Annotated in this window: 52 protein-coding genes and 1 pseudogene (1 of these 53 cut by a window edge); 32 read left to right on the plus strand and 21 right to left on the minus strand. The window is 59.9% G+C overall.

The genetic code is table 11. The features are described 5' to 3' along the window. Positions 1-168 precede the first annotated feature (168 nt). Positions 169-759, plus strand: coding sequence for a reprolysin-like metallopeptidase (locus ACM6IK_RS19730; RefSeq protein ID WP_414875655.1), 591 nt, complete (start codon positions 169-171; stop codon positions 757-759). 36 nt (positions 760-795) lie between these two features. On the opposite strand, the gene ACM6IK_RS19735 is transcribed toward ACM6IK_RS19730, so the two are convergent. Continuing rightward, positions 796-1,707, minus strand: coding sequence for a LysR substrate-binding domain-containing protein (locus ACM6IK_RS19735; protein ID WP_414875656.1), 912 nt, complete (start codon positions 1,705-1,707; stop codon positions 796-798). Between the two features lie 180 nt (positions 1,708-1,887). Here ACM6IK_RS19735 and ACM6IK_RS19740 point away from each other — a divergent pair, with 180 nt between their 5' ends. The 6 genes from ACM6IK_RS19740 (at position 1,888) to ACM6IK_RS19765 (ending at position 9,846) form a co-directional block, all read left to right on the plus strand. After that, positions 1,888-3,312, plus strand: coding sequence for an aspartate ammonia-lyase (locus tag ACM6IK_RS19740; protein WP_218431548.1), 1,425 nt, complete (start codon positions 1,888-1,890; stop codon positions 3,310-3,312). 418 nt (positions 3,313-3,730) lie between these two features. Further along, complete coding sequence (locus ACM6IK_RS19745) at positions 3,731-5,182, plus strand: alanine/glycine:cation symporter family protein (RefSeq protein ID WP_414875657.1); 1,452 nt, start codon at positions 3,731-3,733, stop codon at positions 5,180-5,182. 167 nt (positions 5,183-5,349) lie between these two features. Beyond that, the gene (locus tag ACM6IK_RS19750) at positions 5,350-6,354 is read left to right on the plus strand and encodes an asparaginase (RefSeq protein ID WP_414875658.1); all 1,005 of its coding nucleotides are present in this window, start codon (positions 5,350-5,352) and stop codon (positions 6,352-6,354) included. Positions 6,355-6,459: 105 nt separating this feature from the next. Continuing rightward, positions 6,460-7,467, plus strand: a complete 1,008-nt coding sequence (locus ACM6IK_RS19755; RefSeq protein WP_414875659.1) for an AraC family transcriptional regulator — start codon at positions 6,460-6,462, stop codon at positions 7,465-7,467. 234 nt (positions 7,468-7,701) lie between these two features. Further along, entirely contained in the window at positions 7,702-8,733 is a 1,032-nt protein-coding gene (locus ACM6IK_RS19760; RefSeq protein ID WP_414875660.1) for a histone deacetylase family protein, read from the plus strand. Positions 8,734-8,745: 12 nt separating this feature from the next. Continuing rightward, the gene (locus tag ACM6IK_RS19765; RefSeq protein WP_414875661.1) at positions 8,746-9,846 is read left to right on the plus strand and encodes a polyamine ABC transporter substrate-binding protein; all 1,101 of its coding nucleotides are present in this window, start codon (positions 8,746-8,748) and stop codon (positions 9,844-9,846) included. Positions 9,847-9,934: 88 nt separating this feature from the next. Here the strand turns inward: ACM6IK_RS19765 and ACM6IK_RS19770 are convergent, their stop codons facing one another. Beyond that, positions 9,935-11,488 (minus strand): PLP-dependent aminotransferase family protein, encoded by a 1,554-nt coding sequence (locus ACM6IK_RS19770; RefSeq protein ID WP_414875662.1) that lies wholly within the window; start codon positions 11,486-11,488, stop codon positions 9,935-9,937. 92 nt (positions 11,489-11,580) lie between these two features. Here ACM6IK_RS19770 and ACM6IK_RS19775 point away from each other — a divergent pair, with 92 nt between their 5' ends. Genes ACM6IK_RS19775 through ACM6IK_RS19785 form a run of 3 tightly spaced genes read left to right on the plus strand, consistent with a single transcriptional unit; the run spans position 11,581 to position 13,342 of the window. Further along, a complete protein-coding gene (locus ACM6IK_RS19775) occupies positions 11,581-12,204 on the plus strand; it encodes an FMN-binding negative transcriptional regulator (protein WP_414875663.1) in 624 nt (207 codons plus the stop codon). 10 nt (positions 12,205-12,214) lie between these two features. Further along, positions 12,215-12,661, plus strand: coding sequence for a GNAT family N-acetyltransferase (locus ACM6IK_RS19780; RefSeq protein ID WP_414875664.1), 447 nt, complete (start codon positions 12,215-12,217; stop codon positions 12,659-12,661). 9 nt (positions 12,662-12,670) lie between these two features. Next, on the plus strand, positions 12,671-13,342 hold the full coding sequence (locus tag ACM6IK_RS19785; RefSeq protein WP_414875665.1) for a GNAT family N-acetyltransferase: 672 nt from the start codon (positions 12,671-12,673) through the stop codon (positions 13,340-13,342). Positions 13,343-13,476: 134 nt separating this feature from the next. Here ACM6IK_RS19785 and ACM6IK_RS19790 read toward each other — a convergent pair whose 3' ends face one another. After that, positions 13,477-14,376 carry a homocysteine S-methyltransferase family protein gene (locus ACM6IK_RS19790; protein WP_414875666.1) on the minus strand — a complete coding sequence of 300 codons (900 nt, stop codon included), beginning with the start codon at positions 14,374-14,376 and terminating at the stop codon, positions 13,477-13,479. Positions 14,377-14,488: 112 nt separating this feature from the next. Here ACM6IK_RS19790 and ACM6IK_RS19795 point away from each other — a divergent pair, with 112 nt between their 5' ends. The 4 genes and pseudogenes from ACM6IK_RS19795 to ACM6IK_RS19810 form a co-directional block, all read left to right on the plus strand. Further along, positions 14,489-15,310: an ABC transporter substrate-binding protein gene (locus ACM6IK_RS19795; RefSeq protein ID WP_414875667.1), complete on the plus strand. Its 822-nt coding sequence runs from the start codon at positions 14,489-14,491 to the stop codon at positions 15,308-15,310. After that, positions 15,307-16,143 (plus strand): amino acid ABC transporter permease, encoded by an 837-nt coding sequence (locus tag ACM6IK_RS19800; protein ID WP_223544777.1) that lies wholly within the window; start codon positions 15,307-15,309, stop codon positions 16,141-16,143. Before ACM6IK_RS19795 ends, ACM6IK_RS19800 begins: the two co-directional genes overlap by 4 nt. Positions 16,144-16,166: 23 nt before the next feature. Next, a complete protein-coding gene (locus tag ACM6IK_RS19805) occupies positions 16,167-16,433 on the plus strand; it encodes a hypothetical protein (protein WP_414875668.1) in 267 nt (88 codons plus the stop codon). A gap of 85 nt (positions 16,434-16,518) precedes the next feature. Beyond that, positions 16,519-16,662 (plus strand): annotated as a pseudogene (locus ACM6IK_RS19810) (autotransporter domain-containing protein); the annotation flags it as partial. Between the two features lie 94 nt (positions 16,663-16,756). Here the strand turns inward: ACM6IK_RS19810 and oadA are convergent. Beyond that, a complete protein-coding gene (oadA, locus tag ACM6IK_RS19815) occupies positions 16,757-18,565 on the minus strand; it encodes a sodium-extruding oxaloacetate decarboxylase subunit alpha (RefSeq protein ID WP_414875669.1) in 1,809 nt (602 codons plus the stop codon). A gap of 11 nt (positions 18,566-18,576) precedes the next feature. Continuing rightward, positions 18,577-19,992, minus strand: a complete 1,416-nt coding sequence (locus ACM6IK_RS19820; protein ID WP_414875670.1) for an acetyl-CoA carboxylase biotin carboxylase subunit — start codon at positions 19,990-19,992, stop codon at positions 18,577-18,579. A gap of 189 nt (positions 19,993-20,181) precedes the next feature. On the opposite strand from ACM6IK_RS19820, the gene ACM6IK_RS19825 reads away from it, so the two are divergent. Continuing rightward, complete coding sequence (locus tag ACM6IK_RS19825; protein WP_108218841.1) at positions 20,182-21,144, plus strand: LysR family transcriptional regulator; 963 nt, start codon at positions 20,182-20,184, stop codon at positions 21,142-21,144. On the opposite strand, the gene ACM6IK_RS19830 is transcribed toward ACM6IK_RS19825, so the two are convergent. From ACM6IK_RS19830 to ACM6IK_RS19840, 3 genes are all read right to left on the minus strand, one after another. Then, positions 21,086-21,295, minus strand: coding sequence for a PA3496 family putative envelope integrity protein (locus tag ACM6IK_RS19830; RefSeq protein WP_223544780.1), 210 nt, complete (start codon positions 21,293-21,295; stop codon positions 21,086-21,088). The two genes, ACM6IK_RS19825 and ACM6IK_RS19830, sit on opposite strands and share 59 nt — an antisense overlap. Before the next feature lie 199 nt (positions 21,296-21,494). Continuing rightward, positions 21,495-22,361 (minus strand): transcriptional regulator HexR, encoded by an 867-nt coding sequence (gene hexR, locus ACM6IK_RS19835; protein ID WP_007954250.1) that lies wholly within the window; start codon positions 22,359-22,361, stop codon positions 21,495-21,497. Positions 22,362-22,554: 193 nt separating this feature from the next. Continuing rightward, positions 22,555-25,425 (minus strand): EAL domain-containing protein, encoded by a 2,871-nt coding sequence (locus tag ACM6IK_RS19840; protein WP_414875671.1) that lies wholly within the window; start codon positions 25,423-25,425, stop codon positions 22,555-22,557. Positions 25,426-25,682: 257 nt separating this feature from the next. On the opposite strand from ACM6IK_RS19840, the gene uvrD reads away from it, so the two are divergent. The 4 genes from uvrD to ACM6IK_RS19860 all read left to right on the plus strand — a co-directional run bounded on the left by uvrD (position 25,683) and on the right by ACM6IK_RS19860 (position 30,061). Then, positions 25,683-27,866 (plus strand): DNA helicase II, encoded by a 2,184-nt coding sequence (gene uvrD, locus ACM6IK_RS19845; RefSeq protein WP_218431532.1) that lies wholly within the window; start codon positions 25,683-25,685, stop codon positions 27,864-27,866. A gap of 135 nt (positions 27,867-28,001) precedes the next feature. Further along, positions 28,002-28,442: an EamA family transporter gene (locus ACM6IK_RS19850; protein ID WP_414875672.1), complete on the plus strand. Its 441-nt coding sequence runs from the start codon at positions 28,002-28,004 to the stop codon at positions 28,440-28,442. A 179-nt stretch (positions 28,443-28,621) separates the two neighbouring features. Further along, positions 28,622-29,515, plus strand: coding sequence for a Tim44 domain-containing protein (locus ACM6IK_RS19855; RefSeq protein WP_414875673.1), 894 nt, complete (start codon positions 28,622-28,624; stop codon positions 29,513-29,515). A 138-nt stretch (positions 29,516-29,653) separates the two neighbouring features. Next, complete coding sequence (locus tag ACM6IK_RS19860; RefSeq protein ID WP_003187120.1) at positions 29,654-30,061, plus strand: SMI1/KNR4 family protein; 408 nt, start codon at positions 29,654-29,656, stop codon at positions 30,059-30,061. A gap of 22 nt (positions 30,062-30,083) precedes the next feature. Here ACM6IK_RS19860 and ACM6IK_RS19865 read toward each other — a convergent pair whose 3' ends face one another. Further along, on the minus strand, positions 30,084-31,847 hold the full coding sequence (locus ACM6IK_RS19865) for a cation:proton antiporter (RefSeq protein ID WP_414875674.1): 1,764 nt from the start codon (positions 31,845-31,847) through the stop codon (positions 30,084-30,086). A gap of 286 nt (positions 31,848-32,133) precedes the next feature. Here ACM6IK_RS19865 and ACM6IK_RS19870 point away from each other — a divergent pair, with 286 nt between their 5' ends. Further along, positions 32,134-32,616 (plus strand): acyl-CoA thioesterase, encoded by a 483-nt coding sequence (locus ACM6IK_RS19870; protein WP_007934430.1) that lies wholly within the window; start codon positions 32,134-32,136, stop codon positions 32,614-32,616. A 127-nt stretch (positions 32,617-32,743) separates the two neighbouring features. Here the strand turns inward: ACM6IK_RS19870 and pdxY are convergent, their stop codons facing one another. Further along, a complete protein-coding gene (pdxY, locus tag ACM6IK_RS19875) occupies positions 32,744-33,616 on the minus strand; it encodes a pyridoxal kinase PdxY (RefSeq protein WP_150757443.1) in 873 nt (290 codons plus the stop codon). A gap of 118 nt (positions 33,617-33,734) precedes the next feature. Here pdxY and ACM6IK_RS19880 point away from each other — a divergent pair, with 118 nt between their 5' ends. Further along, complete coding sequence (locus ACM6IK_RS19880) at positions 33,735-34,148, plus strand: DUF3301 domain-containing protein (RefSeq protein WP_108218833.1); 414 nt, start codon at positions 33,735-33,737, stop codon at positions 34,146-34,148. A 4-nt stretch (positions 34,149-34,152) separates the two neighbouring features. Here the strand turns inward: ACM6IK_RS19880 and ACM6IK_RS19885 are convergent, their stop codons facing one another. Then, on the minus strand, positions 34,153-35,124 hold the full coding sequence (locus ACM6IK_RS19885; protein ID WP_414875675.1) for a CobW family GTP-binding protein: 972 nt from the start codon (positions 35,122-35,124) through the stop codon (positions 34,153-34,155). Positions 35,125-35,151: 27 nt separating this feature from the next. Here ACM6IK_RS19885 and ACM6IK_RS19890 point away from each other — a divergent pair, with 27 nt between their 5' ends. Then, positions 35,152-35,508 (plus strand): NADH:ubiquinone oxidoreductase, encoded by a 357-nt coding sequence (locus ACM6IK_RS19890; protein WP_414875676.1) that lies wholly within the window; start codon positions 35,152-35,154, stop codon positions 35,506-35,508. Between the two features lie 15 nt (positions 35,509-35,523). Here ACM6IK_RS19890 and zigA read toward each other — a convergent pair whose 3' ends face one another. Then, entirely contained in the window at positions 35,524-36,729 is a 1,206-nt protein-coding gene (gene zigA / locus ACM6IK_RS19895) for a zinc metallochaperone GTPase ZigA (protein ID WP_414875677.1), read from the minus strand. Positions 36,730-36,871: 142 nt separating this feature from the next. Here zigA and ACM6IK_RS19900 point away from each other — a divergent pair, with 142 nt between their 5' ends. After that, on the plus strand, positions 36,872-37,249 hold the full coding sequence (locus ACM6IK_RS19900; RefSeq protein WP_414875678.1) for a glutamine synthetase: 378 nt from the start codon (positions 36,872-36,874) through the stop codon (positions 37,247-37,249). On the opposite strand, the gene ACM6IK_RS19905 is transcribed toward ACM6IK_RS19900, so the two are convergent. Beyond that, the gene (locus ACM6IK_RS19905; RefSeq protein WP_414875679.1) at positions 37,246-38,448 is read right to left on the minus strand and encodes an N-acetylmuramoyl-L-alanine amidase; all 1,203 of its coding nucleotides are present in this window, start codon (positions 38,446-38,448) and stop codon (positions 37,246-37,248) included. The two genes, ACM6IK_RS19900 and ACM6IK_RS19905, sit on opposite strands and share 4 nt — an antisense overlap. Before the next feature lie 86 nt (positions 38,449-38,534). On the opposite strand from ACM6IK_RS19905, the gene folE2 reads away from it, so the two are divergent. The 6 genes from folE2 to ACM6IK_RS19935 all read left to right on the plus strand — a co-directional run bounded on the left by folE2 (position 38,535) and on the right by ACM6IK_RS19935 (position 43,405). Beyond that, positions 38,535-39,431 (plus strand): GTP cyclohydrolase FolE2, encoded by an 897-nt coding sequence (gene folE2 / locus ACM6IK_RS19910; protein ID WP_414875680.1) that lies wholly within the window; start codon positions 38,535-38,537, stop codon positions 39,429-39,431. Further along, on the plus strand, positions 39,428-40,096 hold the full coding sequence (locus ACM6IK_RS19915; RefSeq protein WP_414875681.1) for a metal ABC transporter ATP-binding protein: 669 nt from the start codon (positions 39,428-39,430) through the stop codon (positions 40,094-40,096). Before folE2 ends, ACM6IK_RS19915 begins: the two co-directional genes overlap by 4 nt. Continuing rightward, a complete protein-coding gene (locus tag ACM6IK_RS19920; protein WP_223544793.1) occupies positions 40,096-40,962 on the plus strand; it encodes a metal ABC transporter permease in 867 nt (288 codons plus the stop codon). Before ACM6IK_RS19915 ends, ACM6IK_RS19920 begins: the two co-directional genes overlap by 1 nt. Positions 40,963-40,973: 11 nt before the next feature. After that, the gene (locus ACM6IK_RS19925; RefSeq protein WP_414875682.1) at positions 40,974-41,849 is read left to right on the plus strand and encodes a metal ABC transporter substrate-binding protein; all 876 of its coding nucleotides are present in this window, start codon (positions 40,974-40,976) and stop codon (positions 41,847-41,849) included. Beyond that, positions 41,846-42,406 carry a carbonate dehydratase gene (locus tag ACM6IK_RS19930; RefSeq protein ID WP_057712685.1) on the plus strand — a complete coding sequence of 187 codons (561 nt, stop codon included), beginning with the start codon at positions 41,846-41,848 and terminating at the stop codon, positions 42,404-42,406. Before ACM6IK_RS19925 ends, ACM6IK_RS19930 begins: the two co-directional genes overlap by 4 nt. 120 nt (positions 42,407-42,526) lie before the next feature. Beyond that, complete coding sequence (locus tag ACM6IK_RS19935; RefSeq protein ID WP_414875683.1) at positions 42,527-43,405, plus strand: His/Gly/Thr/Pro-type tRNA ligase C-terminal domain-containing protein; 879 nt, start codon at positions 42,527-42,529, stop codon at positions 43,403-43,405. A 100-nt stretch (positions 43,406-43,505) separates the two neighbouring features. Here the strand turns inward: ACM6IK_RS19935 and ACM6IK_RS19940 are convergent, their stop codons facing one another. Then, positions 43,506-44,027: a DUF3617 domain-containing protein gene (locus ACM6IK_RS19940; protein WP_103396008.1), complete on the minus strand. Its 522-nt coding sequence runs from the start codon at positions 44,025-44,027 to the stop codon at positions 43,506-43,508. 132 nt (positions 44,028-44,159) lie between these two features. On the opposite strand from ACM6IK_RS19940, the gene cls reads away from it, so the two are divergent. Continuing rightward, positions 44,160-45,599: a cardiolipin synthase gene (cls, locus tag ACM6IK_RS19945; RefSeq protein WP_414875684.1), complete on the plus strand. Its 1,440-nt coding sequence runs from the start codon at positions 44,160-44,162 to the stop codon at positions 45,597-45,599. On the opposite strand, the gene cfaB is transcribed toward cls, so the two are convergent. The 5 genes from cfaB to ACM6IK_RS19970 form a co-directional block, all read right to left on the minus strand. Next, the gene (cfaB, locus tag ACM6IK_RS19950; RefSeq protein WP_414875685.1) at positions 45,596-46,780 is read right to left on the minus strand and encodes a C17 cyclopropane fatty acid synthase CfaB; all 1,185 of its coding nucleotides are present in this window, start codon (positions 46,778-46,780) and stop codon (positions 45,596-45,598) included. The genes cls and cfaB overlap by 4 nt on opposite strands. Before the next feature lie 219 nt (positions 46,781-46,999). After that, entirely contained in the window at positions 47,000-48,910 is a 1,911-nt protein-coding gene (locus tag ACM6IK_RS19955) for a cation-translocating P-type ATPase (RefSeq protein ID WP_414875686.1), read from the minus strand. After that, positions 48,907-49,965, minus strand: coding sequence for a protease modulator HflK (hflK, locus tag ACM6IK_RS19960; protein ID WP_414875687.1), 1,059 nt, complete (start codon positions 49,963-49,965; stop codon positions 48,907-48,909). The genes ACM6IK_RS19955 and hflK overlap by 4 nt, the downstream gene beginning before the upstream one ends. Then, the gene (gene hflC, locus ACM6IK_RS19965) at positions 49,962-51,002 is read right to left on the minus strand and encodes a protease modulator HflC (RefSeq protein WP_108218817.1); all 1,041 of its coding nucleotides are present in this window, start codon (positions 51,000-51,002) and stop codon (positions 49,962-49,964) included. Before hflC ends, hflK begins: the two co-directional genes overlap by 4 nt. Beyond that, entirely contained in the window at positions 50,999-52,957 is a 1,959-nt protein-coding gene (locus ACM6IK_RS19970; protein WP_414875688.1) for an SPFH domain-containing protein, read from the minus strand. The genes hflC and ACM6IK_RS19970 overlap by 4 nt, the downstream gene beginning before the upstream one ends. A 213-nt stretch (positions 52,958-53,170) precedes the next feature. Between ACM6IK_RS19970 and lpdA the strand changes: the two genes are divergently transcribed. Continuing rightward, positions 53,171-54,571, plus strand: a complete 1,401-nt coding sequence (lpdA, locus tag ACM6IK_RS19975; protein ID WP_414875689.1) for a dihydrolipoyl dehydrogenase — start codon at positions 53,171-53,173, stop codon at positions 54,569-54,571. 111 nt (positions 54,572-54,682) lie between these two features. On the opposite strand, the gene ACM6IK_RS19980 is transcribed toward lpdA, so the two are convergent. Beyond that, positions 54,683-55,156 carry an Lrp/AsnC family transcriptional regulator gene (locus ACM6IK_RS19980; protein ID WP_414875690.1) on the minus strand — a complete coding sequence of 158 codons (474 nt, stop codon included), beginning with the start codon at positions 55,154-55,156 and terminating at the stop codon, positions 54,683-54,685. A gap of 145 nt (positions 55,157-55,301) precedes the next feature. On the opposite strand from ACM6IK_RS19980, the gene ACM6IK_RS19985 reads away from it, so the two are divergent. Beyond that, entirely contained in the window at positions 55,302-55,931 is a 630-nt protein-coding gene (locus tag ACM6IK_RS19985) for a LysE family translocator (protein ID WP_414875691.1), read from the plus strand. Positions 55,932-55,934: 3 nt separating this feature from the next. Here the strand turns inward: ACM6IK_RS19985 and ACM6IK_RS19990 are convergent, their stop codons facing one another. Continuing rightward, positions 55,935-56,420 carry the end of a hypothetical protein gene (locus ACM6IK_RS19990; protein WP_414875692.1) on the minus strand. 1,629 nt of this gene lie beyond the right edge of the window, so the window shows 486 of its 2,115 coding nt (coding positions 1,630-2,115); its start codon lies off the right edge, out of view; its stop codon occupies positions 55,935-55,937.

Raw genomic sequence — 56,420 nt, forward strand, 5'->3', positions numbered from 1 at the left:
GAGGTATGACGTGAACTATTCATTTTCTTACTTTAATAAAAGCCGCAGCAAAAGCGACCACCTCAACACACTTAAAACAATTTTAAATAGACTTAAACTTGCCGGAAGTGCCAATCACCGTTAACTATCAAATTTCAGGAAATCCCAACCGAACAGGAAGTTAAAAACATGAAAAAACCTATCAGCCTCATCATCATCCTCCATAACGACCTTCAACATCATCAAAAAAACAATTTATACATCGACTATTTTTCCTGGCTTAAAACCGAACTTGAGTTCATTTCGGGACGCGCCGTCCAGATAGAGATGTATCGTCAAAGCGATATCCCTGAAATGTCAGTATACGACTACAAAAATGAGGACGCTGTGGCTGCACTGGAGGGCTGGAAGAACTTGATTAAAAACTGGCATGCAAGAGTTTTGGCAAGCGATCGCCATGAAGTGAATTTAACCAAAATTCTCTTGTTGACCCGAGAGAATATCCACGAAAAGTTGGGCGGACTCTTGGGGGGTGTAGGCGGATATGCCTCTGTCGAAGGTCATTGCGCAATTGCATCGATCACCTCTTACCGAATTCCCGCACATGAAATAGGTCATATGTTTGGCGCGACCCACGAAGACAGTGAAGTGGTCTATGACGGCTGGTGGCACGACACAATCATGCTCGCCGATGAGTTTTCTCATGTACGTGGAAACGTTTACCGCTTCAGCGACAAGAACAGGGAAAATATTCGCGAATATCTCAATCGCTTTCCATAAGTTCAAGCTGCCTTGCGAAGGTTGCCATAAACATTCTCACGAAGCCGGGCTCGCCACCCCACCCTCCAACTTGCGCCACAACAACCGCACATTCGCCTTGCGCACCAACGCACACCGATACAAGCGGATTTCCAGCGGCACGTGCCATTGCGGGCCGCCGCAGACCACCAGTTCACCGCGCGCCAGTTCGGCGCGCACACTCAGTTGCGGCACCCAAGCGATGCCCAGGCCCTCCAGGGCCATGCTTTTCAGGCTGTCGGCCATGGCGGTTTCGTAGATCGTGGTGAAGCGCAGCGCTCGTTGACGCAGCAGCAAGTTCACCGAACGCCCGAGAAAGGCCCCGGCGCTGTACGCCAGCAACGGCACGCTGCCTTCGCCTTCCAGATCGAACAGCGGTTTGCCATTGGCGTCGGCGGCACACACCGGCAGCATCTCGGTGTGGCCAAGGTGCAGCGAGGGGAAGATTTCCGGGTCCATCTGCATCGCGGCGTCCGGGTCGTAGAACGCCAGCATCAGATCGCAGCCGCCTTCGCGCAACGCATGCACGGCGTCCCCGACGTTGGTTGCCACCAGCCGCGTGGCGATGTTCAAGCCTTCGTTGCGCAACTGCGCGATCCAGCGCGGAAAGAATCCAAGCGCCAGGGAATGCGCCGCCGCGACCTGCATCACTTCGCCCTGTCCGCCTTCCAGGTGGTGCAGATGGCGCAGCACTTCGCCCAGTTGCTCGACCACGGTGCGTGCGGTAACCAGAAACAATTGCCCTGCTGCCGTCAGTTCCACCGGCGTTCGGGATCGGTTGACCAGAGTCAGACCGAGCGCGGCCTCAAGGCTACGGATTCGCCGACTGAATGCCGGTTGCGTCACGAAACGCCGCTCGGCTGCCTGGGAGAAACTGCGGGTGGCGGCCAGGGCACTAAAGTCCTCCAGCCATTTGCTTTCCAGATTCATCATGCCCTCCCGGAGATGCACCAATTTAGGTCATACGCCTGCCGTCAACACGGCGTCACACGGGTATTATGCCGAATGTGCATAGGCTAGTGTTTAACAGCATTGGCCCAAAATTCTGCACAAGCCTAGCATTCACAGCGTTCCGGCACAGACCGGGTCCATATTGAGATGATTTCTATCATGTCCTCCGCTGCATCATTCCGCACAGAAAATGACCTGCTTGGCGCTCTCGAAGTACCCGCTCAAGCGTATTACGGTATCCAGACCCTGCGAGCGGTGAATAACTTCCGCCTCTCGGGCGTTCCGATTTCGCACTACCCGAAACTGGTTGTCGGCCTGGCCATGGTCAAACAGGCCGCTGCTGACGCCAACCGTGAACTGGGTCACCTGAGCGAAGCCAAGCACGCTGCCATCAGCGAAGCCTGTGCACGTTTGATCCGCGGCGACTTCCACGAAGAGTTCGTGGTGGACATGATTCAAGGCGGCGCTGGCACTTCGACCAACATGAATGCCAACGAAGTCATCGCCAACATCGCACTGGAGGCCATGGGTCACCAGAAAGGCGAATACCAGTACCTGCACCCGAACGATGACGTGAACATGGCGCAGTCGACCAACGACGCGTACCCAACGGCGATCCGCCTGGGTCTGTTGCTGGGTCACGACGCCCTGCTCGCCAGCCTCGACAGCCTGATTCAGGCGTTCGCGGCCAAGGGTGAAGAATTCAACCACGTCCTGAAGATGGGTCGTACCCAACTGCAAGACGCCGTGCCGATGACCCTGGGTCAGGAATTCCGTGCGTTCGCCACCACTATGGGCGAAGACCTGGCCCGTCTGAAGACGCTGGCCCCGGAACTACTGACTGAAGTGAACCTGGGCGGCACCGCGATCGGTACCGGCATCAACGCCGACCCGCGATATCAGGCTCTGGCTGTTCAGCGTCTGGCAGTGATCAGCGGTCAACCGCTGGTGCCGGCCGCCGACCTGATCGAAGCCACCTCCGACATGGGCGCCTTCGTGTTGTTCTCCGGCATGCTCAAGCGCACCGCGGTCAAGCTGTCGAAGATCTGCAACGACCTGCGCCTGCTGTCCAGCGGCCCACGTACCGGCATCAACGAGATCAACCTGCCGGCACGTCAGCCAGGCAGCTCGATCATGCCAGGCAAGGTCAACCCGGTTATTCCGGAAGCAGTCAACCAGGTGGCGTTCCAGATCATCGGTAACGACCTGGCCCTGACCATTGCGGCCGAAGGCGGCCAGCTGCAACTGAACGTGATGGAACCGCTGATCGCCTTCAAGATCTTCGACTCGATCCGCCTGCTGCAACGCGCCATGGACATGCTGCGCGAGCACTGCATCGTCGGCATCACCGCCAACGAAGCACGCTGCCGTGAACTGGTCGAGCACTCGATCGGCCTGGTCACCGCGCTGAACCCGTACATCGGCTACAAAAATGCCACCCGCATCGCCGGCCTCGCCCTTGAAAGCGGCCGCGGCGTGCTGGAACTGGTGCGTGAAGAAGGTCTGCTCGACGAAGCCATGCTCGCCGACATCCTGCGCCCGGAAAACATGATTGCTCCGCGCCTGGTGCCTCTGAAGGCATAACCCGACGCGTTATTTGTAGCACCGCTCACCAGGTCGAGGGACTAGACACCTCTCACCTTTTGAGGGCCTGGAGATCAATCTCCAGGCCCTTTTTTTTAACAGCAGCAAAAGCAAAATCTGTGGGAGCGAGCTTGCTCGCGATGGCGTCCGGTCAGTCGACACAAATGTTGAAGGAACTATCGCAATCGCGAGCAAGCTCGCTCCCACAGGAAAGCATCGGTATAGTGCCGCCCCTCTTCGTGTGAGCGGTCGTCGGTAGCGAGGCCTCAACCCATGCGAAACCCGAACTAATAACAAACCCGCGATATGAAACCGGGACGAACGTTGACCCGCCTGTTGTGCCGTGCGCCAGCGGGTGTAACTCGATGTGTTTACCCGGCCAGCATTTGCCTACACAAAAAACAGCGAGGAATAATCCATGCTCGAAGTCATTAACGACTTCCTCTCAGGGAAAGTACTGATCGTGCTCATTGTCGGGCTCGGTAGCTACTTCACGATCCGCTCGCGTTTCGTTCAACTGCGTCATTTCTTCCACATGTTCGCGGTGTTCCGCGACAGCCTCAAAAGCAGCGCCGGGCAACTCAGTTCGTTCCAGGCCCTGATGCTCAGCCTCGCCGGCCGCGTCGGTGCGGGCAACATCGCCGGCGTCGGCATTGCCGTGACCCTCGGTGGCCCCGGTGCCGTGTTCTGGATGTGGGTGACCGCGCTGGTCGGCATGTCCAGCAGCTTCTTCGAATGTTCCCTCGGCCAGCTCTACAAGCGCTGCGATTCCGAAGGCCAGTTCCGTGGCGGCCCGTCCTATTACATCCAGCACGGTCTGCAAAAACGCTGGCTGGGCATGCTGATGGCGTTCCTGCTGCTGGTGACGTTCGGCTTCGCCTTCAACGGTCTGCAAGCCCACGCCGTGACGCACTCGTTGAACAACGCGTTCGGCCTCGACACCACTTACACCGGCATCGGTCTGGCCGTGCTGCTGGGCCTGGTGTTCATCGGCGGGATCAAGCGCATCGCCAAGGTCGCCGACTTGTTGGTGCCGGTGAAAACCCTGGTGTACATCGGCGTGACCCTCTACGTGATCGTGCTGCAGTTCGACCATGTGCCGGGCATGCTGATGACCATCATCAAGAGCGCCTTCGGTCTGGACCAGGCCTTCGGTGGCCTGATTGGCAGCGCCATTGTCATGGGCGTGAAGCGTGGCGTGTTCGCCAACGAAGCCGGCCTGGGCAGTGCGCCGAACGTGGCGGCAGTTGCGGCGGTCGAGCACCCGGTGGCACAAGGTGTGGTCCAGGCGTTCAGCGTGTTCCTCGACACCTTCGTGATCTGTACCTGCACCGCACTGCTGATCCTGCTTTCCGGCTTCTACACCCCGGGCTTCGAAGGCGACGGCATTGCCCTGACCCAGAACTCGTTGGCCGCCGTGGTCGGTGACTGGGGCCGGATGTTCATCTCCGTGGCCCTGGCGTTGTTCGTGTTCACCTCGATCCTCTACAACTACTACCTGGGCGAGAGCAACCTGCGCTTTTTGATCGGTGAAAACCGCAAGGCGCTGATCGGCTATCGCGCGCTGGTACTGGTGCTGATTTTCTGGGGCGCCATCGAAAACCTCGGCACTGTGTTCGCCTTCGCCGACATCACCATGACCATGCTCGCGTTCGTCAACCTGATCGCGCTGTTCCTGCTGTTCAAGGTCGGCATGCGCATCCTGCGTGACTACGATGACCAGCGCGCCGCTGGCATCAAGACACCGGTGTTCGACTCGGCCAAGTTCCCGGACCTGGATCTGGACCGCCAGGCGTGGCCGGCCAATCCGCCAGCCGCTGTCGGCAAGACTGAAGTTGAGTCGCAAGGTGTGCCTGCAGCGCAACGCTGATCGGTAAACGACAGGCGCATCCCCTGCGCCTGTCAGTTAAAGTGCAAAAAACTGTGGGAGCGAGCTTGCTCGCGATAGCGGTATGTCAGACATCGCTGTGTTGACTGACAGTGCGCCATCGCGAGCAAGCTCGCTCCCACAGGAACTCTTCCTTTCGGAGAATCTTCATGAATTCCTCGACCTACCCTGCCGCCCAGCACGTCATGGTGCTCTACACCGGCGGCACCATCGGCATGCAGGCCAGCGCCCATGGCCTGGCCCCGGCGTCCGGTTTTGAAGCGCGGATGCGTGAGTATCTGCACAGCCAACCCGAACTGGTAGTGCCGCAGTGGCGCTTTCGTGAGATGTCGCCGTTGATCGACAGCGCCAACATGACCCCGGCGTATTGGCAACAACTGCGCGAAGCGGTGGTCGACGCGGTGGATGTTCAGGGCTGCGACAGCGTGCTGATCCTGCATGGCACCGACACTCTGGCCTACAGCGCCGCCGCCATGAGTTTCCAGTTGCTCGGCCTGCACGCCCGCGTGTGCTTCACCGGCTCCATGCTGCCGGCCGGCGTCACCGACAGCGACGCCTGGGAAAACCTCGGCGGCGCGCTGGTTGCACTGGGCCAGGGCATCGCGCCGGGCGTACATCTGTACTTCCATGGCGAACTGCTGGACCCGACCCGCTGCGCGAAGGTCCGCAGTTTTGGCCGGCATCCGTTCAAACGACTGGAGCGTCAGGGCGGTGGCGTGAAGGTGCCTTCTTTACCAGCACAGCTGAATTACAACCAACCCAAACAATTGGCGAACGTCGCAGTGCTGCCGCTGTTCCCCGGCATCAGTGCCGAGGTGCTGGACGGTTTGCTCGACAGTGGCATTCAAGGCTTGGTGCTGGAGTGCTACGGCAGCGGCACCGGCCCGAGCGACAACCCCGGGTTTCTCGCCAGCCTTGGCCGCGCGCGGGACAACGGCGTGGTCGTGGTCGCGGTGACGCAGTGCCATGAAGGCGGGGTTGTACTGGACGTCTACGAAGCCGGCAGTCGCTTGCGCGGTGTGGGCGTGTTGTCCGGTGGTGGCATGACCCGTGAAGCGGCGTTCGGCAAGTTGCACGGGGTGTTGGGGGCGGGGCTTGAGACAGAAGAAGTCCGTCGGCTTGTCGAACTCGACTTGTGCGGCGAGCTGAGCTGAATCAACACATAACTCTGTGGGAGCGGGCTTGCTCGCTCCCACATTAAGATCCTCGCCCGGCATACAACTTGCTGCGTTCCAGCCATCCCAAGGCTGGAAGTCCTCATGCTCCACTCCCACCTCACCACCCTCAATGCCGTCTCCCTGGTACTCGATGCCTTCAAGGCACAAGGCTTGTCCAGCGAAGCGCTGCTGGCCGGCAGCGGCATCAGTGCGGCGGATCTGAACCGTGCCGACACGTGCATCACCACCAATCAGGAAATGCAGGTCTGTGCCAACGCCGTTGCCCTCAAACGTGACATCGGCCTGGAACTGGGCCGGCGGATGCACGTTTCCTGCTACGGCATGCTCGGTTACGCCCTGCTCACCAGTGCCACCTTCGGTGACGCTTTGCGTCTGGCGATGCGTTATCCGGCGCTGCTGGGAACACTTTTCGAGTTGAGCCTTGAAGACGATGGCGAGCGCATCTGGTTCGCCGCCGCCGATTACCGCGAGAGCCCGGCCATGGCGGTGTTCAACGCCGAGTTCTGCCTGGTGTCGCTGAAAGTCACCTGCGACGACCTGCTCGGCCATCCCCTGCCCTTGCTCGGCGCCCGCTTTGAACACGCCGCCCCCGACTACGAAGCGACCTACGCCGAACACTTCAATTGCCCGGTGCACTTCGGCGCCCGCAACAATGCCTTTGCCTTCGACAAGCGCTGGCTCGACCAGCCACTGCCGCTGGCCGATATCATCACCCACCAGGCCATGGCCGAACGCTGCCGCAAACAGAACATCGAGTTCACCGGACGCCAGGCCTGGCTGGGACGCATCCGCCAATTGCTCAGCGCGCAATTGAATGCGGCACCGGGGTTGGAGGGGCTGGCCGAGCAAATGAACTGTTCGGCGCGGACCTTGCGCCGGCATCTCAAGGACATGGGTTGCAGCTATCAGGAACTGCTCGACGAACTGCGCTTCGAGCAGGCCAAGCAAATGCTGTGCAAGGATCAGTTGCCGATCTATCAGATCGCCGAGGCCCTGGGCTTCAGCGAGACCGCGAGTTTTCGGCATGCGTTTGTGCGCTGGAGCGGTGTGACGCCGAGTCAGTTCCGGCCACAACACAGGCCTTTGTAGGAGCTGGGTTGCCAGCGAAGAGGCCAACACATCCGACGCATCTCTATCGGCTGAAATACCGCCTTCGCTGGCAAGCCAGCTCCTACAGGGTGTGTATCCCATACACTGAACAGGGGCGAATTTCGGTCAAATGTTTTGGCCACATTAATCCCCTTTTGGCCTTTCCTGCCGTTCTCCAAAACCGTCTGCACCGCAAGACTGTGTTCAACCGAATCAGCCTGCGGAGAACAAGAAATGCTGACGATCTACTCAGATGATCACCACCTGCACCACGGCCGTTGTGAATTGATCGATGGCCAACTCAAGCCCTGCTTCGAAATGCCTTCCCGTGCCGACCACGTGCTGCAACGGGTGAAAAACCAGAACCTGGGCCCAGTCCAGGCACCGAAGGATTTCGGCCTGGAGCCCATCGCGCGCATCCACAGCCGCGACTATCTGGACTTCTTCAAGGGCGCCTGGGCACGCTGGACCGAATTCAACACCGACGGTGACCTGCTGCCCTACACCTGGCCGGCCCGCACGTTACGCCAGGTCAAACCGACCAGCCTGCACGGCCAGCTCGGCTATTACAGCTTCGACGGCGGCGCCCCGATCACCGCCGGCACCTGGCAAGCGGCGTACAGCGCAGCGCAAGTCGCGCTCACCGCCCAAGCGGAAATCCAGCGCGGCGCCCGTTCTGCTTTCGCCCTGTGCCGTCCGCCGGGACACCACGCCGCCGGCGACTTGATGGGTGGTTATTGCTACCTCAACAACGCCGCCATCGCCACCCAGGCCTTCCTCGATCAGGGCCACAAGAAAGTCGCGATCCTCGACGTCGATTACCACCATGGCAACGGCACCCAGTCGATTTTCTACAAGCGCAGCGACGTGCTGTTCACATCGATTCACGGTCATCCGGAAGCCGAATTTCCGTTCTTCCTCGGTTATGACGATGAGCTGGGCGAAGGTGCCGGTGAAGGTTTCAACTTCAACTACCCGTTGCCCGCCGGTTCAGGCTGGGACACCTGGAGCGCTGCGCTGGAACAGGCCTGCAAGGAGATCGAACGCTACGGCGCCGACATCGTCGTCGTGTCCCTGGGCGTCGATACCTTCAAGGACGATCCGATCTCGCAATTCAAGCTCGACAGCCCGGATTACCTGGCCATGGGCAAGCGCATCGCCAACCTCGGCGTACCGACGCTGTTCGTCATGGAAGGTGGTTATGCCGTCGAAGAAATCGGCATCAACGCCGTGAACGTTCTCGAAGGTTTTGAAAGCGCTTGTTGAGGAAGTAGAAGAATGAAAAGTCTTAAGCGTTTTATCGTGCCGACGCTGTGTGCCTCGGTACTCAGCGTTACCGCCCACGCCGAAGAGCGAACATTGCGCGTCTACAACTGGTTCGACTACATCACGCCCAAGGCCCTGGAGGACTTCAAGGCCCAGAACACCCAGACCAAACTGGTCTACGACATTTTCGACACCAACGAAGCGCTGGAGGCCAAACTGCTGACCGGCAACTCCGGCTATGACGTGGTGGTGCCGTCCAACGTGTTCCTCGCCAAGCAGATCGAAGCCGGGGTGTTCCAGCCGCTGGACCGCAGCAAGTTGCCGAACTGGAACCACCTCGATCCCAAGCTGATGAAGCTGATCGAGGCCAACGACCCGGGCAACAAGTTCGCCGTGCCGTACATGTACGGCACCATCCTGATCGGCTTCAACCCGGACAAGATCAAGGCCGTGCTCGGCGACAATGCGCCGGTGGACAGCTGGGACCTGATCTTCAAGGAAGAGAACATCAGCAAGCTCAAGCAGTGCGGTGTCGCCCTGCTCGACTCACCGTCGGAGATCCTGCCGCTGGCCTTGCAACACCTCGGTCTGGACCCCAACAGCAAGAAGCCTGCGGACTATGACAAGGCTGAAGCGCTGCTGATGAAGATCCGCCCGTACATCACCTACTTCCACTCGTCCAAGTACATGGCCGATATCGCCAACGGTGACATTTGCGTTGCGGTCGGATATTCCGGCAGCTTCTCGCAAGCCGCCAACCGCGCCAAAGAAGCCAGGAACGGGGTGGTCGTCGACATGCGTTTGCCGAAGGAAGGCGCGCCGATCTGGTTCGACATGCTGGCGATTCCGAAGGGTGCGAAAAACCCCGACGACGCTTACACCTTCGTCAACTACCTGCTGCAACCCCAGGTGATCGCGCCGGTCAGTGACTTCGTCGGCTACCCGAACCCGAACAAGGACGCCACGGAAATGGTCGACCCGGCGATCCGCAACAACCCGAACCTGTACCCGACCGACACGGCGATGAGCACGCTCTACACCCTGCAACCGCTGCCCCGCGATGCCGAACGTGCGCGGACCCGGGCCTGGACCAAGATCAAGTCCGGCACCTGATACCCGCTTCGCTCCCGCCGTCACCAGGACCTGCGCTCGCGCAGGTCTGTTTTTGCCTGCGGCCCATCAGCGACCCGACGCGCTCGTTTCAAAGACAACGCCAGACCGTCCGCAGCCGCTCCAACGCGGCTTCGATAGCCTTTTCCGGCACTGCTGCAAACCCCAGAACCAACCCGGCACGCTGATCCATCGGGATCGTGGACTCGGGCAGCCAATAACCACTCAAGCCATTGATCTCGACATCGACGCTACGTGCCAATTCAATCAACGCCTGTTCTCGCTCAATGCTGTCGACCGGCACTGTCATGTGCAACCCGGCAGCGACCGTGGGCAACTGGCCGACACCGGGAATGCCCCCCGGCCAGCCGCTGAGCAACGCATTACGCCGGCTCAGCGCCGCACGCCGCATGCGGCGGATATGCCGCTGGAAATGCCCGGCCGCCATGAACTCGGCCATTACGGCTTGGGTACTGACCTCGGAATGCCGTACGTCCACCGCCCGGCGCTGGGCAAATGCCTGCACCAGCCCCGTCGGCAACACCAGGTAACCCAGGCGCAACGCCGGAAACGCCACTTTGCCGAACGTGCCGACGTAGAGCACCCGGCCATGCCGATCCAGTGCCGCCAAAGGTGCCAGCGGCGCACCGCTGTAGCGGTACTCGCCGTCGTAATCATCCTCGACGATCCAGCCCTGCGTGCGTTCGGCCCAGGCCAGCAACTCCAGACGACGAGCCAGGCTCATCACTACCCCGGTGGGGTACTGATGGGACGGGGTGACGTAGGTCAGACGGCAATCGCCCAGCTGTGCCAGTTCACCGCAGTCGATACCCTCACTATCCACCGCCACCCCATGCAGCCGGGCACCTGCAACGGCGAATGCATGACCGGCCGCCCGATATCCCGGATTTTCAATCGCCACCCCGTCACCGGGCTCCACCAGCAGCTGTGCACAAAGGCTGATTCCCTGCTGTGCGCCACTGGTGATCACAATTTGTTCAGCCGTGCACTGCATGCCACGGGAACTGCGCAAATACGCGGCGATCATTCCGCGCAAACGTGCATCGCCGGCCGGGTCGCCGTAGCACAGCTGCTGCAAATCCGGTTTGCGCCAGAAAGCCGCATTCAGCTTGGCCCAGACCTCGAACGGAAACAGATCGAACGCCGGAACACCGACCCGAAAAGCCCTGGGCGGACCACTGGGCGGCATGGGTAAATGGTTCTTTTCAACGCGGGACAAGGCGTCCCTGTGGGTAATTTTGCTGGATGAATCCACAGGTAAATCAAGCCAATTTGTGGATAAAGCTGTGGGTAAGCCTGTTGAAAACCCTGTGGATACTTTTGTGGATAGTTTTTTTGCCGGCAAGGTTGCCTGGGGTAATTGCGCGACGTAAGTCCCGTCGCCTACCCGCCCCTCGATAAACCCTTCAGCGTAAAGCTGATCGTAGGCGCGCACGACGCTGTTGCGGGAAATCGCCAGCGCGGCAGCCAGATCCCGACTGGCCGGCAGACGCGTGCCGCTGGCCAGTCGCCCGTCGAGCACTCGCATCCGTAATGCCTGATAGAGCTGCCGACTCAGCCCCTGGCGACGATCAAGCTCGATACCTGCCGGATTGAAGGTCAAGGACAGTGGTTCGCTAGTCATCACAATGGACCTATGAAATTGGTCATTAATGGCTCTTACAACAGACCAATAGCCTGCCTAGGATGCAGACATTCGCCAAGGAAAATATCTCCATGTACACGCCACGTGCTTTTGCCATCGACGAGTTGTCCCAACTGCATGAACTGATCCTCGCCACCCGTCTCGCCATATTGGTGACCCACGGTGAAAGCGGCCTGCAAGCCAGCCATGTACCGGTGCTGCTGCATTGCGAACAAGGCTCGAACGGCACGTTGTACGGGCATCTGGCCAAAGCCAATCCACAGTGGAAAGACCTGCGCGACGGCGCCGAAGCCCTGCTGATTTTTGCCGGTGCCGACGCCTACGTCAGCCCTGGCTTCTACCCGAGCAAGGCCGAACACGGCAAAGTCGTGCCAACCTGGAACTACGTCGCCGTACACGCCTATGGCCGGGCCGAAACCTTCAGCGATGGCGGGCGGCTGCTCGACATCGTCAGCACCCTCACCGATCGTCATGAAGCTGGCCGCGCCCAACCGTGGGCAGTGGCCGATGCCCCCGCCGATTACATCGACGGCATGCTCAAGGCCATCGTCGGTTTCGCCATTCCCATCGACCGACTGGAAGGCAAGCGCAAACTCAGCCAGAACCGCAGCCCCGCCGACATCGCCGGCGTGCGCGAAGGCCTGGCCGCCAGCCCCGACGTCAACGACCAAACCCTCGCCCAATTGATGCGTTAAGGAAATCACCATGAGTCAGATCGACATTCGCCAGGTCACCGCCGGTGATTACGCGGCCTGGTTGCCGCTGTGGCAAGCCTACTTGCGCTTCTACAACACCGAATTGCCGGAGGCCGTCACTCAAAGCACCTGGCAGCGCATGCTCGACCCGAGCGAACCGACTCACGCCGCCCTCGCCTGGGCTGATGGCAAAGCGGTGGGCATGGTGCATTTCATCTACCATCGTTCGAACTGGGCCATCGAAAACGCCTGCTACCTGCAAGACTTGCTGGTGGCCCCGGAAACCCGCGGTACCGGCGTCGGCCGGCAACTGATCGAATTCGTCTACACCACGGCCAAGGCCGACGGCTGCAACAAGGTCCACTGGCTGACCCACGAAACCAACGCCACCGCGATCCAGCTCTACGAGCGCATCGCCGAACGCCCCGGTTTCATCCAGTTTCGCAAAGCCATCTAGGAGAACAGCATGTCGATCTCACTCGCCGACTGGAAAGGCGTCCCGGCACCCACCGCTCAACTGATCGAAGGCCGTTACATCCGCCTGGAAAAACTCGACCCGGCGCGTCACGCCGATGGTTTGTGGAAGGCCCTGCAAGGCCCGGGTGCCGACCCTAAACTCTGGGATTATTTGCCTTATGGGCCTTTCCCGGAGCGCAGCGTTTTCAACGATTGGCTGAACAATCATGCGGCCAATAGCGACCCGTATTTCTTCAGCGTGATCGACCGTGCTAGCGGCGATGTGCAGGGCATCCTCAGTTTGATGTCGATTGTCCCTTCACAAGGGCGGATCGAGATCGGCCATGTCACGTTCGGCGCGCCGATGCAGCGCTCGCCGAAAAGCACCGAGGCGATTTATTTGCTGGCCAAGGAATCCTTTGCGCTGGGTTATCGCCGTCTGGAGTGGAAGTGCAACAACGGCAATGCCCGCTCCAAATACGCGGCCGAGCGGCTGGGGTTCAGTTTTGAGGGCGTGTTTCGTCAGCATATGGTGGTGAAGGGGCAGAACCGGGATACGGCGTGGTATTCGATTCTGGACTCGGAATGGCCAGCGATCGGGGCGGGGTTTGAGCGGTGGCTATCCGATGAGAACCAGACGGATTCGGGGCAGGTGAAAACGTTGGTGGAGTGCCGCACCTGATTCGGTAGCGCCTGGACGGACGCTATCGTCGGAACGCCGCCCGGAGCGAGCTTTGCTCCTACGGGATATGGGCCGGACACACGATCTGTGGACGCCACCAAACCTGTAGGAGCATGGCTTGCCCCGCGATGCTTTTAGGCGAGTTTCTGGGCAAGCACCGCAATATGCTCCGGCCCGATCCCGCAGCAACCGCCCAAATGACTGGCGCCGCGTTCTTTCCAATCCGCCGCCCACTGCAAGTAACCCGGCGGATCAAGGTCCTCACGCAACGGGTCCAGACCATCATTGGCCGTGGCCTCTTTCGGTTGCGGCGGGAAGGCATTGGCATAAGCGCCGATGTGAATCTTCACCCCTAAACGCTCGAAGGTTTCCCGCGCGGCATCAATCGCAGCACCGATTACTTCCGGCTGGCTGCAGTTGAACAGCAACGTTTCGACGCCCAACTCAGCCGCCACGGCGGCGGCTTCAGCCACCGGCTCGCCCGAACGCAAGCGCGGCACTTCGTCCGTGTCCTCATCCTTCAGGGTAAACGACAGCCAGAACGGCTTGCCGTCCGTTGGCAGACCGGCGTGGATCGCTCGCGCTTCAACGATCGAACTCTGGGTTTCTGCCAGCCACAGATCGACATGAGGTGCCAGACCCTTCACCAGCGGCGCCAACAATTCAGTCGCCCGACCAGCATCAAAAAGGTCCGGGCGATAGGACCCAAACAGCGGCGGCAATGAACCGGCCACACGCACCGCTTTGCCCGAAGCCTCTACCGCGCGCCGAGCCAGCTCACCGGCCAACGCCGCGAGCGCCTGCCCTTCTGCTGCAAAACGCTCTTCGCCAATGTGAAACGGCACCACCGCGTAACTGTTGCTGGTGATCACGTTCGCACCGTTTTCGATATAAGCCGAGTGCACCGCCTCTACCGCTTGCGGCGCTTCGCTCAAGGCCAGCGCCGACCACTCAGGCTGCCGGAACGGCGCGCCTCGGCGCTGTAACTCACGACCCATGCCGCCATCCAGAATCACTGTGCTTGCTGCGCCCATATGCTTTTCACTCATAAGCTTATGAAAATAACTCACTATCGGAGTCGTTCTTATAACTATTTAATACGCACCATCCGGTTAATGACAACTTCTTTTTTATCAGGAATCGACTGTGAAATTCCAACCACTCCTGGCCCTGGGCCTGACGATTCTGACTGCCTCCACCCAAGCCTTTGGCGGCACCACGCTGGATCGCGTCGAGCAAAAAAAAGAACTGGTGGGCGTGTTGATGGAAAGCTATCCACCCTTCTCGTTCCTCAATGATCAGAACCAGCTCGATGGCTTCGACGTCGACGTGGCCAAGGCCGTGGCAGACAAACTGGGCGTCAAACTGCGCCTCGAAACCCCGTCCTGGGACGTGATCGCTGCCGGCCGCTGGAGTGGGCGCTACGACATCTGCATCTGCTCCATGACCCCGAGCAAGGCCCGCGCCGAGGTCTTCGACTTCCCGGTCGAGTACTACGCCTCGCCAGCGGTGATCGTGGTCAACGCCAAGGACGACAGCATCCACAGCGCCAAGGACCTGAGTGGCAAGAAAGTCGGCCTCACCAGCGCCTCCAGCTATGAAAGCTACCTGAACAAAAACCTGGTGATCGAAGGCGCCGAAGACACCCAATTGCAGTACCCGTTCGAGGACGTGCAGATCGCCCCGTATGACACTGACAACGTGGCGTTCCAGGACCTCGGCCTGGGCGCTGGCGTGCGACTGGACGCGATCCTCACCAACCTTGTCACCGCCCAACCGCGCCTGACCGAAGACAAGCGCTTCAAGCTCGCCGGCGAGCCGCTGTACTCGGAGCCGAACTCGGTGGCCATTGAAAAAGGCGACGCCCAGTGGGACGCCAAAGTGCGTGACGTCTTCGCTCAGCTGAAACAGGACGGTACTCTGAGCAAGCTTTCGCAGAAATGGATCGGCGCCGACATCAGCAAATGACTTCTTTCCCCAAACCTCCTCAGCCGCCACAACCGGTGGCTGAGTCGCTGTTGCAACGGATCTTCGGTTTCCGCACGCGGCTGTTCCTGACCTGGGCAGCGATGTTCGGGTTATTCGCCAGCTTCTTCCTGAGCTTCGACCTGAAGTTCTCGATCATCCTCGACAAACTGCCGAACCTGATCGGTCTGCACCTGGCACCCAACGGCTTTTTGCAGGGAGCGGCGCTGACGTTGTTCTTGTGCCTGTGCTCGATCGTGACCTCCTCGCTGCTGGGCTTCATCACCGCCCTGGCGCGGCTGTCGAAAAGCGCCGTGGCCTTCGGAATCGCGAGCTTCTATGCCTCGTTCTTTCGTGGCACACCGCTACTGATCCAGATCCTGCTGATCTACCTCGGCCTGCCACAACTCGGCATCGTCCCGGGCGCCATCGCCGCCGGCATCATCGCCCTGTCGCTGAACTACGGCGCGTACCTGAGCGAAATCTTCCGCGCCGGCATCCTCGGCGTCCCCCACGGCCAGCGCGAAGCATCCCTGGCCCTGGGCATGCGCGAAACCGTGATCTTCTGGCGAGTCACCTTGCCCCAGGCCATGCGCACCATCATCCCGCCAACCACCAACCAATTCATCTCGATGCTCAAAGACTCGTCGCTGATCTCGGTGATGGGGGTTTGGGAGGTGATGTTTCTGGCGCAATCGTATGGGCGCTCGAGCTATCGCTACATCGAGATGCTGACGACGGCGGCGGTGATTTATTGGGTGATGTCGATTGGGTTGGAGCTGATTCAGGCGCAGATGGAGCGGCATTATGGGAAGGCGTATTTGAGCCGTAGTTAGCGAAAGGAAGATGAGTTTCCGAGTTGCGAGCTAACTACGGGGTCAATGCCGACCGCAAAAGTAAAACGATATTAGTCGATGGAACCGCCAACCTTGGAGGCGCCACACTGAACATCGTTGCAGCACCGGGTGACTACCCGCTAATCAGCGAACGCAACATCCTTATTGCCAATAAAGTCGAAGGGGAATTTGGGAAAGTCCTTAACAACCTTGCCTTTTTAACGCCCAAGCTCGCCTACGAAGAAAAGACTGTCGACCTGATCCTCGTCCGTGACGATGTGACGATGTGACGATGTGACGATGTGACGATGTGACGATCGAGAGTGTCGCAACCACGAATAACGGGAAGGAAGTCGCCCAAAGTATTGAAGAGCCCGCGACACCTACACGGAAAAAGGTGGCGCAGCGGCACTGAAGGTACTCGGTCAAACGCAGAATAATTTGAACAGCACATTCGGCCTGCGACTTGCGAAGCTCAACACGCTGAATAACGGCATGCAACTGACACCACGGTTCAGCGGCGAATGAGTTTCTGACAGCCACAAACCTGGGGCGAAAAAAAGGGGAGCACATGCCCCCCCGAGGTTTAAAGCGTTGAACCGAGGCTGTTAACTCAGCCTTCGATCTCGATCAATATCTCGCCCGGGTTCACCCGGTCGCCCTTGGCCACGTGAATGGCGGTGACTTTACCGGCGATGGCTGCCTGGACTTCGGTTTCCATCTTCATCGCTTCGGTGATCAACACGGCCTGGCCTGCCTTGACGGTGTCGCCCTCCTTGACCAGCACGTCGACAATGTTGCCCGGCATGGTGGTGCTGACGTGGCCCGGAGCAGAGGCTTGCTTGCGCTTGCTGCCACCACCACCGACGAATTCGTTGAGCGGCTCGAACACCACTTCTTCCGGCATGCCGTCGATGGACAGGTAGAAGTGACGCTTGCCTTCAGACTTGACACCAACACCGGTGATGTCGACGCGGTAGGTTTCGCCGTGAACGTCGATGACGAACTCGGTTGGCACGCCTTCCCCACCAACAGAGGCGACGCCACCGGCTTCAGGAATCGGCAGCAACACTTCCGGTGTCAGGGTGCCCGCAGCACGCTCTTCGAGGAACTTGCGACCGATGTCCGGGAACATGGCGAAGGTCAGCACGTCTTCTTCAGACTTGGCCAGTGCGCCGATGTCGGCGCGCAGTTTGGCCATTTCCGGCTTGAGCAGATCGGCCGGGCGAACATCGATCACTTCTTCGCTGCCGATGGCCTGGCGACGCAGTTGTTCGTTCACGGTGCCCGGCGCCTTGCCGTAGCCGCCTTGCAGGTACAGCTTCACTTCGTTGGTGATGGTCTTGTAGCGCTCGCCGGCCAGTACGTTGAAGAACGCCTGGGTGCCGACGATCTGCGAAGTCGGGGTCACCAGCGGCGGGAAGCCGAGGTCTTCACGAACCCGCGGGATTTCGGCCAGCACTTCGCTCATGCGGTTGAGTGCGCCCTGCTCTTTCAACTGGTTGGCCAGGTTGGAAATCATCCCGCCCGGTACCTGATTGACTTGAACACGGGTGTCGACGGCGGTGAATTCGCTTTCGAACTGGTGGTACTTCTTGCGCACGGCGTAGAAGTACAGGCCGATCTCTTGCAGCAATTCCAGATTCAGGCCGGTGTCGAACTCGCTGCCTTTAAGAGCGGCGACCATCGACTCGGTGCCCGGGTGGCTGGTGCCCGAGGCGAAGCTGGAGATTGCGGTGTCGATGTGGTCGGCGCCGTTTTCGATGGCCTTGAGCTGGCACATCGCAGCCAGGCCAGCGGTGTCGTGGGAGTGGATGAACACTGGCAGCGACTGCTCGGCTTTCAATGCCCGGACCAGTTCGCCGGTGGCGTACGGGGTCAGCAGGCCGGCCATGTCCTTGATCGCCACCGAATCGCAACCCATGGCTTCCATTTGCTTGGCCTGGTTCACGAAGGCCTCGATGGTGTGCACCGGGCTGGTGGTGTAGGCGATGGTGCCCTGGGCGTGTTTGCCGGCGGCTTTCACCGCTTCGATGGCCACGCGCAGGTTACGCACGTCGTTCATGGCGTCGAAGATGCGGAACACGTCGATGCCGTTGACCGCAGCCTTGGCGACGAAGGCTTTGACCACGTCGTCGCTGTAGTGGCGGTAGCCCAGCAGGTTCTGGCCGCGCAGTAACATTTGCAGGCGAGTGTTAGGCAGCGCGGCGCGCAGTTGGCGCAGACGCTCCCACGGGTCTTCCTTCAGGAAACGTACGCAGGCGTCGAACGTCGCGCCGCCCCAGCACTCCAGCGACCAGTAGCCGACTTTGTCGAGCTTGTCGCAAATCGGCAGCATGTCTTCGGTGCGCATGCGGGTCGCCAGCAGCGATTGGTGAGCGTCGCGCAGGATGGTGTCGGTTACATGAATCTTCTTGCTCATTGTTCTATTCCTCACAGGCCTGCGTGGGCGGCGATGGCGGCGGCGATGGCCAGGGCCAGCTCTTCGGGTTTGCGCTTGATCGAGTAGTTGGTCAGTTCAGGGTGGCTTTCAACGAAGCTGGTATTGAACTGGCCGCTACGAAATTCCGGATTACGCAGAATTTCCTGGTAGTACGCGGCGGTGGTCTTGACCCCTTGCAGGCGCATGTCGTCCAGAGCGCGCAAGCCACGGTCCATCGCCTCTTCCCAGGTCAACGCCCACACCACCAGTTTCAGGCACATGGAGTCGTAGTACGGGGGGATGGTGTAGCCGGTGTAGATCGCCGTGTCGGTGCGCACACCAGGGCCGCCGGGGGCGTAGTAGCGCGTGATCTTGCCGAAGCTCGGCAGGAAGTTGTTCTTCGGGTCTTCGGCGTTGATCCGGAACTGCAGGGCGAAACCACGGTGGTGGATGTCTTCCTGTTTCACCGACAGCGGCAGGCCGGAGGCAATGCGAATCTGCTCACGGACAATGTCGATACCGGTGATTTCTTCGGTGATGGTGTGTTCCACCTGCACCCGAGTGTTCATCTCCATGAAGTACACCTCGCCCTCGGCGAGCAGGAACTCCACGGTGCCGGCGTTCTCATAACCCACGGCCTTGGCCGCACGCACCGACAGGTCGCCGATGTAGGCGCGCTGTTCCGGGGTCAGTTGCGGACTCGGGGCGATTTCGATCAGCTTCTGGTTGCGGCGCTGGATCGAGCAGTCACGCTCGAACAGGTGCACCACGTTGCCGAAGCTGTCGCCAAGAACCTGCGCTTCGATGTGTTTCGGATTGACGATGCATTTTTCCAGAAACACTTCCGCCGAACCAAACGCCTTGGTGGCTTCGGAAATGACCCGTGGGAAAGCCTGTTCGAGCTCTTCGCGACTGTTGCAGCGACGAATGCCGCGACCGCCACCACCGGACGTGGCCTTGAGCATCACCGGGTAACCGATGCGATCGCCTTCGGTCAGAGCTTCTTCGATGCCCGACACGTTGCCTTCAGTGCCCGGGGTCACCGGTACGCCGGCCTTGATCATGCTGCGGCGAGCTTCGGTCTTGTCGCCCATGCGGCGAATGACTTCAGCCGATGGGCCGATGAATTTGATCCCGCGTTCGGCGCAGATTTCCGCCAGCTCGGCGTTTTCCGAAAGGAAGCCATAGCCGGGGTGCAGTGCATCGCAACCGGTTTCTACAGCCAGGTTCACCAGCTTGCGCGGGTTCAGGTAACCGGCCAGTGGCTCGGCACCAATGCTATGGGCCTCGTCCGCACGCTTCACATGCAAGGCATGGCGGTCGGCGTCGGAATAGATCGCGACCGAACGAATGCCCATCTCGGCGCAGGCACGTACGATTCGTACGGCAATCTCACCACGGTTGGCGATCAGGATCTTTGTTATCACTTGGAGGTTCCCTTGAGCCGGTGTACCCACGACCTGTTAGACCAGGCCGACGAGTGACCAAATGTTTCAATTTGGTCGCAGGTCCACACTAGCGCCCACAAGGGATTAACAAAAATGAATAAAAATTGGGTCGTGCATAAGTAAAGACTTATAGTTGATGCACCTGCCAGCGACGAGAGCAACGATAAAATGCGTAAGTCATTGATGCGTATGACTTTGCGGCAATTGCAGATCTTCAACGAGGTCTGTGATTTGCGCTCCTACAGCCGTGCAGCCGACGAAATGTCGCTCACACAACCTGCCGTCAGCCTGCAGATTCGTCAACTTGAAGAGCTGATTGGCCAGCCCTTGTTCGATTACGTCGGCAAAAAACTCTACATGACCGAAGCGGCTGAAGCGTTACAGCGAGCCAGCCGGGATATTTTCGGACGCCTTGAAAACCTCGACATGCAGCTGTCAGACATGCAGGGCTCGCTGCAGGGGCAATTGAAGCTGGCGATTGAATCCAGCGCCAAATATTTCGTGCCGCACTTGTTTGCCGCATTCAAACGCCAGCACCCGGAAGTGAACCTGCAATTGACGGTGGTCAATCGCGGTCAAGTGATCCGGCGCCTGTCGGACAACCGCGACGACCTGGTGATCATGTCCATGGTGCCGCAGGACATGGGCCTGGAATTCCTGCCGTTCCTGAACAATCCGATCGTCGCCGTGGCGCCACCGGATCACCCGCTGTGTCATATGGGGCCGCTGCGCTTGCAGGATCTCGAGCCCTACACACTGCTACTGCGTGAGCCAGGCTCCGGGACGCGGCTTGCCTGCGAAGAATACTTCAAGGAGAAGCGCGTGCACTTCAACCAGACTCAGGAAGTCTCGTCTGCCGAAGCTCAGCGCGAATGTGTACTGGCAGGCCTGGGCGTTGCGCTGTTGACGCGCCACGCCCTGAGCCTTGAGCTGGCAACCGGTGGACTGATCGAGCTACCGGTCGAAGAGCTGCCGCTGTTTCGCAGCTGGTGCCTGGTGCAGGCCAAGGCGAAACGCCTGTCACCGGTGGCTCACGCCTTCCTGGCGTTTATCCGTAGCGAGCGGATTCAAATCAGCGCGCTGGCTGAGCGCTTCGACGGGAAGTCGAGGCAGATGCCTGCCAGAAATTGAGCTCCAACTCCGGAAAGTCGCCAATTTCGGCCAGAAGCTGACGGCGTTCGCAGCGATCTTCGATGGCGCGGCGGAATTCCATGCGGCGCTGATCTTCTTGCTGACGACGGGTTTTGACAGCGCTGTTGCGTTCTTCGTAGGGCATGGCCATTTCGAGTCTCCCAAGGCGAGTACGGGAGTTTCAAGATAGGCGCGGGAGATGACGGTTTGGCGGCTTGCGGGTTACAGATCGGTGAAAATTGTCGTCTTTGAGGACGCCATCGCGAGCAGGCTCGCTCCCACAGGAGATCGCGGTCAAAGGTGGGAGCGAGCCTGCTCGCGTTTAAGGTCGGAACGACCTTACGACGACGTCAATCATCCAGCGCTTTCACCGACTTGGGCGACAACCGCAAGCTGCGCAGGCTGCGCTTGACGCTCTTGAGGTGGTTGACCAGGCTCGGGCCACGGGCCATGGCTACGCCCATCGCCAGCACGTCGATCACCACCAGGTGAGCGATACGTGACGTCAGCGGCGTATAGATTTCAGTGTCTTCATGCACATCGATCGCCAGATTGACCGTAGACAGCTCGGCCAATGGCGTCTGGCTCGGGCACAAGGTGATCAACGAGGCACCGCTTTCACGCACCAGGTTGGCGGTGATCAACAGGTCCTTGGAGCGCCCGGACTGGGAAATGCAGATCGCCACGTCGGTTGGCTTGAGCGTTACGGCCGACATCGCCTGCATGTGCGGGTCGGAATACGCAGCGGCGGTGAGCAGCAAGCGGAAGAATTTGTGCTGGGCATCCGCAGCGACCGCACCCGAGGCGCCGAAGCCGTAGAACTCGACACGCTGGGCCTGGGACATCAGTGTCACCGCCCGCTGCAACTCCAGCGGATCGAGTTTCTCGCGAACCTCCATCAGCGTATGCAGGGTGGTGTCGAAGATTTTCAGGCTGTAGTCGGCGACCGAATCATCCTCATGGATCGCAAACTGGCCGAAACTTGCACCTGCCGCCAGGCTCTGGGCCAGCTTGAGTTTCAGGTCCTGAAACCCGGAACAACCGATGGCGCGGCAGAAGCGCACGATGGTCGGTTCACTGATGCCCACGCTGTGGGCCAGGTCGGCCATGGAGCTGTGCATCACGGCCGCAGGATCAAGCAGCACGTGGTCGGCGACCTTGAGCTCCGACTTGCGTAACAGGTGGCGAGACTGGGCGATGTGTTGCAGCAGATTCAAGGGGCTGGACTCTTTGTTATTGGCAGGTGCCGGGGATGTAGCACGCTTGTAGTTATACTACATGAATTGGCTTTTTGCCTGCTCAATGCGTTACCGAATCCCTCGATTTCAGGTGCCCGCGCTTCATGTAGCACTGATGCCCTGGTCGCAAGGCTTTACGTCGCCCCACAAAACCCGACGGGAATCAGTCCATTCAATTCGAACATTGCTCTCGCAACAGGATCGCCAGCGCCTGCGACTCGACAGGCCGGCTGATCAAATAGCCCTGCACTTCATCGCAGCGCTCGGCTTTCAGGAACTCAAGCTGTTCTTCCCGCTCCACCCCTTCCGCCACGACCTTCAGCTTCAGGCCGTGAGCCATGGCAATGATCGCCCGGGTGATCGCCGCATCCTCAGCGCCCTCTCCTAACCCGCGGATAAAGGCCTGGTCGATCTTCACGTAATCCACCGGGATACGCTTGAGGTAGCTCAGGGAGGAGTAGCCAGTGCCAAAATCATCAATAGCCAGTTTCACCCCGAGATCACGCAACTGCTGGAAGGTTGCGATGATGTGCTCGACGCTGTCCAGCAACTGGCTTTCGGTGAGTTCCAGCTCCAGGAGATGCGGTGCCAGCCCGGTTTCTTCAAGCACCTGTCGCACCAGGCTGACCAATTTTCCCTGGCGCAATTGATGCACTGACAAGTTGACCGACACCCGAATCGCCTCAAGCCCCTCCCGCTGCCACTCACAGGCTTGCCAGCAGGCCTGACGCAGCACGAACTCACCGATCGGGCCAATCAATCCGGTTTCTTCAGCCAGGCCGATGAAATCCCCCGGTGGCACGCGGCCCATGGTCGGATGATCCCAACGCACCAAGGCTTCGGCGGCATTCAACTTGCCCGTGGCAAGGCACAGTTTCGGTTGGTAAAACACTTTCAGTTGTTTGTCTTCGATGGCTTTGCGTAAGTGGTTTTCCAGCTGTAACCGCTCCAGCGTGCTGGCTTGCAAACTGTCTGTATAAAACTGGAAATTATTACCACCCAGGTGTTTGGCGTGCTGCATGGCCATGTTCGACTGACTGACCAATGCAGAAATTTCCCGGGCGCTGTCCGGCAACAAGCTGATGCCCATCGACACGCTGACCACCAGTTCATGCCCCTCAATGGTCACCGGCAAACGCAACTTGTTCGCCAGACGCGTTGCCACCCGCGCCAGGCTCGAAAGGTTGCCGTATGAGTTGAACAGCACGGCAAACTCATCACCGGAAAGGCGCGCGATGGTGTCTGCTTCAGGCAATGCATTCACCAGTCGCCGGGCCATTTTCTGCAACAACTGATCGGCGACTTCATGTCCCAGGCTGTCATTGAGTTGCTTGAACCGATCGAGATTGATGTGCAGCAAAGCCAGGCTGCGATAACCGCCCTGCCGCACTCGTTGATGAGCTTCGCTGAGTCGTTCGCGAAACATCGCGCGGTTGGCCAGACCGGTAAGCTCGTCGTAATGGGTCAGATAGCGCATGCGCTCTTCGGATTCTCGTCGAGCCGAGAGATCGGCGAAGAAGCCCACAATATGACTGACATTTCCCCGAGTATCGCGCACAGCATTCAGTTGCAGCCATTGCGGATACATCTCGCCGTTCTTGCGGGTTTCCACCAATTCGCCCTGCCAATTGCCTTGCTGCTCCAGCGCCTGATGTATTGCGGCGTAATGCCGACGCGCATCGCGACTACATGGCAGCTCAATGACATTGCGTCCGATCATGTCTTCGATGTCATAGCCGGTCACCCGACTGAAGGCTTGATTGATCGCGATCAGGGCGTAGTTCGGATCGAAAATCACGATCCCTTCGCTGGCCGCCTCGAACACGGTCGCCGCCAGTTGCAGCTGCTCCTCCAGGCCTTTGCTGACGCTGATGTCGCGGCGAGTGCCGACCATGCGAATCACCCGACCGTTCTCGGCGCGCTCGACCGCCCGCCCACGGTCCTCGATCCAGACCCAATGGCCGTCGCCATGCCGCACGCGATACTCGATTTGATAGTCCTCGGTGCGGCCCTTCAAATGCTCGACCAGCGCCCTTTTCAGCGCAGGAAGATCCTCGGGATGAAGGCGCGGCTTGAGGTGACGCAGTATTGCCGTGACCTGTTCCGGCTCAAGGCCGAACAATTCCTGAATCTGCGTGTGATGGACTTCGTCGGTTTGCAGATTCCAGTCCCACAACCCCAACTCGCTGGCCTTCAAAGCCAGCGCCAGACGCGCCTCACTCTTGCTCAGCGCCTGGTTGGCGGCGTCCAGTTCCAGGCTGCGCTGAGCGACACGGTTTTCCAGGTCGATCTGGATTTCCCGCAATTCGGTTTCGGCACGTCGACGCTGTTCAATCTCCTTGGCCAACTTCTGATTGAGCTGATCACTGCAGCTTTGTGCCTGCTGCAGATGCTCGATCAGTGCCTGATTCTGAAAGCGTCGCATCAAGCCCCGGTCGATCAATCGATTGACTTGCCAGGCAACCACGCTCAATGCACCGAGCAGGATCAGCCCGAACCAGCCCCAACCTTGCTGCTGTTCTTCAGCCCCCCAAAACATATAGGCGATGGCCGGCAAAAGGCAGGGCAAGGTAAATGACAGAAAGGCCGGCAAACTGACCGCATAAGCCACACTGGCCGAGAGCGCTGCGGCACCGATGAGGCCGAAGACCCAGGCTTGCTGAATGAAGTTATCGGCGGGAACCAGGGCGATGCCTGCACCCGCCAGGGTCAGACCGGTGAGGCCGGAGCCCAGCAAAAACATCCGCCGCCAAATGGGATGGGCCTGACGGTTGGGAATGGCCGAATCGAAGGCTGCGACCTGAATCACCCGCAATGCCACCAAAGACAACAACCACACCAGCCATACGCTGACCAGGAAATAGCGTTGCGGGCTCCAGAGCAAACCGGCACAGACCAGGCCATTGATCAGCATGAACAACGTGGGCAGCAGCGAGCCCTGATACAACAGGCGCGTGCGTTCGACCGCCATTTCCATGGCGTACTGTTTACGGATGACCCGGGGCTCCACAATGGGGCCCGACAGGTCGAAGCTGAGGGTCATAGGCGATGTTCTTGTTCTTATAATGATGAGCATGGGCCCGAAACTGCTCGGAGCATACACAAGCAATGGCCCGGACCAAACTGCTGCCGATCAATAAATGGCCAATTTTTTTCAGCCGCCGACACCCCTGAAAACGCTGTGGACACGCCCCGCCAACGCCTGCAGCCCATGACCGACCGGTCATCCTTCACTTAACTTTCATCGGCTAAAGCGAAGCGGAGTTTGCCCGGTGTGTCGCCGCCCCCTAGAATGCCCTGATGCGCGATGATCTCTCCCTTCTGCTGAACTCCCTCAACGATGCCCAACGCCAGGCTGTAGCAGCCCCCGTGGGTCGTCAGTTGGTCCTGGCCGGTGCTGGTTCCGGTAAAACCCGAGTGCTGGTGCACCGTATCGCCTGGCTGATCCAGGTCGAAAACGCCTCGCCCCACTCCATCTTGTCGGTGACCTTCACCAACAAGGCCGCTGCCGAGATGCGCCAGCGCATCGAGCAGCTGATGGGTATCAACCCGGCCGGCATGTGGGTCGGTACCTTCCACGGCCTGGCGCACCGCTTGTTGCGGGCGCACTGGCAGGAAGCGGGCTTGAGCCAGACGTTCCAGATTCTCGACAGCGACGACCAGCAACGGCTGGTCAAGCGGGTGATCCGCGAGCTCGGTCTGGACGAACAGCGCTGGCCGGCCCGTCAGGCCCAGTGGTTCATCAACGGGCAGAAAGACGAAGGCCTGCGTCCACAACACATTCAAGCCAGCGGCGACCTGTTCCTGGCGACCATGCGCGGCATTTATGAAGCCTACGAGGCCGCTTGCCTGCGCGCAGGCGTTATCGACTTCTCCGAGTTGCTGCTGCGTGCTCTCGATCTGTGGCGGGACCATCCGGGGCTGCTGGCGCACTATCAGAAGCGCTTCCGGCACATTCTGGTGGACGAGTTCCAGGACACCAACGCCGTGCAATACGCCTGGTTGCGCCTGCTGGCCAAGGGCGGCGACAGCCTGATGGTGGTGGGCGACGATGACCAGTCGATTTACGGCTGGCGCGGCGCGAAAATCGAGAACATCTACCAGTATTCCGAAGACTTCCCCGACGCCGAAACCATTCGTCTGGAACAAAACTATCGCTCCACCGCGGGTATCCTGAAGGCTGCCAACGCCTTGATCGCCAACAACACCGGGCGCCTGGGCAAAGAACTCTGGACCGATGGCGGCGAAGGCGAAGCGATCAATTTGTACGCCGCGTTCAACGAACATGACGAAGCCCGCTACGTTGTCGAAACCATCGAAAGCGCGCTGAAAACCGGCTTGTCTCGCAGCGATATCGCGATTTTGTATCGTTCCAACGCCCAATCGCGGGTTCTGGAAGAAGCTTTGCTGCGCGAGCGCATCCCATACCGTATCTATGGCGGTCAACGCTTCTTCGAACGCGCCGAAATCAAGAACGCCATGGCTTACCTGCGGTTGCTCGAAGGACGGGGCAATGACGCCGCGCTGGAACGGGTCATCAACGTGCCAGCCCGTGGTATCGGCGAAAAAACCGTCGAAGCAATCCGCGACCATGCGCGCCACAGCGATGTGTCGATGTGGGAAGCGATGCGCCAACTGGTGGCCAACAAAGGCCTGACCGGTCGTGCGGCCGGTGCCCTTGGCGCGTTTATCGAGCTGATCGAGAACCTCTCCGCCAAGTGCATGGATATGCCGCTGCACCTGATGACCCAGACCGTCATCGAGCAGTCGGGGCTGATCGCCTATCACGAAGCGGAAAAAGGCGAGAAAGGCCAGGCCCGGGTAGAAAACCTCGAGGAGCTGGTCAGCGCTGCACGCAACTTCGAAAACAGCGAAGAAGACGAAGATCTGACGCCATTGGCAGCTTTCCTCGGTCACGCGTCGCTGGAGGCTGGCGATACCCAGGCCGACGAGCACGAAGACAGCATTCAACTGATGACCCTGCACAGCGCCAAGGGCCTGGAATTCCCTTACGTGTTCCTGGTGGGCATGGAAGAAGGCCTGTTCCCGCACAAGATGAGCCTGGAAGAACCCGGCCGCCTCGAGGAAGAGCGTCGACTGGCCTACGTCGGCATCACCCGGGCCATGCAGAATCTGGTAATGACCTTTGCCGAAACCCGACGCCTGTATGGCAGCGAGACCTACAACAAGGTGTCGCGCTTCGTACGCGAGGTTCCGAAAGGCCTGATTCAGGAAGTGCGGTTGTCCAACAGCGTCAGCCGTCCGTTTGGTGGTAACCAGTCGATGAGTGGCAGCAACCTGTTCAGCGGCAGCGAGATTCCGCAGACCGGCTTCAGCCTTGGCCAGACCGTACGTCACTCCATCTTCGGTGACGGCGTGATCCTGAACTTCGAAGGTGCCGGGGCTCAGGCCCGGGTGCAGGTGAACTTCAGCGAAGGCAGCAAGTGGCTGATGTTGGGGTATGCCAAGCTGGAACCCGTTTAAAGACACACTGGATGCTTTTCTGTGGGAGCGAGCCTGCTCGCGATGGCAACACTTCGGTACTTCAGAAATACCGCTTCATCGTTCATCGCGAGCAGGCTCGCTCCCACAGGTTGATCTGACCAGAGGCGCTAAAAAATGGGCGCAGGCTTTTTTTCTTCCTGGACATTCTGGGCCCTGTTATCGGCGGCATTCGCAGCAATGACCGCCATTTTCGCGAAACTTGGCATCGAAAACGTCAATTCCGACTTCGCCACCCTGCTACGTACGATAGTGGTATTGGTCAGCCTGGCCTTGATTTTGTACGCCACGGGCCAATATCAGTCATTGGGATCGATCTCTGCGAAGAGCTACCTTTTCCTGCTGTTGTCGGGCCTTGCCACCGGTGCATCGTGGATCTGCTATTTCCGTGCACTCAAGGTCGGTCCGGCATCACTGGTTGCCCCAGTGGACAAACTCAGCGTGGTACTGGTGGCTGTTCTTGGCGTTGTCCTGCTGGGTGAAAAACTCGACCTGCGCCAATGGGGCGGAATCGGCCTGATCACGGCCGGGGTAGTCATGCTTGCCCTGCGACGCTAGGCGACCGTCCGACAAACCCCGTCCACTCATCTGACATATCAAAGTCAAAAGGCCCTATTGCACTGACTTAAGCTGAACACGACCTGTCAGGCAAAAGCCCGAAACACTCTGCCGCTAGCCAGTAACACTTCAGCTGTGCAACATGGCGCGCGTGCCTTCCACAAATGGGAATTCCCTTTATGAAACGTTTTCTTAGCATCGCCATGGCGTTGTGCATCGGCCTGACGATGAGTCTCGACGCCAATGCCGCCAAGCGCTTCGGTGGTGGTAAAAGCGCCGGCGCTGCGCCGACGCACCAGACCAGCCAGATGGCTCCTTCTTCGCCAGGCATGGGCGGCGCCGCGGCGACCGCGACCGCGGGTGCTGCCGGTGCTGCTGGTGCTGCTGGCGCCGCCGCCAAGGTCGGTGGCGCCTCGCGCTGGCTCGGCCCTCTGGCCGGTATCGCGGCCGGTGGCCTGCTGGCCTCCATGTTCATGGGCGACGGCTTCCAGGGCATGCAGATCTTCGACATCCTGATCATGGCGGTTATCGCGTTCCTGGTCTTCCGCTTCATCGCCGCCCGTCGTCGCAAGCAGCAGGAGCAATACGCTCCGGCCGGTCATGCGCCGATGCAGCGTGAAGTGTTCGAGCAGAAGCCTGCCGGCGGTTCGATCTTCGGTGGTTCGGCTGCACCTGTTGCCGCTCGCCCAGTGATCAATGCTCCAGCCTGGTTCAACGAAAGAAACTTCGTCGAAGCGGCTCGCAATCACTTCCAGTCCCTGCAACAGCACTGGGACGCCAACGAAATGGACAAGATCGCCGAGTTCGTGACCCCGCAAATGCTCGAGTTCCTCAAGCGTGAGCGTGCTGACCTGGGTGACGGCTTCCAGTCCACCTACATTGATGACCTCAATGTACAACTGGACGGCGTGGACGATCGCGCCGACAAGACCATTGCCACCCTGACCTTCACTGGCGTGTCGAAAACCTCGCGTTTCGACCAGGGCGAAGTCTTCAGCGAAAGCTGGAACATGGAACGTGCACAGGGCGAAAACCAGCCTTGGCTGGTAGCTGGTATCCGCCAGAACGGCTGATCCCGCGCAGAACTTCATCTGCTGTAAACAAAACCCCAGCCCTGGCTGGGGTTTTCTATTTCGCGGTTGCATCTATAGCAAGCTACTGTATAAACCGCCCCATATAAACCGCGCCATACAAGCAAGAGGATCCCGGACGTGGAAGAAATCATCGAACAACTGCGTGAAGCCAACGAACCGGTACCGGTCCCCTTGGAATTGCCTGACGAAGACCTGCTGGTCGAAATCGAAGAACAACTGTTCATCGACATTCCGTTCGTCTTCAGAGAGTTTCTGCTGACTGTCAGCGACGTGGTCTACGGCAGCCTGGAACCGGTCACCGTGACCGACCCGCAGTCCCACACCTACCTGCCCGACGTTGCCGCCAACGCCTGGGACGCCGGCGTCGATCGCAGCCTGATCCCGATCTGCCAGGACGGTGACGACTACTATTGCGTCGAAGAAGACGGCACCGTGGTGCTTTGGCAAGCCGAAGAAGAGCTGATCGCCGAAGAAACCTGGGAATCGGTGTGGCACTGGGCACGGGACGTCTGGCTGGAAAGCTGACCCAGTCAACGCCGCAGGGTGGTCAATGCCCGGACGACTCCTTGTGATTGTCGAGGGTTTCCAGCAACGCCACCTGCATCCGCGTATGCACACGAATGAACCAGCGCCACAGCAGCGCCGCTACGGCGGCCGCGACTACGGCGATCAGCACCAGCAACTTGTTGGTCGGCAGAATACTGGCCGACAAGGCTGCCAACAGTAAAAAGATCACCAGCAGCGACAGGATCGGGATCACTTCGGCGATCACCCGGCGCACTCGCTGCGTGTGGCGCCCGGCCATCTCTGGCTTAACGCCCATTTCCGCCAGCAACATCGACAGTGCCTTTAGCTTGCGGTATGCCGCAATCAAAAACGGCAGCGATAACAGCAGCGCCCCACCCCAGATCAACGCCTTTTGCCAGCTCGGATCGCTGATCCAGCCTTGCAGGTAAGCTGACATGCGTTCGGCGAAGTACGCCCCCGAGAAGAAGATCGCGATCACGAGCGCGAGGTTGACTCCTACCTGCAGCAAGATCCGCCGAATCATGGATGCCAGCAACGCCCTCTCACCCTGAGGCTGGATGCTGCGCAGCCATTCGCCGTACATCCCCAACACTCGTCCCAGGCGTTCTGGCATGACGCCGGCGAGCTTGATCGACAATGGATCAGCCGCACGGATCAGATAAGGCGTCAGTAAGGTCGTGATCACCGAAACCGCAACAGCCACGGGGTATAAAAAGTTACTGGTGACCTGCAGCGTCATGCCCAATGCCGCGATGATGAAAGAGAATTCGCCAATCTGTGAAAGGCCCATCCCGACCCGTAGCGAGGTGCGTCCGTCATTGCCGGCGATAAATGCACCAAGGCCGCAAGACAACATCTTGCCGAGCACCACGGCTACGGTGATTACGGCGATTGGCCAGGCGTATTGAAGCAGGATCGCCGGATCGAGCATCAGCCCGATGGCCACGAAGAAAATCGCACTGAAAAGATCACGAACCGGTTCAATCAAGCGTTCAATTTTCAGCAGTTGCCGGGATTCAGCCATGATTGCGCCGATCAGGAACGCCCCGAGGACCATGCTGTATTCAAGCTTGACCACCAGCAGGCAGAAGCCGAAACACAGGCCCAGCACGGTAATCAGCAGCATTTCATTGCTGTCGAATCTGGCCACGTAGGCCAGCAACCGCGGCACCATCAGGATGCCAATGACCAACGCAACGATCATGAACAGCGACAGTTTGCCAACCGTGGAGAACACTTCACCTGAGCTGACCGTACCGCTGACGGCGATGCTGGACAGTAGTGCGATGATGCCGATGCCCAGGATGTCTTCGACGATCAGCACTCCGAATATCAACTGGGCAAATCGCTCGTTCTTCAACTTCAGATCATTGAGCGCCTTGACGATGATGGTCGTCGAGGAAATCGCCAGGATCGCGCCGAGGAACAGTGAATCCATGGTGTTCCAGTCAAACCAGCGGCCAATTTCGTAGCCGATCCAGATCATCAGCACGATTTCCAGGAACGCCGCGATGAATGCCGTGGCCCCGACCTTGAACAACTTGCGCAGGCTGAACTCCAGGCCCAGGCAGAACATCAGGAATATCACTCCGAGTTCGGCCAGGGTCTTGATGGTTTCTTCGTCGTGGATCAGGCCGAATGGCGGGGTGTGCGGGCCAATGATGAAACCGGCGACGATGTAGCCCAGCACCACCGGTTGTTTCAGCCGATGGAAGAGCACGGTTACCACGCCTGCGATCAACATGATCACTGCCAGATCCTGAATGAAACTGATGGCATGCATGGCGTGAGACTCCCTGGACGGCATTGCTCGATCCCCGAACATAGGAAAAGTCTGATCGAGCAAAACAAAAATCGGAACTGCACGTAGGAAATGCCCTTGAGCCTGGGCTTTTTGCAGGGTAACACCGCGACTTCTGGCAGAAAGGCGGTGCAATATATGGAAACAGATCGATCCGGCGTGACGGCGACTCCGCACCCGGCGTCCCGATAACTGTTGGTTTGAAAAAACCGCCGAGGCACCCGCAGAGGTGCATCCCTCAAACCTGGCCTTGACCCGTGAGAATGCTATGGAACCCGGAAACGCCCAGCTGTCGATGACGGTATTGATGACCCCTGACATGGCCAACTTCTCTGGCAATGTTCACGGCGGCACCCTGCTCAAATACCTCGACGAAGTGGCCTACGCCTGCGCCAGCCGTTATGCCGGTCGCTATGTGGTGACCCTGTCGGTGGATCAGGTCATTTTCCGTGAGCCGATCCATGTCGGCGAACTGGTGACCTTTCTCGCCTCGGTCAACTACACCGGCAACACCTCCATGGAGGTGGGTATCAAAGTGGTGACCGAGAACATCCGCGAGCGCTCGGTACGTCACACCAACAGTTGCTTCTTCACCATGGTTGCGGTGGATGACCAGCGTAAACCTGCATCGGTACCACCGCTGCAACCGCAGAACAGCGAAGACAAGCGTCGCTATATGCAGGCCCAACAGCGCCGGCAGATTCGCCAGGAGCTGGAAAAGCGCTATCAGGAGATCAAGGGCGACGCCTGAATCCTGTCGCGACTCCAGTCCCCATCGCGAGCAAGCTCGCTCCCACAGTTGACCTCAGCGGATACAGATTTTGTGTACGAGTGAGCCATTGTGGGAGCGAGCTTGCTCGCGATTGGGGCAACGCGGATCAAAGGCTGATCGACGTCGCCTCAAACCGCACCCGCGGATGGGCAATCCGGTCCTGAGCCCGAACCAGTTCCAACTCGTAGCTGGCACACGCCTGGGTTTCCAGCAGTACTTCATGCACCGCCGACGCCGTGAACTCGAACGCGGCCACCAGGCTGTCCCCCAACAGCACACGCGCCAGGAACAGCCCGGACGTCAGATCGCCCACGCCCACCGGCTGACGCGGGAACGCCAGCAACGGACGCTGCAAATGCCAACTGCCTTCGGCCGTCACCAGCAGCATCTCGAAGGCCTCTGCCGATTTGCCCGGGTAGTCCAGATGCTTGACCAGCACTGCTTTCGGGCCGCGCACCAGCAATGCACGCGCCATGGCCAGGCAATCGAACAGCGATTGCGGCTTGCGCCCAGAGAAGCTGTCCAGCTCCAGCTGGTTCGGGCACATGAAGTCCGCCACGGCGGCGGCCTCTTCCAACAGGAAATCACTGACTTCCGCCGGAACACTGCAGCCCTTCTCCGGATGCCCCATGACCGGGTCACACAGGTACAGCGCTTTGGGATTCATCGACTTGATCCGCGCCACCCCCGTCAAAATCGCCCGGCCCTGGGCCGCACTGCCGAGGTAACCGGAGAGCACCGCATCGCAGTTGCCCAACTCGCCAATCGCCGCGATACCTTCGACCAGGTCGGGGATCTGGTGCGGCGCCAGCACTTCACCGGCCCACTGACCGTACTGGGTGTGATTGGAGAACTGCACGGTGTTGAGCGGCCAGACATTCACCCCGACCCGTTGCATCGGGAAAACCGCGGCACTGTTGCCGGCGTGACCGAATACCACGTGGGACTGGATAGCGAGCAAATGCGGAGTACGTTTCATGCGGTGGATTTCCGTAAAACGATTGAAATTCTAGCCGCGCAGTATGCGACTAAACGCAGCCTGTACGACAGACCAGCGACACAGTTAAGCTGACACTATCTTGTTGGAGCACCCTGTGATGCTGACCCTTGGAAATATATTCGTGCTGATGCTGTTCGCCACTGCCGGCGCATGGCTATGGCACAACCACGGCTTGCGCGAGCGCGCGCTGGAGCGGGTCAAGCAGCATTGCGGCAAACTCGGGATCGAATTGCTCGACGGCAACGTAGCCTTGAAAAGAATCGCGTTCATCAGGGATGCCAGTGGTCGGCGACGTCTGGCCCGTGTGTATAACTTCGAATTCACCGTGACCGGCGAAACCCGCCACAACGGCACCATCACCCAGTTCGGCGCTCACAGCGCACAGATTGAGCTGGCACCCTACCCGGTTCCGTTCGACGAAACCGAACCGGTGATCGACGTGGCGAAACCTCGTGCGCAAGTGATCGAGCTGAGCCAGTGGCGTCAGGAGCATACCAAGTGGCGACCTTGATTCGTTAACTCGATTCGGATCGGCACGCAGCCAGTTCTTTCTGCAATAGCTCTGCATTCAGCGGCTCACTGAAAATCAGCTCGATACGCGAATCCTGCCGCCATTCACTGGGCCGCCAGTCCAGCACCGAGTTATCCACCGCGTTCGCCGAAACCCACCCTTGAACACTGTGGATAACCAGCTTCGCCCGCTTCCAGCCAAGGCTTTCAAGCCAGCGGCCAACCTGCGCGGCATCAAACACCTGGCTCGAATGCCAGCGCCATCCGATGCTCCAGCCACCGTCCTGTTCCTGACTCAAGCAAATGGGCAATGCGGGATCGCCCCAGACGGCCGGCAGCAGCGCCAATCCCTTGGGCACGACGAAGTTATCCACACCTGCCAGTGCCTTGGCATTCAGCCCCGGTAACTCGCTCAAGGGTAGAACCGCCTGTTGCGTCCAGTACAGAGGGGTCGGCGGCAATTGCCCGGCGATTCGCTGGCGACTTACTTCTTCAAGACCTTCAGATTTGTTCAGCAGCAACAATCCCGCATGGTTCAGCGCTTGCCGCTGCGCCTGCGGCAACGGTTTGCCTGCGGCAAGCGACTGGGCGTCCAGTACCAGTACACAAGGCTGAACAGCCAGTACGCCTTGCCACGGTGCTTCGCTCAGTTGCCTGAGCAACTGCGCCGGATGTCCCAGCCCTGAGGGCTCGATAAACAGGCGGTCCGGTTGCGCCTTGCGCAACAAACGCCCAAGACCAATCTGAAACGGCGCCCCGTTGACGCAACACAAGCAGCCCCCGGCCACTTCGCCCAGTGCGATACCATCGGCGTCCCGGGTCAGTAGCGCAGCGTCGAGACCGATCTGGCCAAACTCATTGATCAACACCGCCCACCGCTCGCCAGCCGGGCGCTGAGCCAGCAGGTGTTTGATCAGGCCGGTCTTGCCGGCGCCCAACGGGCCGGCAATGACATGAGTGGGGATATTCTGCAGCATGGTCGATGATTTCTGAGGAGGTGATGGATGCGGTTGATTGGCTTGTCGTTGCTCCTGGCACTCGTTTCAAGCGAGGCGCTGGCCCAGGCTTGTGTGGTTCACAGCCAGGGCGAGCGGCTTGATGTCAAGGTTTGCCAGCAGAACCGCAACATCCCGCCAAAGCTCTTTGCCGACGGATTCTGCCAGCCGAGCCTGGCGGGTCAGAAAGTCGAGGTGCAGTATGTCGATCAATGCCCCGGCGGCGCATTTGGTATCTGCAGCAACGCCCAAGTCGCCAATATGCCCTACCGCCAGGATATTCACTATTACGGCGTTGCCACCGACGCGGCATATTTGCAGCCGTACTGCGAGGCCCAGAGCCAGGGCACCTGGCTCAAGCCCTGAAGCGCCACTAGAGGATCAGGCAACCTCTTCGTACCAAGAGCCGAATGGATCAGACAGCAAACTCCAGCCCTCTACGCCCAGCGCCATTTCCTCTTCGGTCAGCAGGCAGGCGTCCAGCTCGGCCGTGAGCTGCGTGAAGTCGATGTTCTGGCCGATGAATACCAGCTCCTGGCGACAGTCCCCGCTGTCGGCGGTCCAGTTTTTCATGATCCCGGCGGTACTTTCTGCGTCCTGCGGCCATTGGTTTTTCGGTACGAAACGCCACCAGCGCCCGGCAAAACCATAGCGCATCAAACCACCGGCCTGGGACCAGCTGCCGGCGTCCATGTGCTTGCTCGCCAGCCAGAAAAAGCCCTTGGAGCGCAGCAGCTTGCCGTTGTCCCAAGGACCGTCGATGAAGTTGAAGAAACGCTGCGGATGGAACGGCCGACGAGCCCGGTAAACACTGGAAGCGATCCCGTATTCCTCGGTTTCCGGCACGTGTTCGCCGCGCAGTTCCTGCAACCATCCCGGGGCCTGGGCCGCCTTTTCGAAGTCAAAGCGACCGGTGTCGAGAATCTTGTTCAAGGGGATTTCACCCATCGCCATCGGAATGATTTCCGCCCGGGCGTTGAGCCGCTCAAGTATGGCGATCAGTTCCTCGCGCTCGTGGCTGCTGATCAAGTCGATCTTGCTGAGCAAAATCACATCGGCGAACTCGACCTGCTCAATCAACAGATCGGTAATCGAACGTTCGTCTTCCTCCCCTAATGTTTCTCCTCGGGAAGCCAGGCTTTCGGCAGCCTGGTAGTCGAGCAGGAAGTTCATGCCATCGACCACCGTGACCATGGTGTCGAGACGTGCGATGTCGTTGAGGCTCTGGCCGTTTTCATCGCGGAAGGTGAAGGTTTCCGCCACAGGCAGCGGTTCGGAAATACCGGTGGATTCGATCAACAGATAGTCGAAGCGCCCCTCCCTGGCGAGTTGGCTCACCTCTTCCAGCAAATCTTCACGTAACGTACAGCAAATACACCCGTTACTCATCTCAACCAGCCGTTCTTCAGCCCGATTAAGGCTGACATCACGCTGAACTTCGGTGCCATCGACGTTGATTTCGCTCATATCGTTAACGATGACTGCCACTCGTAATCTATCGCGATTACGTAGTATGTAATTAAGAAGTGTACTTTTTCCGGCACCAAGAAAGCCGGAGAGAACGGTCACGGGGAGTCGATTGGACATCTGCATATTCCTCACAGGGATGCCCGGTCGCTGCGTCGGGCTTACACAATGTTATACTGTTACAATACCAATAAACCATCCCCCTCTTGTCCGACAGGGCAAAGGATACGATGCTGAACGCGTTCCTTTCCTGAGTAGCACCATGCACAACGTCCTGAAACCTGCACTCTTCATGCTTTCCCTGCTGGTGGCTGCCGACGCGATGGCCCAAGTCCCGAGCCTGGCCAAGTGCACCCGCAGCGCCAACCTGCTGGCCTGTGTGGATGCGGGCGGCAACGCCTACAGCGTCAACACCGTCGGCAGCACCATCTACCTGCGGGGTTTCGAAACGGCCGGAAAACGCTATTGGGTGCAGACCAACAGCCGCTACGGTCAGCTGACGTTTTTCACCGGTATCGCTTCCGATGGCGAGGCCTGGGTCGGTTACAACCGGCGCGTCGGCTGGACCACGATCAACCGGTTTTCCAGCTCCGGCGGCAGCAGCGCCAAGTTCACCTGCAGCCGGATCGCTGGTTGTTAGGCCGGCTTGTTTTTCTGCTCTTGCTGCCAGGCAAGGTAGCTGTTGATTGGCGGATTGTTCTGAAAGTAGCGCTGCAACCCTTCGAACAGACCGTCAGCCACCGCCTGCTGATGGCGTGCGGTCACCAGCCGCTGGCTGTCGCGGGCATTGGATATGAAGCCGGTTTCCACCAGGATTGACGGCACATCCGGTGACTTCAACACCGCGAACCCCGCCTGCTCCACACGCTTCTGATGCAAGGTGGTGATACCCGCCAGGCTACCAAGCACGGTATTGCCCAGTTCCAGACTGGCGGCGAGGGTGGCATTCATCGACATGTCGAGGATGACTCCGGCGAGCATCGGATCCTTGTCCTTGAGGTTCAAAAGGCTCGTCGCTCCCAGCAGGTCCGCGCCATTCTCTCGCTGCGCCATGAAGCGCGCAGTGGCGGAGGTCACCCCCCCTTCAGACAGGCAGTACACCGACGCGCCCGATGCCGTAAGACGCGGAGCCGCATCGGCATGCACCGAGATGAACATATCGGCATTGTGCTTGCGGGCGATGTCCACGCGCTTGCGCAACGGCACGAAGAAATCGTCATTGCGCACCAGTTTCACGTCGAATCCTTTTTCGCGTTTCAGACGCCTGGCCAGCAACTGAGCGATGGACAGCACCACGTCTTTCTCACGCTCGCCCTTGGCCCCGATCGCCCCTGGATCCTTGCCGCCATGACCGGGATCGACCACCACGATGACGTCGCGCATGGGATGGGCCTTGGCTATGGCCATTGCTGGCTCCGCTGGAGACGACGATGGCAACGGTGCGCTGGTTTTCAGATCGAGCACCAGCCGGTGCCCCTGCCCATCCTGGGGCGGCAGCAGGAAGCTGTTGAGCTGTGCCGGCTCGCTGAGGTCGAGGACGATCCGCGTATCACCTTTGCCGAAATGCCCGGAGCGAATCGAACGGATCACGCCATCGCCCAGGGCTAACTGACTGAAGTCGCCGCTGAGGCCGGCGCCACTGAGGTCGATGATCAGCCGCTCTGGGGCACTCAGTGAGAAGGTCTTGTACTGCACGGGTCCACTCAGATCGAACACCAGCCTGAGCTTCCCATCCGAGCGCCAAAGCCGTGCGTTACGAATTTGCGTAGCCGTCGCGCCGAAGGGTAAAGCGAAGGCCGCACTGGCCAGAATCAGGTTGAGCAAGTGGCGTCTGTGCATGATGAAGGCCTGTTCATGAAAAAGGCATCGTCGATTGTATTGTTATACTATAACATACGAAATCAACTCCCACGATGGACCTGCTCATGAATGCGCTGACTCTGCCGGATATCGCCGCGCAGGCCTCACGCCAAGCCCTGCCACTGGAGTGGGTGGGCATGTGCGGCATTGCTCTACCTGTTTTGTTTGATGGCCAACGATTGAATGCAAAGGTCGATGCCGGCGTGAGCCTCGACGATGGCAGCGCGCGCGGCATTCATATGTCACGGCTCTATCTGGCGCTTGAATTGCTGGAGCAGGAAAACCTTTCTTCGGCTTTATTGAGGCGGGTTCTGCAGCGCTTTCTTGAGAGCCATGAAGGGTTGTCCTGCAGCGCACACCTAACCATTCATGCCGATTTGTTGCTGAAAAGGCCGGCGCTGATCAGTCCATTGTCTGGCTGGAAAAGCTATCCGGTGAACATCGAAGCGCGGTTGAAAAACGCGATGTTCCACGTGGAACTAAAAATCGACGTGCCTTATTCCTCAACCTGCCCCTGTTCCGCAGCCCTTTCTCGACAGTTGATTCAGCAGCAGTTCGTCGATGACTTCGCCAACAAGTCACTGCAACACGCCGACGTTTTAGCGTGGCTCGGCTCCACCGACGGCATCGTCGCTACACCTCACAGCCAACGCAGCAGCGCAAAGTTGTGCGTACGACTGGCTGATTTTCTGGACGAGTTTCCTCTGATCGCCGTCATCAATGACGCCGAAGCCGCACTCGGCACCGCCGTTCAAACAGCGGTAAAACGCGCCGACGAACAGGCCTTCGCCCTGGCCAATGGTCAGAACCTGATGTTCTGCGAGGACGCCGCACGCCGTTTGAATCTGGCCCTGAAAAGCTCCACAGGCATCAACGCCTTCCACATTCGTGTCACTCACGCCGAAAGCCTGCACGCCCACGACGCCGTTGCCGAAAGCCGTTTCAACTGGGAGGTCGCATGATTGCTTGCCACGCTTTGCGCTGGGGCGCACCGGGACAGCCACTCACACCCGCGCTGGACTTCGAACTGTCGAAGGGCAGCCTGACCGCCATCATCGGTGCGAACGGTTCCGGGAAAAGCAGTCTGTTGAAGGTCATCGCCGGCTTGCAAAAACCGTTGGTGGGAAAGGTGCGACTGAGTGTTCCAATCAAGGGCGGTGTGTCGTTCCTGCCCCAGCAACAACACCTGGACAGACAATTTCCGATCAGCCTTCAGGCATTGGTTGCCGCCGGTTTCTGGGGCAATAAACAGTCACCGGAAATCCGTAGCCAACGACTGAAAAACGTCCTCGAAAACTGGTGCCTGAACGGCCTGGAAGATCGATCTTTGATGGCACTTTCCGGCGGCGAATTGCAACGCGCCCTGCTCGCCCGATTGAGCCTGACCGACGCCCCCGTGCTGTTGCTCGATGAACCCCACGCAGCCCTCGATGAACTCGGCCAGGCATTGCTCTGGAAGCACATACACCAATGGCACCTCGAAGGCCGGACACTGGTGATCGTATGCCATGACCTGGCCGCTGTCCGCGAGCACATCCCATACACGTTGCTGATCAAAAGCAGCGGTTGTGCATTCGGCCCGAGCACCGAACTGATCCGCCAACAACCACAGGCACAGGTGGCCTGATGATCGCTGCCGCGCATCTTTGGCAACCATTCCAGGAGTTCGTCTTCATGCGTCGAGCGCTGCTCGGCGGGCTGGTGTTGGCGTGCAGCACGGCACCACTTGGGGTGTTTCTGATCCTGCGGCGCATGAGTCTGATCGGCGATGCCGTCGCCCACGGAATCCTTCCCGGGGCGGCACTGGGTTTCTGGTTTGCCGGGTTGAGCCTCCCGGCGTTGACCATCGGCGGCCTCGGTGCCGGCCTGAGCATGGCCGGCCTCGCGGCCTGGATTACCCGACGCACCGGCCTGCGAGAAGACGCCAGCCTCGCGGCGATCTACCCGATTTCCCTGGCCGGTGGCGTGCTGATTCTCGGCATCGCCGGCAAACGCCTGGACCTGTTGCACCTGCTGTTTGGCTCGGCTTTGGCTGTCGACGGCCCGACCTTGACCGGCATGCTTTGGGTCTCGGGCCTGAGCCTGATTGCCATGACACTGATCTACAAACCACTGCTGCTCGACACCCTCGACCCGCTTTTTCTGCAGACCGTCAGCCGACTCGGTCCACTGGCCCACGGCGTGTTCCTGACGCTGGTGGTGTTGAATCTGGTCATCGGATTCCAGGCGATCGGCGCATTGATGGTCGTCGGCCTGATGATGTTGCCTGCCGCCGCGGCACGTTTCTGGAGCCGTCGCCTGCCGGTGCTGATCGTCGTCGCTGCCTTGCTCGGCAGCCTCTCGGTATGGCTCGGCTTATTGATCTCCTTCTATTACTCGCTGCCCAGTGGCCCGGCAATCGTGCTGGTCGCCGGCGGTGGGTATCTGTTGTCCGTGGTGTTCGGGCCGGTGCACGGCTTGCTACGCCGCCCGCCTTTGCTCACATCCCAATGAGGTGTTACCCGATGCGCGCTTTACTCGTGCTGTTCAGCTTGATGGTGTCGATGTCGCTGTCTGCCGCCGAAAAACTCCAGGTGGTCACCAGCTTCAGCATCCTTGCCGACATGACCCGCCAGGTCGGCAAGGATCATATCCAGATCACCAATATGGTCGGCCCGGACGCGGATGCCCATACCTACGAGCCGACACCGGACGACGCCAAAGCGCTGCTCAAGGCCAGACTCATCATCAAGAACGGTCTGGGTTTCGAGCCTTGGCTGGATCGCCTGGTGACGAGCACCGAGACCAAAGCTCCGGTCATCAGCGCAAGCCACGGAGTCATACCGCGTAGCCTGGATGAAGACGGTGAAACCGTTCTCGACCCGCATGCCTGGCACAACCTGGCGAACACCGAGTTGTACATCGCCAACATTACCAAGGCGTTGATCGCCGCTGACCCGGCAAACACAGCTGACTATGTGCGCAACAGCCAGATGTACCTGAAACAGGTCTACGCCCTGCTCGCCGAAGCCAAGGCCAAGCTCGGCTCACTGCCACCGGGCAACCGCAAGGTCGTGACGTCCCATGACGCCTTCGGTTATCTCGGCCAGGCCTACGGCATCGAGTTCATGGCGCCTCAAGGTCTCTCCACCGAGCGCGAACCTTCAGCCGCCGAAGTGGCCGCACTGATCACCCAGATTCGTCAGGCCAAGGTCAAGGCGGTGTTTATGGAGAACATCAAGGACGCGCGCCTGCTCAAGCAGATCGCGGATGAAAGCGGCGCGCACATCGGCGGCACGCTGTACTCCGATGCCCTCGCGGCGAGCGGTCCGGCCAGCACCTTCACCGGGTTGTTCGAGTACAACCTCAACACCCTGTACAACGCTCTGAGCAAGCCATGATCCGCAAGAACCCTTCCGGAGATTTACCGCTGATTGCCGAGTCGGCCTACGTCGACAAGACGGCGATCATCTGCGGCAAAGTGGTGATCGGCGAGAACGTGTTCGTCGGGCCCTATGCCGTGATCCGTGCTGACGAAGTCGATGACTCAGGCGACATGCAGCCGATCACCATCGGCGCCAACTCGAACATCCAGGACGGCGTGGTGATCCACTCCAAATCCGGTGCGGCGGTCACCATCGGCGAGTTCAGTTCCATCGCCCACCGCTCGATCGTGCATGGTCCCTGCACCGTGGGCAATCGAGTGTTCATTGGATTCAACAGCGTGCTGTTCAACTGCGTGGTCGGTGACGGTTGCGTGGTGCGGCACAACTCGGTGGTCGATGGTCGTGACCTGCCTGAAGCCTTCTACGTGCCCTCCACCACGCGGATCGGCCCCAACACCGACCTCTCGCAATATCCGCCGGTGAGCGTCAGTGCCTCGGAGTTTTCCGAAGACGTGGCGCGCACCAACGTCGACCTGGTGCGCGGCTACAAAGCCCTGCAAAACGAGTTCTGACGCGGGAGGCCAAAAACAGCCATCGTGTCAGGACAAATTTCCTGGCACGACAAACGTCTTAATGTTTGCCCCCACGGTTTATGCGATAAGACTCATTAGAAGCACGTGAGTACGCCGACCATGATCCAGATCACCCTGTCCGACGGTTCATTGCGTGAATACGACCAGCCGCTGTCTGTGCATGAGGTAGCCGCCAGCATCGGTCCCGAACTGGCCATCGCGGCTGTAGCGGGCCGAGTCAATGGTGTGCTGGTGGACTGTGAATACATGATCGAGGCGGATGCCCGGGTCAGCATTGTCACCCCCCGGGAGCCGGACGGCCTGGAGATCTTGCGCCGCTCCTGTGCCTTGATGCTGGCGATGGCAGTCAAGCAACTCCACCCACATGCGCAAATGCGTGCGGGCAAGGAATTGGGCGACGGGTTCTTTTACGAGTTTGCCGTCGAGCCACCGCTGACCGCGGCAGACCTGCCCCTCATCGAAGCGCGCATGCAATCACTGGCAGCGACCAATCACTCGATCCGTCGTCGGCCGGTTCGCGAAGCCGTGTCGCTGTACCGGCTGGGGGACACCGAGTACCAGAGCCATGGACCGCATGTCCCCACCACCAAAGTCTTGCAGGCGTTTACCCTCGACCACATCAACGGCACGTTACAACAACGGATCTACGGCACCTGCTGGTCCAGCCGTCAGGAACTGCAACAGTGGCGCGTTCCACCCCACGTGGTCGTTGTGAGCATGGATGATCGCCAGGCGACTTATGCACAAGCGGTGACCGAATCCTTGCGCCAACGGGGCGTACGCGCCAGGGCCGACCTGCGTAACGAAAAAGTTCACTACAAGATTCGCCAGCACAGCCAGACCGTGCCGTATCTGGTGGTGGTGGGCGAGAAAGAACAAGCTGGGGGATTTGTCAGTGTGCGCAGCCGCACGGGGGAAGATTTTGGCCGGATGCCTGTCGAGGCGGCGTGTGAATGGTTGAGTCGGCCCGAGATTTAGGAAGGCCGTGCGGACGCCTTCGCGAGCAGGCTCGCTCCCACATTGATTGTGCGTACCCTGTGGGAGCGAGCCTGCTCCGGGCGGCGTTCCGACGAAGCTTTTAAGCTCTTGGCTTGACCGTGCCGCAATCCTGCCCCAGCCAGACGGCGCGGGATTCGAGGCTGCCCTTCTGCTGAATGCCAGTGGCGTTGAACGTTCCGTTGACCTTGGTGGTGAACTCGCGATCACTGAGGAATGTCGCCACGCCCGCACCCTGGGCTTTCGGGCAACTGAAACGGAACTTCCACTGATTGCCGGAGCGGTCGGTGATTTCCTGCTTGCAGCCCGACTGCGGATCGGTTAACGGAATGTTGTCGGTCTTGACCTGTTCCGGGGTCAGGCACGCCCGGATCCCTTTACCGCCCATGGTGATGCCCTGTTTTTCCAGCATTGCACGCTGCTCAGGGGTCATCTGGCTCTGGAGCTGACCGAGGATCAATTGCAGGTCCGGCATGTTCTGTTCATCGACCTTCATGTTGCTCGTAGTCAGCTCCCACAATCCTGGTTGCAGCATTTGCGCGTGAGCCGCCACAGGAAGTGCCAAACCCAGTGCCATGGCCAAACCCAGCAGACGAACGTTCATCGAGTAACTCCTGATCAGTAGTGGCCGTTAGACGTCAGCCGCACGCTTCGGTTCATGGGCCAATTAATTAGCGACATTCTGCACGGAACATGGTCTGTTAAGCACTGAATCTTCAGGAGCAAGGCAGCCCCCATGGATTACTTCGGACCGCATATTTTCGGTTATACCATCGCCCTGTTGCACTCGCTGGGCATGATCGCGGCCATACACGCCGTCTTGACCGTGCGTACCGCCCAAGGCTCGATCGCCTGGGCGCTGTCGCTGTTTTTCATCCCTTACTTCACGCTGATCCCGTACCTGATGTTCGGCCGCAGCACCTTCGATGGCTACATCAAGGCCCGGCGGCAGGCCAACGAAGAAATGCGCAAGGCCGTTTCCGAACTCAACTGGCGACCCTGGATAGAAGAGGCGCTCACCGCCCGCGCTTCTTCTGCATACGCCTCACTCAGAGCGATGCCCAAGCTCGGACACATGCCCTGCCTGGCTAACAACCAAATGCGTCTCTTGATCAACGGTCAGAACACGTTCGAGGCCATTTTCGAGGCCATCAGCCAGGCGAAAGAAGCCGTGCTGATCCAGTTTTTCATCGTTCACGACGACCGCCTCGGCCAGCGCCTGCAAAACCTGCTGTTGAAGAAAGCCGCCGAAGGCGTGGCGATTTACCTGTTATATGACCGAATCGGCAGCCATTCCCTGCCCCATGGTTATGTGCAGGCCTTGCGTGATGGCGGGGTCGAGGTCAAAGCCTTCGCCACCCGCAGTGGCTGGCTCAATCGCTTTCAGGTGAACTTCCGCAACCACCGCAAGATCGTGGTGGTGGACGGCATTCTCGGTTTCGTCGGCGGGCACAACGTCGGTGACGAATACATGGGCGAGAAACCACCCCTGGCCCCTTGGCGCGATACCCACGTGCAAGTGCGCGGGCCGGTGGTGGCGTGCATGCAGGAGTCTTTCGCCGAAGACTGGTTCTGGGTGGCTCGTGCACTGCCGCCGCTGATCCTGCCGGAGGTCTATCCGGAAGACGGTGTGCTGTGCCAGCTGCTCGCGAGCGGGCCGGCAGACGACTATGAAACCTGTTCATTGTTCTTTGTCGAGGCCATCCACGCGGCGACCGAGCGGGTCTGGATTACCAGCCCGTACTTCATCCCCGACGAAGCCGTATTCGCTGCTTTGCGCCTGGCGGTACTGCGCGGCGTGGACGTGCGTCTGCTGTTGCCGTCCAGGCCCGACCACCGAATCGTCTACGCCGCCTCCAGCCTCTACGCCTTCGAAGCGGTGCGCGCGGGTGTGCGGGTGTTCCGTTACCAACCCGGGTTCCTGCATCAGAAAGTGGTATTGATCGACAGCGAAATAAGCGCCATCGGCAGTGCCAACATGGACAACCGTTCGTTCCGGCTGAATTTCGAAGTGATGTTGCTGACCGTCGACCGAGCGTTCGCCGCCGAGGTGGAACAGATGCTCAACGATGACTTTGCCAACGCCCACGAAATCGCCAAAGAAGAAGGCCGGGAGACCCGCCGCGTCCAACAGCTCGGCATGCGGGTCGCCCGGCTTATTTCGCCGATTCTCTAGAGGTAGATATCGTCACGGGTCCATGGCAGTTCATGACTGCCATCGGCGTGGGCCTTCACAGCGAGAATCTGGTGCAGGTTGATCCAGCCGCGAGCGAACGCGTAGGCGCAACCCGCCAGGTATAGCCGCCAGATGCGCAGGACTTGTTCCGGTACGAGTCTGGAGGCCGCTTCGAGGTTGTCCTCCAGGCGTTCACTCCAGTGATCGAGCGTGCGAGCGTAGTGCAGGCGCAAACTCTCGACATCGACGATTTCCAGCCCCGCCTCACTGATCTCGGCAGAAATCATCGACAGGTGCGGCAGCTCGCCGTTGGGGAACACATATTTCTCAATGAATTCACCGGCACCGCGTCCCACCGGACGGCCGTCGGTGTATTTGGCGGTGATTCCGTGGTTCATCACCAGGCCGCCCTCTTTCACCGCGTCGAACAGGGTTTTGCAGTACTCGGCAAGATTGGCGTGGCCGACGTGTTCGAACATGCCGACGCTGACCACTTTGTCGAAACGGCCATCTTGCGGCAGATCGCGATAGTCGAGCAGTTGCAGTTCGACCAGATCCTCCAGGCCTTCCGCTTTTACGCGTTCCCGGGCCAGGGCCAACTGCTCCTTGCTAAGGGTAATACCGAACACTTTCGCGCCGAACTCCCGCGCCGCATAACGCGCCAATCCACCCCAACCGCAGCCCACATCCAGCAGATATTCACCGGGCTGCAGGCGCAGCTTGCGGCACAAATGACGGAACTTGGCTTGCTGGGCCTGCTCGAGGCTTTCACTGCCGGTCTCGAAGTAAGCGCAGGAGTACGCCATGTCGCTGTCGAGCCATAGCTGATAGAACGCGTTGGAAAGGTCGTAGTGGTAGGAAATCGCCTTGGCGTCTGTCTCTTTGTCGTGGGCGCTACGAACAGGCTGATTGTCGTCGCCTTCGTCCAGCAATGCCTGGCTCCATTCATCGCAAACGCGGATCACATCGCTGATGGAGCCTTCCAGTTCCAGTTTGCCTTCGACATATGCAGCACCAAGAGCATCCAGGCTTGGATGGGTGAACTGGGTGACCATTTGTGGGTCCTTGACCACAATCGTGACACTAGGCGTCGGCCCCAGATTGAATTCATGGCCATCCCAGAGTCTCAGGCGAAGCGGTAACTGCAGATTCTGTAAGGCCGGTGGAAGATGCGCGAGCATGGAGAATCCCCCTTGTTTCAGACGTCTAAACAGAGGGTAGACCATCTTTGAAAAATAGCTGGCTATCGAATTAATAGCCGTTTTCAATGAATCGCGACGCCTGCACCTGCCGCCGCGAACGCACAAAAATGATGTGCCCTCATCTTCAATGACTACGAACCGGGCGCACAGTTCTAAAAAGTTGAATCCCCGTGATTACCCGGTTTAGAGCGTTCGCCTTCAGGTTTCGTCCTTGAGCTTGAGCAACGGCTCCTGGAATCGCAGTAAACGACCGGCATTGCCCAACACCAGCAAGGTGCTGAGGTTATGCAGCAACGCCGCAATCATCGCCCCGGCAGCGCCAAGCCAGCCGAACGCGGCGAAGGCTACGATCGCCAGGGTCCAGCCCAGTCCGATGATCACATTGACCTGCAACGTCTGGCGGCACTGACGACTCAGGCGCACGCAGGTGCCGAGGCGGCGCAGGTCACTGCCGATCAGCACGATGTCCGCCGATGCCAGGGCGATGTCTGCACCGCCCGCGCCCATGGCCACACCCACCACACCCGCCTTGAGGGCCAGGGAGTCGTTGATACCGTCGCCGACCACCATCGGCCGAAAGCCGCTGTCGATTTCCTTGAGCACGCGGTTGAGTTTGTCTTCGGGCAAGGCTTGCGCTTCGACGTCACTGATCCCGACATCCCGGGCCAACGTCTGCGCGACGCTGTGCCGGTCACCGGTGAGCAACAACTGACGGCCCAATCCCAGATCACGCAACTCACCCAAGGCAAACTGCGCCTCGGGTTTGACACTGTCGGCCAGCAACAGCCAGGCAAGGAACTCCCCGTTGAGCGCCAGCCCGGCAATCGGACCATCGTGATCGGGAACCGCCGTCGTACTGATACCCAGTTGTGCGAACAACTCCGGCCGGCCGAGTGCCGCTTCGCCCTGCCCGGTCATCGCCACCACACCGAGGCCCTGGCGTTCACGAATGTCGGAAAGCAGCAGGAAATGCTCCTGGGTCACCAACCCCGCGAGCGCACGGCTGACCGGGTGGCTGCTGGCCGAGCCGAGGCTGGCGGCGAGCTTCAGGACATGGCTGCGATCCTCCAGCGGACTGTCGATGGATTGCAGGCGCAACGTGCCGAAGGTCAGCGTCCCGGTTTTGTCGACTACCAGCGAGGTCAGGTCCGCCAACTCTTCAAGGAACGCGGAACTGCGGATCAGAATCCCGTGGCGTGCCGCGACCGCCACTCCGGCAATCGCCGTCGCCGGTGCCGACAACACCAGCGCACAAGGACAGGCCGCCACCAACACCGCGAGCATCGCTTGAGCGTTGTTGGTGATGAACCAGGTCACCGCCGCCAGCAGCAACACCAGCACCATATAGCTGCCGGCGTAACGCTCCAGCAGACGAGTGATCGGCGGCTTCGAGCGCTCGGCGTTTTGCATCAGGGCGATGACTTTTCCGAGGGTCGACTCATGGCCGGTACGGGTCACTTCGATTCGCAGCAAACCGTCGAGGTTAATTGCGCCACCGAACACCGACATGCCGACGCCCGCCTCCATCGGCACCGATTCGCCGGTAATGGAGGCCGTATCGAGACTGGCCTGACCGGACAATACCCGGCCATCCGCCGGCACCCGGTCCCCAGCCCGCACCTCGACCAGATCGCCCGCCTTGAGCGTGCCGTTGTCGACTTCGATGATGGAGCCGTCCACCTGCACTTTGCGTGCATGGCTGCGGGTCAGTTTGCCGAGGGCGTGAATCGCCTCCTGGGAGCCGATCACGCTGCGCTCTTCCAGCACGTGGCCGAAGATCATGATGATCGGCAACAACGCCGCCGTCAGCAGATCTCCGGTGGCCCAGGCACCCAGCATGGCCAAGGCAATCAATTGATCGGTGATGCCGTGCAGGCTCGGATATCGCAAGCTGTACCAGGCCGAGCGCATGACCGGCACGGCAACCAGCAGTGACGCAAAACCCAGCAGCAGCTGACTGACGCCAGTCTGCTCCGGCGCAAGCCAACGCCAGATCAGGCCCAGCGCAAGCAGGCCCAATGCGAGCATGGCCAGGGTCAACTGGCGCGCGGCGCGGCGCTGTTCGGCCGAAGACAGCAGGCTCGGCACGGCGGCGGTTTGAGCGGTCATTGTGCAGCTCCCTGAATGATCAGGCGGGAATCGTCTTTGGGATCAACCGTCGTGACCGATCCGGCCTGACCGAGAATTTTCGGCATCCGCTCGCGGTAAATCCGCAGCAGCATTTGCGGGTCGGTACCTTGCAGTTGCGCCTTGGCCAGGCTTAACACGGTGGCCGTATCAGCCGACGCCTTGGCCAGTCGTTCACTCGCCTGGGCATGGGCCACTTGCAGCGTACGGTCGGCTTGCTCGTTGGCGGTCTGCGTCAGCTTCTCCGCTTCGGTGCGCGCATTGGCGACAGCCTTATCGGCTTGCTGGCTGGCCGTCAGTACCGCGTTGAAAGCGTTCACCGCAGGACTTGGCAGACTCGATTGCACATCGACCCGCGCCACTTCGATCCCCAAGCCCTGCCCGGTTGCAGTGAGTTCGGCCAACCGTTGATTGATGCCCTGCACCAGATCACCACGCAAGCGCTCGCGTCTTTGCGCCGCCTGGCTATCGGCGCCGATTAATTCCGGGCGAGCAACCAGGATAGTGTCCAGATCCCGTGCAGCCGTGAGCGCGACCGCGCTGCGGGTTACCAGGCGGTCCAGCGCCGGCAACACGTGTTCGCCTTGAAGTACGAATGCATAGGGCTCGATGACTTTGTAGAAAACCCGCACATCGAGTTGCACCACACCGGCATCACCGGTTAACAGGTAGCCTGAGCCTGCGAGAGCATCGCTGACGGGCGTGGCAAAACTGGCCACGCGATCTGCCTGCATCGCGGCACCACTGCGCAACAGACTGTCCACTCGCCGCTCGATCACCCGGTCCGCCGCCGGCAACAAAATCACCTGCTCGAAGGGTTGCGGCCAGGCCAATAACAACCCGGCATTCTGAATGCGATCAAGCGCGCCAAAATGCAAAACCACGGCGCGATTTTGTGGATCGATCTGCCGCACATTGGAAAACGCCCAAGCCAATGCCGCCAACACCGTCACCGCGTACAGGGCAATAAACGCCAATCGCCCGGCCTGAATCCAGGGGCTGCTCAACTCATTTGTTCCACGTGGAACCAAACTCATGGCTGCGATCCGGACTTGTTATCGAGGCTCGGCGGACCATCAACCAACACCCGGAACGGTGCGGCATCGGTGCGCAGAATCAGCTTGGTCCCCGGCGTCACCACCGTGCCCAAGGTGTCGAGCGAGCGCAGCAGGTTGTAGAGCTGCGGCGATCCCGCATAGGCGCGACCGTAGATCTGCGCCGCTTCGACTCGCGATTGCGCTTCGATATCTGCCGCTTTCACTGTGGCATCGGCCTGCACGATCCGTGCATCACGTTCGGCGGCGGAACGAATTTGCGCGGCTTCACGCTTGCCGATCGCCGTGCGCTCAGTAGCGATGGTTTCACGCTCGGCACGCATCCGGTCGACAGTCGCGGTGAGCGTCACCGACGGCAGCGTCAATCGTTCGATACCGACCTGCAACACGCGCACACCATAAGTGGTAAGCAGCTGCTGATCGATTTGCTTGCGCAGTTGTGCTTCGAAATCGGCGATACGTACTTGGCTGGCATCGGTGTTCACCAGGTTCGCCAGATCAAAACTGCTGGCGGTGGTTTCCAGTGCGGAGCCGACAAAGGTGCGAATCTGCCGCGCGGCTTCATCGGGCTGGTTCTGCACCGCGCGCATGAAACGTTGCACGTTGTCCGGATCACCCTGCACCTGCCACGCCACGTAGGCCTGAACGATGATGCGCAAACCGTCCCGCGTGCCGACATCCTGCAAGCCGCTGGACGTGGTGCGCAGCCGCAGATCCACCGGGATCGCCGCCTCGAACGGTGCCGGCCAGCGCCAGCCAAGTCCCGGTTCCAGCAAGACTCGTGAAGGGTTGCCGAAGCGTGTGATCACTGTGGCTTCCCCTGAACGCACCTGCACCAGGCTCGCGGCGGCGACTGCAAACGCCACCAGCAATGCCGCCCAACCCATCCGGCGCCACGGGAATGGACCGGCCTCTTGCGGATCGCCGTGATGATGGTGATGGCCGTGGTGGTGGTGCCCGCCATGGCCGTGATCGTGGCCGGCGTGGTCATCGTGATCGTGAGTATGGGACTGGCTCAATTGGCAGCTCCTGGCTGAGCGGTTTTACGAGACGGCGCAGGGTCAACCGGCAGCGTGAACGTACGGAGGTCGATGGTCGGCGCATTGCTGCTGCTGCCCAGTCGATGATCGAGAATCAGCAATTTGGCGTTGGTCAAACCCTGGGACAACTGGCTGAAATACTGCTCCAGCACGAAGGCCTGGCCAGCGCTGGCATAAGCTTTTTGCTCGGCGTTGAATTTCAGGTCCGCGGCCTCGGCGCCAGCATTGATCTCACGGGCGCTGGCCGTCGCCTGATCTCGGGCGATGCTGGCCTGCAACTGCGCCTGGTGGGTGGCCTCGGCGGCCGCGCCGCGTTCGCGGGCGATCAAGGCTTGCGCGCCAATCTGCGCCGCTTGCACGCCGTGATAGGCATTGGCTGCACCGGCCGGAGGGTGAATCGCCTCGACCACCGTGGCGAGAATTTCCACGCCGCTATCGAGTTTTTGCAGGTCCGCCTGCACCGCGCGGCCGATCTCTTCGGCCAGCCCTACCCTGTCCTCACCCAGCAAACCGTCGAGGGTGCGCGAGGCGAAGTCGTGAACCAGGACTCGGCTGGCGGTGCTGCGAATCAACATCGGCACATCGGCGCTGTTATAGGTGGCGGCCAACGCCGCCTCATCACTCAGGCCGATGCGATAGACGAAGCGCACGTCCATGTTGACGATCTGAAAGCTCTGCTTGTCAGCTCGACTGCTGGCGATCACCTGGGATTTGTCGTTCACATGGCTGGCATCCCACAAGCGATTGGCAATCGCCGGAGCCGGGCCTTCGGCGGGGTCGGCCTGAGTGGGGGTCGAGGTTTCGCCAACACTGGTGGCCAATTCGTGAACCACGCCATTCTCGACGCTCAACACCCGGCCCAATGGCCATGGCAAGCCCATATGCAAACCTGGGCCGAACACCTCCACTGGCTTGCCGAAGCGCTCGTAGATTCCACGCCCTTGCAGGGCAATTTGGTGAATGCCGGTCAGCGACCAGCCAACCAGCGCAACCACCGCCAACACCGGCAGGAACGCCCGACGCATGTAAGAGAAGGCCCAGATCTGCCGCAGGTCGATGCCGAAGCGGTTATGCAATTCGTGCTGCAACGCCAGCAAAGGCTGTGGTGGCCAGCGCAGCATGTCGGCGACAAAACTGCGTGCCAACAACTCCGGCTCAAGACGTTCGCGGCGCGGTCTGAACAATGACAACAGCGCACGCAGCAACAGCTCCGCCGCCACCAGCCCCGGCAGCAGACCGATCAACACTGCCAAACGTACAGGCCATAACGAGGTTTCATCGGCAAACAACAGACAAAAAGCACCGAGCACCAGACTGATGATCGCCACACGGATCAATTGCGCCAACGTAGCGGCTTCAGGCCATTGCGCGGTATTTTCCTGCGCCAGATGGCGTTCCATCACCAACAGGCCGAACGCAAACAACAAGCAGCACGCCGCCCCGACTGTGGCCGACAGGCCCAGCGCAACCGGGGGCAACGTGAGGTTCCAGGCTTGTTCGACGCCCAATACCGCCAACAATGCCCAGCTACCAAGCCACAACGTTGGCGCACCGATTTGCCCGACCAGGTGCTGCGATTGCCGGCTGATCCGGTCCAGCAAACGTTCATACCACCCCGAAGGCGCGACAGGCTCGTCGACAACAACCACCGGCACTACGGGACTCATGGCGCGGGCACGCCACCGGGTTACCCACCAGGCCGATTGCAAACCGGCCATCAACACCACGGACGCCGCGCTCAGGTTCAGCAGCAACGCCGGCCACAGTGTTTGCGAGGAAAACAGCCCGGCAAACAGCGCCAGCAGCACACCCACCGTCGCGAATACGCCCGCACCGATGGCGAACTGGCGTAAACGCCGCCCTTGAATGAATGCCTGCTGAAAGCGCGGCAACCCGGCTAACGGCGCTTCATCAACATCGAGATCGACTTGCATACCACCCCAGAGTGTCTTCGCTGACAGGACAATTCGTTACGATATAACGAAAATGGTGAAATTTCCGTATTCAAGCGCGCCATCTAAAGAGGCCCAACCTGTCGCTTACCTGAAGCCTTGACCGAAATGCGCCAGAACGCACATATTACGTCCGTAATTTTATCCAGGAACTACTTTTACCGATCCTTCCCCTTTCGATCCAGGAGTACATCCATGAGCACTTATGACGTCGTGATACTCGGCGGTGGCCCGGGCGGTTACAACGCAGCGATCCGCGCCGGACAACTGGGTCTGAAAGCAGCCTGCGTGGAAGGACGCGCCACACTCGGCGGCACCTGCCTGAACGTTGGTTGCATGCCGTCCAAGGCATTGCTGCATGCCTCCGAACTGTACGACGCGGCCATGGGCGCCGAATTCGCCAACCTGGGGATCGACGTCAAACCCAGCCTCAACCTCGCCCAGATGATGAGGCAAAAGGATGAAAGCGTTACCGGGCTGACCAAGGGCATCGAGTTTCTTTTCCGCAAGAACAAGGTCGACTGGATCAAGGGTTGGGGCCACATCGACGGGCCTGGCAAAGTCACGGTGACCGATAGCGCCGGCGGCAGGACTGAGTTGAACGCCAAGGACATCATCATCGCCACCGGCTCCGAGCCCACACCCCTGCCCGGCGTGGACATCGATAACAAACGCATACTCGACTCCACCGGCGCACTGGCACTGACCGAAGTGCCCAAGCATCTGGTGGTGATCGGCGCCGGCGTGATCGGTCTTGAGCTGGGTTCAGTATGGCGGCGCCTGGGGGCGCAGGTAACGGTGGTCGAGTTTCTCGACCGGATCTGCCCCGGCGTGGACATCGAAGCCGGCAAAACCCTGCAACGCTCCCTGAGCAAGCAAGGCTTGAGCTTCAAGTTGAGTTCGAAAGTGACCAGCGCCACCACCTCCGCCTCGGGTGTGCAACTCAGCATCGAGCCTGCCGCAGGCGGTGCTGCAGAGTTGCTGGAAGCCGATTACGTGCTGGTGGCCATCGGGCGCCGGCCTTATACACAGGGCCTGGGTCTGGAGAACGTCGGCCTCGCGACGGACAAGCGCGGCATGCTCGCCAACAAGGGTCATCGAACCGAAGCTGCCGGGGTCTGGGTGATTGGCGACGTGACCTCGGGTCCCATGCTCGCCCACAAGGCCGAGGACGAAGCCATGGCCTGCGTCGAGCAGATCGTCGGCAAGGCGGGCGAGGTCAACTACGACCTGATCCCCAGCGTGGTCTACACCAGACCGGAGCTGGCCAGTGTCGGCAAGACCGAAGAGCAGCTCAAGGCTGAAGGCCGAGCGTACAAGGTCGGCAAGTTTCCCTTCACCGCCAACAGCCGGGCGAAGATCAACCACGAAACCGAAGGCTTCGCCAAAGTGCTGGCCGATGAGCGCACGGACGAAGTCCTCGGCGTGCATCTGGTCGGCCCGAGCGTCAGTGAAATGATTGGCGAGTATTGCGTGGCCATGGAGTTCAGCGCCTCGGCCGAAGACATCGCCCTGACCTGCCACCCACACCCGACCCGCTCCGAGGCCTTGCGCCAGGCGGCGATGGATGTGGAGGGGATGGCGACGCAGATGTAAGACTTGTAGAGTTGCAGCGACTGATCTATCGCTATCGCGAGCAGGCTCGCTCCCACAGGTACAGCGCAAGCCTTGTGGGAGCGAGCCTGCTCGCGATGCAGACGACTCGGTCTAATGCGGCAAATGCTCCAACGGCAACGCCCCCGGCGCCTTCACCGTATGAATCGCAAAATTGCTGCGGATATCGCTCACTCCCGGCAGCTTCAACAACCGCCCGGTGAGAAACCGGTCATAGGCGCGCAAGTCCGGCACCACCACCTGCAACAGAAAATCCGACTCCCCTGACACCAGAAACGCCGAAATCACCTCGGGTAATGCCGTCACCGCCAGGCGAAAGCTTTCGGCTTGTTCGTCGTTATGACGCTCGACCTTGACCCCGACAAACACCGTCAGCCCTAACCCCACCTCATCGCGATCCAGATTGGCCTGGTAGCCGCGAATCACCCCCGCGTCTTCAAGCATCCGTACCCGGCGCAAGCAGGGTGACGCCGACAGGCCGATCTCGTCTGCCAGTTGCACATTGCTCAGGCGTCCATCCCGTTGCAGCGCGGCGAGAATCTTGCGGTCATAGGCGTCGAGTTTCATGGTTTGGCAGATCCCGATGGTTCAAGCGAAAGAAAGTGGCAGATTATGCCAATACAGCGCCCGATAGAAGCCGACAACGCAAGCACCTGCCCTGCCCTTCAGCCCTAGACTGGCACCACCGAATCGACAACGAATGGGGTGCAACGTGGAAGGACTCTGGCTGTTTTTCATGGCGCTGGCGGTGGTCTACCTGTTGCCGGGGCCTGACATGATCCTGCTGTTGCAGACCGGTGCCCGTCAGGGCAAAGGCGCCGCGCTAGCCACGGCCGTGGGGTTGGGCATCGCCCGGGGTTGTCATGTGGCATTGGCGGCGCTGGGGCTGGCGGCACTGTTCAAGGCTGCGCCCTGGACCTTCGATGTGGTGCGCCTGGCAGGCGCCGCGTACTTGCTGTGGATCGGCATTCAGTGCCTGCGAACCACGATGCTGCCGAGCTTGACCGGCACTGACACAACCGGCGAAAAACCGCGCTGGGGCGCAGCCATCCGACGCGGACTGTTGACCAACCTGCTCAACCCCAAGGCACTGCTGTTCTGCTCGGTGCTGCTACCGCAATTCATCAACCCAGAGGCCGGGCCGGTGCTCGGGCAATTTGCGGCATTGGGCGTGGTGCTGGTCGGTGTCGGTTTGCTGTTCGACAGTGCTTACGCCCTGGTCGGTGCGGCACTCGGCCGTTGGCTGCAACGCAGCCCTTCAGCCCAGCGCCTGCAACAATGGTTGTTCGGCAGCCTGTTGATCGGTTTCGCCGTGAGGCTAACCTTTGTGCAACAGGCTTGAGCCTTACTGCACCTTGCGCCGACGATTGATCAGGAATAGTGCCGCCGCCGTGACCACAATCACGCCACCATACTGCAGCGGCTTCTTGTACGGCCGCAGCGTTGAACGCAAGGCATCGGTAACCTGGGTCACGTAGCGCTTGTCGGCGTTCTGGAAGTCGGGATACGGGCACTGATGACCGAAATGGAACGCCCAATCCACGTACGGCCCCTCTTTGACATAGCGTTGGTAGAAAGCGTGTTCCTCTTCAGGACTGCTGTTCCAGCCTGCTGCCGCGCACAGCACTGCGGCAAAGGCCTGGCTGGTGTGAGGCAAGTTATCCGCCGCCTTGCTCGCCAGCGCCGTGGCCACGAAGCGATAGTGGTAACGCTGATCAGGCTGGGCAGCACTGGCTTGCTGACGCTTCACTTCGTCCTCGGCCACCAATGGACCGACCTTCAGTTCGGCGTTTTCTAGCCTATAGTTACCGCCGAACGTGGCGTAATCCGG

The sequence above is a fragment of the Pseudomonas sp. IT-196MI5 genome (genome assembly GCF_949767415.1).
GTDB lineage: Bacteria > Pseudomonadota > Gammaproteobacteria > Pseudomonadales > Pseudomonadaceae > Aquipseudomonas.

What these genes read in the sequence shown, in the direction of transcription:
- ACM6IK_RS19730 (WP_414875655.1), top strand. Translation starts at nt 169, where the DNA reads ATGAAAAAACCTATCAGCCTCATCATCATCCTCCATAACGACCTTCAA.
- ACM6IK_RS19735 (WP_414875656.1), bottom strand. Translation starts at nt 1,707, where the DNA reads ATGAATCTGGAAAGCAAATGGCTGGAGGACTTTAGTGCCCTGGCCGCC.
- ACM6IK_RS19740 (WP_218431548.1), top strand. Translation starts at nt 1,888, where the DNA reads ATGTCCTCCGCTGCATCATTCCGCACAGAAAATGACCTGCTTGGCGCT.
- ACM6IK_RS19745 (WP_414875657.1), top strand. Translation starts at nt 3,731, where the DNA reads ATGCTCGAAGTCATTAACGACTTCCTCTCAGGGAAAGTACTGATCGTG.
- ACM6IK_RS19750 (WP_414875658.1), top strand. Translation starts at nt 5,350, where the DNA reads ATGAATTCCTCGACCTACCCTGCCGCCCAGCACGTCATGGTGCTCTAC.
- ACM6IK_RS19755 (WP_414875659.1), top strand. Translation starts at nt 6,460, where the DNA reads ATGCTCCACTCCCACCTCACCACCCTCAATGCCGTCTCCCTGGTACTC.
- ACM6IK_RS19760 (WP_414875660.1), top strand. Translation starts at nt 7,702, where the DNA reads ATGCTGACGATCTACTCAGATGATCACCACCTGCACCACGGCCGTTGT.
- ACM6IK_RS19765 (WP_414875661.1), top strand. Translation starts at nt 8,746, where the DNA reads ATGAAAAGTCTTAAGCGTTTTATCGTGCCGACGCTGTGTGCCTCGGTA.
- ACM6IK_RS19770 (WP_414875662.1), bottom strand. Translation starts at nt 11,488, where the DNA reads ATGACTAGCGAACCACTGTCCTTGACCTTCAATCCGGCAGGTATCGAG.
- ACM6IK_RS19775 (WP_414875663.1), top strand. Translation starts at nt 11,581, where the DNA reads ATGTACACGCCACGTGCTTTTGCCATCGACGAGTTGTCCCAACTGCAT.
- ACM6IK_RS19780 (WP_414875664.1), top strand. Translation starts at nt 12,215, where the DNA reads ATGAGTCAGATCGACATTCGCCAGGTCACCGCCGGTGATTACGCGGCC.
- ACM6IK_RS19785 (WP_414875665.1), top strand. Translation starts at nt 12,671, where the DNA reads ATGTCGATCTCACTCGCCGACTGGAAAGGCGTCCCGGCACCCACCGCT.
- ACM6IK_RS19790 (WP_414875666.1), bottom strand. Translation starts at nt 14,376, where the DNA reads ATGGGCGCAGCAAGCACAGTGATTCTGGATGGCGGCATGGGTCGTGAG.
- ACM6IK_RS19800 (WP_223544777.1), top strand. Translation starts at nt 15,307, where the DNA reads ATGACTTCTTTCCCCAAACCTCCTCAGCCGCCACAACCGGTGGCTGAG.
- oadA (WP_414875669.1), bottom strand. Translation starts at nt 18,565, where the DNA reads ATGAGCAAGAAGATTCATGTAACCGACACCATCCTGCGCGACGCTCAC.
- ACM6IK_RS19825 (WP_108218841.1), top strand. Translation starts at nt 20,182, where the DNA reads ATGCGTAAGTCATTGATGCGTATGACTTTGCGGCAATTGCAGATCTTC.
- ACM6IK_RS19830 (WP_223544780.1), bottom strand. Translation starts at nt 21,295, where the DNA reads ATGGCCATGCCCTACGAAGAACGCAACAGCGCTGTCAAAACCCGTCGT.
- ACM6IK_RS19840 (WP_414875671.1), bottom strand. Translation starts at nt 25,425, where the DNA reads ATGACCCTCAGCTTCGACCTGTCGGGCCCCATTGTGGAGCCCCGGGTC.
- uvrD (WP_218431532.1), top strand. Translation starts at nt 25,683, where the DNA reads ATGCGCGATGATCTCTCCCTTCTGCTGAACTCCCTCAACGATGCCCAA.
- ACM6IK_RS19850 (WP_414875672.1), top strand. Translation starts at nt 28,002, where the DNA reads ATGGGCGCAGGCTTTTTTTCTTCCTGGACATTCTGGGCCCTGTTATCG.
- ACM6IK_RS19855 (WP_414875673.1), top strand. Translation starts at nt 28,622, where the DNA reads ATGAAACGTTTTCTTAGCATCGCCATGGCGTTGTGCATCGGCCTGACG.
- ACM6IK_RS19865 (WP_414875674.1), bottom strand. Translation starts at nt 31,847, where the DNA reads ATGCATGCCATCAGTTTCATTCAGGATCTGGCAGTGATCATGTTGATC.
- ACM6IK_RS19870 (WP_007934430.1), top strand. Translation starts at nt 32,134, where the DNA reads ATGGAACCCGGAAACGCCCAGCTGTCGATGACGGTATTGATGACCCCT.
- pdxY (WP_150757443.1), bottom strand. Translation starts at nt 33,616, where the DNA reads ATGAAACGTACTCCGCATTTGCTCGCTATCCAGTCCCACGTGGTATTC.
- ACM6IK_RS19880 (WP_108218833.1), top strand. Translation starts at nt 33,735, where the DNA reads ATGCTGACCCTTGGAAATATATTCGTGCTGATGCTGTTCGCCACTGCC.
- ACM6IK_RS19885 (WP_414875675.1), bottom strand. Translation starts at nt 35,124, where the DNA reads ATGCTGCAGAATATCCCCACTCATGTCATTGCCGGCCCGTTGGGCGCC.
- ACM6IK_RS19890 (WP_414875676.1), top strand. Translation starts at nt 35,152, where the DNA reads ATGCGGTTGATTGGCTTGTCGTTGCTCCTGGCACTCGTTTCAAGCGAG.
- zigA (WP_414875677.1), bottom strand. Translation starts at nt 36,729, where the DNA reads ATGTCCAATCGACTCCCCGTGACCGTTCTCTCCGGCTTTCTTGGTGCC.
- ACM6IK_RS19900 (WP_414875678.1), top strand. Translation starts at nt 36,872, where the DNA reads ATGCACAACGTCCTGAAACCTGCACTCTTCATGCTTTCCCTGCTGGTG.
- ACM6IK_RS19905 (WP_414875679.1), bottom strand. Translation starts at nt 38,448, where the DNA reads ATGCACAGACGCCACTTGCTCAACCTGATTCTGGCCAGTGCGGCCTTC.
- folE2 (WP_414875680.1), top strand. Translation starts at nt 38,535, where the DNA reads ATGAATGCGCTGACTCTGCCGGATATCGCCGCGCAGGCCTCACGCCAA.
- ACM6IK_RS19915 (WP_414875681.1), top strand. Translation starts at nt 39,428, where the DNA reads ATGATTGCTTGCCACGCTTTGCGCTGGGGCGCACCGGGACAGCCACTC.
- ACM6IK_RS19920 (WP_223544793.1), top strand. Translation starts at nt 40,096, where the DNA reads ATGATCGCTGCCGCGCATCTTTGGCAACCATTCCAGGAGTTCGTCTTC.
- ACM6IK_RS19925 (WP_414875682.1), top strand. Translation starts at nt 40,974, where the DNA reads ATGCGCGCTTTACTCGTGCTGTTCAGCTTGATGGTGTCGATGTCGCTG.
- ACM6IK_RS19930 (WP_057712685.1), top strand. Translation starts at nt 41,846, where the DNA reads ATGATCCGCAAGAACCCTTCCGGAGATTTACCGCTGATTGCCGAGTCG.
- ACM6IK_RS19935 (WP_414875683.1), top strand. Translation starts at nt 42,527, where the DNA reads ATGATCCAGATCACCCTGTCCGACGGTTCATTGCGTGAATACGACCAG.
- ACM6IK_RS19940 (WP_103396008.1), bottom strand. Translation starts at nt 44,027, where the DNA reads ATGAACGTTCGTCTGCTGGGTTTGGCCATGGCACTGGGTTTGGCACTT.
- cls (WP_414875684.1), top strand. Translation starts at nt 44,160, where the DNA reads ATGGATTACTTCGGACCGCATATTTTCGGTTATACCATCGCCCTGTTG.
- cfaB (WP_414875685.1), bottom strand. Translation starts at nt 46,780, where the DNA reads ATGCTCGCGCATCTTCCACCGGCCTTACAGAATCTGCAGTTACCGCTT.
- ACM6IK_RS19955 (WP_414875686.1), bottom strand. Translation starts at nt 48,910, where the DNA reads ATGACCGCTCAAACCGCCGCCGTGCCGAGCCTGCTGTCTTCGGCCGAA.
- hflK (WP_414875687.1), bottom strand. Translation starts at nt 49,965, where the DNA reads ATGAGTTTGGTTCCACGTGGAACAAATGAGTTGAGCAGCCCCTGGATT.
- ACM6IK_RS19970 (WP_414875688.1), bottom strand. Translation starts at nt 52,957, where the DNA reads ATGCAAGTCGATCTCGATGTTGATGAAGCGCCGTTAGCCGGGTTGCCG.
- lpdA (WP_414875689.1), top strand. Translation starts at nt 53,171, where the DNA reads ATGAGCACTTATGACGTCGTGATACTCGGCGGTGGCCCGGGCGGTTAC.
- ACM6IK_RS19980 (WP_414875690.1), bottom strand. Translation starts at nt 55,156, where the DNA reads ATGAAACTCGACGCCTATGACCGCAAGATTCTCGCCGCGCTGCAACGG.